The organism is Agaricicola taiwanensis, assembly GCF_014635245.1.
GTDB lineage: Bacteria > Pseudomonadota > Alphaproteobacteria > Rhizobiales > Methylopilaceae > Agaricicola > Agaricicola taiwanensis.
In genome coordinates this window covers 1-57,050 of sequence record NZ_BMCP01000008.1, presented here as the reverse complement: position 1 = coordinate 57,050, position 57,050 = coordinate 1, and the positions used below count along the sequence as shown (strand labels likewise).

The 57,050-nt window shown below is 64.0% G+C and carries 53 protein-coding genes and 1 tRNA gene (1 of these 54 running past the window's edge); 27 read left to right on the top strand and 27 right to left on the bottom strand.

Going from position 1 to position 57,050, the window contains the following annotated elements:
- From cysG to IEV58_RS17485, 4 genes are all read left to right on the top strand, one after another.
- Nucleotides 1-985: the 3' portion of a siroheme synthase CysG gene (cysG, locus tag IEV58_RS17500; protein ID WP_188411122.1), read on the top strand. It extends 398 nt beyond the left edge of the window; only the last 985 of its 1,383 coding nucleotides appear in the window; its start codon lies beyond the left edge, outside the window; it ends in the stop codon at nt 983-985.
- 275 nt (nt 986-1,260) lie between these two features.
- The gene (locus tag IEV58_RS17495; RefSeq protein WP_188411121.1) at nt 1,261-2,217 is read left to right on the top strand and encodes a LysR family transcriptional regulator; all 957 of its coding nucleotides are present in this window, start codon (nt 1,261-1,263) and stop codon (nt 2,215-2,217) included.
- A 194-nt stretch (nt 2,218-2,411) separates the two neighbouring features.
- Nucleotides 2,412-2,666 carry a hypothetical protein gene (locus IEV58_RS17490; RefSeq protein ID WP_188411120.1) on the top strand — a complete coding sequence of 85 codons (255 nt, stop codon included), beginning with the start codon at nt 2,412-2,414 and terminating at the stop codon, nt 2,664-2,666.
- A 253-nt stretch (nt 2,667-2,919) separates the two neighbouring features.
- The gene (locus IEV58_RS17485; protein ID WP_188411119.1) at nt 2,920-3,699 is read left to right on the top strand and encodes a potassium channel family protein; all 780 of its coding nucleotides are present in this window, start codon (nt 2,920-2,922) and stop codon (nt 3,697-3,699) included.
- Between the two features lie 404 nt (nt 3,700-4,103).
- On the opposite strand, the gene lldD is transcribed toward IEV58_RS17485, so the two are convergent.
- From lldD to IEV58_RS17465, 4 genes are all read right to left on the bottom strand, one after another.
- Entirely contained in the window at nt 4,104-5,240 is a 1,137-nt protein-coding gene (lldD, locus tag IEV58_RS17480) for an FMN-dependent L-lactate dehydrogenase LldD (protein WP_188411118.1), read from the bottom strand.
- Between the two features lie 202 nt (nt 5,241-5,442).
- A complete protein-coding gene (locus tag IEV58_RS17475) occupies nt 5,443-6,183 on the bottom strand; it encodes an anti-sigma factor (protein WP_188411117.1) in 741 nt (246 codons plus the stop codon).
- A 30-nt stretch (nt 6,184-6,213) separates the two neighbouring features.
- Nucleotides 6,214-6,708, bottom strand: a complete 495-nt coding sequence (locus IEV58_RS17470; RefSeq protein ID WP_188411116.1) for an RNA polymerase sigma factor — start codon at nt 6,706-6,708, stop codon at nt 6,214-6,216.
- A 116-nt stretch (nt 6,709-6,824) separates the two neighbouring features.
- Complete coding sequence (locus tag IEV58_RS17465) at nt 6,825-7,325, bottom strand: hypothetical protein (protein ID WP_188411115.1); 501 nt, start codon at nt 7,323-7,325, stop codon at nt 6,825-6,827.
- Nucleotides 7,326-7,331: 6 nt separating this feature from the next.
- Between IEV58_RS17465 and IEV58_RS17460 the strand changes: the two genes are divergently transcribed.
- From IEV58_RS17460 to IEV58_RS17445, 4 genes are all read left to right on the top strand, one after another.
- Complete coding sequence (locus tag IEV58_RS17460) at nt 7,332-8,750, top strand: S8 family serine peptidase (RefSeq protein WP_229729569.1); 1,419 nt, start codon at nt 7,332-7,334, stop codon at nt 8,748-8,750.
- A gap of 114 nt (nt 8,751-8,864) precedes the next feature.
- Nucleotides 8,865-9,257: a DUF1236 domain-containing protein gene (locus IEV58_RS17455; protein ID WP_188411113.1), complete on the top strand. Its 393-nt coding sequence runs from the start codon at nt 8,865-8,867 to the stop codon at nt 9,255-9,257.
- Nucleotides 9,258-9,331: 74 nt separating this feature from the next.
- Nucleotides 9,332-10,111: a DUF1236 domain-containing protein gene (locus IEV58_RS17450; protein WP_188411112.1), complete on the top strand. Its 780-nt coding sequence runs from the start codon at nt 9,332-9,334 to the stop codon at nt 10,109-10,111.
- A gap of 296 nt (nt 10,112-10,407) precedes the next feature.
- Entirely contained in the window at nt 10,408-10,695 is a 288-nt protein-coding gene (locus IEV58_RS17445) for a GIY-YIG nuclease family protein (protein WP_188411111.1), read from the top strand.
- A gap of 253 nt (nt 10,696-10,948) precedes the next feature.
- On the opposite strand, the gene IEV58_RS17440 is transcribed toward IEV58_RS17445, so the two are convergent.
- The 13 genes from IEV58_RS17440 to IEV58_RS17380 all read right to left on the bottom strand — a co-directional run bounded on the left by IEV58_RS17440 (nt 10,949) and on the right by IEV58_RS17380 (nt 25,420).
- Complete coding sequence (locus IEV58_RS17440; RefSeq protein ID WP_188411110.1) at nt 10,949-11,653, bottom strand: ribonuclease activity regulator RraA; 705 nt, start codon at nt 11,651-11,653, stop codon at nt 10,949-10,951.
- Between the two features lie 70 nt (nt 11,654-11,723).
- Nucleotides 11,724-12,509 carry an SDR family oxidoreductase gene (locus IEV58_RS17435; protein ID WP_188411109.1) on the bottom strand — a complete coding sequence of 262 codons (786 nt, stop codon included), beginning with the start codon at nt 12,507-12,509 and terminating at the stop codon, nt 11,724-11,726.
- Between the two features lie 333 nt (nt 12,510-12,842).
- Complete coding sequence (locus tag IEV58_RS17430; RefSeq protein ID WP_188411108.1) at nt 12,843-14,471, bottom strand: FAD-dependent oxidoreductase; 1,629 nt, start codon at nt 14,469-14,471, stop codon at nt 12,843-12,845.
- A 60-nt stretch (nt 14,472-14,531) separates the two neighbouring features.
- Nucleotides 14,532-14,924, bottom strand: a complete 393-nt coding sequence (locus tag IEV58_RS17425) for a Zn-ribbon domain-containing OB-fold protein (protein ID WP_188411107.1) — start codon at nt 14,922-14,924, stop codon at nt 14,532-14,534.
- A gap of 6 nt (nt 14,925-14,930) precedes the next feature.
- Nucleotides 14,931-16,097, bottom strand: a complete 1,167-nt coding sequence (locus IEV58_RS17420; RefSeq protein WP_188411106.1) for a thiolase family protein — start codon at nt 16,095-16,097, stop codon at nt 14,931-14,933.
- Nucleotides 16,098-16,101: 4 nt separating this feature from the next.
- Nucleotides 16,102-17,019 (bottom strand): SDR family NAD(P)-dependent oxidoreductase, encoded by a 918-nt coding sequence (locus IEV58_RS17415; RefSeq protein ID WP_188411105.1) that lies wholly within the window; start codon nt 17,017-17,019, stop codon nt 16,102-16,104.
- A 14-nt stretch (nt 17,020-17,033) separates the two neighbouring features.
- Nucleotides 17,034-17,480 carry a MaoC family dehydratase gene (locus IEV58_RS17410; RefSeq protein ID WP_308791265.1) on the bottom strand — a complete coding sequence of 149 codons (447 nt, stop codon included), beginning with the start codon at nt 17,478-17,480 and terminating at the stop codon, nt 17,034-17,036.
- Between the two features lie 62 nt (nt 17,481-17,542).
- Nucleotides 17,543-18,325: an enoyl-CoA hydratase gene (locus tag IEV58_RS17405; RefSeq protein ID WP_188411103.1), complete on the bottom strand. Its 783-nt coding sequence runs from the start codon at nt 18,323-18,325 to the stop codon at nt 17,543-17,545.
- Nucleotides 18,326-18,359: 34 nt separating this feature from the next.
- Nucleotides 18,360-20,510: an acetate--CoA ligase family protein gene (locus IEV58_RS17400; RefSeq protein ID WP_229729568.1), complete on the bottom strand. Its 2,151-nt coding sequence runs from the start codon at nt 20,508-20,510 to the stop codon at nt 18,360-18,362.
- Nucleotides 20,510-22,267 carry an ABC transporter permease gene (locus IEV58_RS17395; RefSeq protein WP_188411101.1) on the bottom strand — a complete coding sequence of 586 codons (1,758 nt, stop codon included), beginning with the start codon at nt 22,265-22,267 and terminating at the stop codon, nt 20,510-20,512. The genes IEV58_RS17400 and IEV58_RS17395 overlap by 1 nt, the downstream gene beginning before the upstream one ends.
- A 9-nt stretch (nt 22,268-22,276) precedes the next feature.
- A complete protein-coding gene (locus IEV58_RS17390; RefSeq protein WP_188411100.1) occupies nt 22,277-23,440 on the bottom strand; it encodes an ABC transporter ATP-binding protein in 1,164 nt (387 codons plus the stop codon).
- Nucleotides 23,441-23,517: 77 nt separating this feature from the next.
- Nucleotides 23,518-24,543 carry an ABC transporter substrate-binding protein gene (locus tag IEV58_RS17385; RefSeq protein WP_188411099.1) on the bottom strand — a complete coding sequence of 342 codons (1,026 nt, stop codon included), beginning with the start codon at nt 24,541-24,543 and terminating at the stop codon, nt 23,518-23,520.
- Between the two features lie 79 nt (nt 24,544-24,622).
- On the bottom strand, nt 24,623-25,420 hold the full coding sequence (locus IEV58_RS17380; RefSeq protein WP_188411098.1) for an enoyl-CoA hydratase/isomerase family protein: 798 nt from the start codon (nt 25,418-25,420) through the stop codon (nt 24,623-24,625).
- A gap of 448 nt (nt 25,421-25,868) precedes the next feature.
- Between IEV58_RS17380 and IEV58_RS17375 the strand changes: the two genes are divergently transcribed.
- A complete protein-coding gene (locus tag IEV58_RS17375; protein ID WP_188411097.1) occupies nt 25,869-26,612 on the top strand; it encodes a GntR family transcriptional regulator in 744 nt (247 codons plus the stop codon).
- Nucleotides 26,613-26,630: 18 nt separating this feature from the next.
- Here the strand turns inward: IEV58_RS17375 and IEV58_RS17370 are convergent, their stop codons facing one another.
- Entirely contained in the window at nt 26,631-27,272 is a 642-nt protein-coding gene (locus IEV58_RS17370; protein ID WP_188411096.1) for a hypothetical protein, read from the bottom strand.
- A 248-nt stretch (nt 27,273-27,520) separates the two neighbouring features.
- Here IEV58_RS17370 and IEV58_RS17365 point away from each other — a divergent pair, with 248 nt between their 5' ends.
- The 4 genes from IEV58_RS17365 to IEV58_RS17350 all read left to right on the top strand — a co-directional run bounded on the left by IEV58_RS17365 (nt 27,521) and on the right by IEV58_RS17350 (nt 30,077).
- Nucleotides 27,521-28,012, top strand: a complete 492-nt coding sequence (locus IEV58_RS17365) for a PaaI family thioesterase (protein WP_188411095.1) — start codon at nt 27,521-27,523, stop codon at nt 28,010-28,012.
- Nucleotides 28,013-28,076: 64 nt separating this feature from the next.
- Nucleotides 28,077-28,153: transfer RNA gene (locus IEV58_RS17360), tRNA-Arg, on the top strand.
- 755 nt (nt 28,154-28,908) lie between these two features.
- Entirely contained in the window at nt 28,909-29,604 is a 696-nt protein-coding gene (locus IEV58_RS17355) for a DUF3800 domain-containing protein (protein WP_188411094.1), read from the top strand.
- Nucleotides 29,604-30,077 (top strand): hypothetical protein, encoded by a 474-nt coding sequence (locus IEV58_RS17350; protein ID WP_188411093.1) that lies wholly within the window; start codon nt 29,604-29,606, stop codon nt 30,075-30,077. Before IEV58_RS17355 ends, IEV58_RS17350 begins: the two co-directional genes overlap by 1 nt.
- A 621-nt stretch (nt 30,078-30,698) precedes the next feature.
- On the opposite strand, the gene IEV58_RS17345 is transcribed toward IEV58_RS17350, so the two are convergent.
- From IEV58_RS17345 to IEV58_RS17325, 5 genes are all read right to left on the bottom strand, one after another.
- Complete coding sequence (locus IEV58_RS17345; RefSeq protein ID WP_188411092.1) at nt 30,699-31,310, bottom strand: LysE family translocator; 612 nt, start codon at nt 31,308-31,310, stop codon at nt 30,699-30,701.
- Nucleotides 31,311-31,426: 116 nt separating this feature from the next.
- Nucleotides 31,427-31,876, bottom strand: coding sequence for a hypothetical protein (locus tag IEV58_RS17340; RefSeq protein ID WP_188411091.1), 450 nt, complete (start codon nt 31,874-31,876; stop codon nt 31,427-31,429).
- A gap of 46 nt (nt 31,877-31,922) precedes the next feature.
- Nucleotides 31,923-33,248 (bottom strand): TadE/TadG family type IV pilus assembly protein, encoded by a 1,326-nt coding sequence (locus IEV58_RS17335; RefSeq protein WP_188411090.1) that lies wholly within the window; start codon nt 33,246-33,248, stop codon nt 31,923-31,925.
- A gap of 79 nt (nt 33,249-33,327) precedes the next feature.
- Complete coding sequence (locus tag IEV58_RS17330; protein WP_188411089.1) at nt 33,328-33,786, bottom strand: hypothetical protein; 459 nt, start codon at nt 33,784-33,786, stop codon at nt 33,328-33,330.
- Nucleotides 33,787-34,220: 434 nt separating this feature from the next.
- On the bottom strand, nt 34,221-34,829 hold the full coding sequence (locus tag IEV58_RS17325) for an XRE family transcriptional regulator (RefSeq protein ID WP_188411088.1): 609 nt from the start codon (nt 34,827-34,829) through the stop codon (nt 34,221-34,223).
- Between the two features lie 335 nt (nt 34,830-35,164).
- On the opposite strand from IEV58_RS17325, the gene IEV58_RS17320 reads away from it, so the two are divergent.
- From IEV58_RS17320 to IEV58_RS17300, 5 genes are all read left to right on the top strand, one after another.
- Entirely contained in the window at nt 35,165-35,371 is a 207-nt protein-coding gene (locus IEV58_RS17320) for a sigma-70 region 4 domain-containing protein (protein ID WP_188411087.1), read from the top strand.
- Nucleotides 35,368-35,943, top strand: coding sequence for a phage replication initiator YdaU family protein (locus IEV58_RS17315; protein ID WP_188411086.1), 576 nt, complete (start codon nt 35,368-35,370; stop codon nt 35,941-35,943). The genes IEV58_RS17320 and IEV58_RS17315 overlap by 4 nt, the downstream gene beginning before the upstream one ends.
- On the top strand, nt 35,940-36,536 hold the full coding sequence (locus IEV58_RS17310; RefSeq protein WP_188411085.1) for a hypothetical protein: 597 nt from the start codon (nt 35,940-35,942) through the stop codon (nt 36,534-36,536). The genes IEV58_RS17315 and IEV58_RS17310 overlap by 4 nt, the downstream gene beginning before the upstream one ends.
- Nucleotides 36,533-37,150, top strand: a complete 618-nt coding sequence (locus IEV58_RS17305; RefSeq protein WP_188411084.1) for a hypothetical protein — start codon at nt 36,533-36,535, stop codon at nt 37,148-37,150. The genes IEV58_RS17310 and IEV58_RS17305 overlap by 4 nt, the downstream gene beginning before the upstream one ends.
- Before the next feature lie 557 nt (nt 37,151-37,707).
- Nucleotides 37,708-39,072 carry an alginate lyase family protein gene (locus IEV58_RS17300; protein WP_188411083.1) on the top strand — a complete coding sequence of 455 codons (1,365 nt, stop codon included), beginning with the start codon at nt 37,708-37,710 and terminating at the stop codon, nt 39,070-39,072.
- A 70-nt stretch (nt 39,073-39,142) separates the two neighbouring features.
- Here the strand turns inward: IEV58_RS17300 and IEV58_RS17295 are convergent, their stop codons facing one another.
- Nucleotides 39,143-39,688 carry an MOSC domain-containing protein gene (locus IEV58_RS17295; RefSeq protein WP_188411082.1) on the bottom strand — a complete coding sequence of 182 codons (546 nt, stop codon included), beginning with the start codon at nt 39,686-39,688 and terminating at the stop codon, nt 39,143-39,145.
- Between the two features lie 306 nt (nt 39,689-39,994).
- Here IEV58_RS17295 and IEV58_RS17290 point away from each other — a divergent pair, with 306 nt between their 5' ends.
- Together IEV58_RS17290 and IEV58_RS17285 are read left to right on the top strand one after the other, a co-directional pair.
- Nucleotides 39,995-42,115 (top strand): hypothetical protein, encoded by a 2,121-nt coding sequence (locus IEV58_RS17290; RefSeq protein ID WP_188411081.1) that lies wholly within the window; start codon nt 39,995-39,997, stop codon nt 42,113-42,115.
- On the top strand, nt 42,100-44,127 hold the full coding sequence (locus tag IEV58_RS17285; RefSeq protein ID WP_229729567.1) for a hypothetical protein: 2,028 nt from the start codon (nt 42,100-42,102) through the stop codon (nt 44,125-44,127). The genes IEV58_RS17290 and IEV58_RS17285 overlap by 16 nt, the downstream gene beginning before the upstream one ends.
- Nucleotides 44,128-44,137: 10 nt before the next feature.
- Here IEV58_RS17285 and IEV58_RS17280 read toward each other — a convergent pair whose 3' ends face one another.
- Complete coding sequence (locus IEV58_RS17280) at nt 44,138-45,043, bottom strand: isocitrate lyase/PEP mutase family protein (protein ID WP_188411079.1); 906 nt, start codon at nt 45,041-45,043, stop codon at nt 44,138-44,140.
- A gap of 192 nt (nt 45,044-45,235) precedes the next feature.
- Between IEV58_RS17280 and IEV58_RS17275 the strand changes: the two genes are divergently transcribed.
- From IEV58_RS17275 to IEV58_RS17265, 3 genes are all read left to right on the top strand, one after another.
- Nucleotides 45,236-45,964, top strand: a complete 729-nt coding sequence (locus tag IEV58_RS17275; RefSeq protein ID WP_188411078.1) for a YoaK family protein — start codon at nt 45,236-45,238, stop codon at nt 45,962-45,964.
- An 86-nt stretch (nt 45,965-46,050) separates the two neighbouring features.
- A complete protein-coding gene (locus IEV58_RS17270; RefSeq protein WP_188411077.1) occupies nt 46,051-46,410 on the top strand; it encodes an RcnB family protein in 360 nt (119 codons plus the stop codon).
- Nucleotides 46,411-46,570: 160 nt separating this feature from the next.
- Nucleotides 46,571-48,178, top strand: a complete 1,608-nt coding sequence (locus IEV58_RS17265; RefSeq protein WP_188411076.1) for a catalase — start codon at nt 46,571-46,573, stop codon at nt 48,176-48,178.
- A 202-nt stretch (nt 48,179-48,380) separates the two neighbouring features.
- Here the strand turns inward: IEV58_RS17265 and IEV58_RS17260 are convergent, their stop codons facing one another.
- The gene (locus IEV58_RS17260; protein ID WP_229729566.1) at nt 48,381-48,785 is read right to left on the bottom strand and encodes a c-type cytochrome; all 405 of its coding nucleotides are present in this window, start codon (nt 48,783-48,785) and stop codon (nt 48,381-48,383) included.
- 125 nt (nt 48,786-48,910) lie between these two features.
- Between IEV58_RS17260 and IEV58_RS17255 the strand changes: the two genes are divergently transcribed.
- Nucleotides 48,911-49,228, top strand: coding sequence for a hypothetical protein (locus IEV58_RS17255; RefSeq protein ID WP_188411075.1), 318 nt, complete (start codon nt 48,911-48,913; stop codon nt 49,226-49,228).
- Nucleotides 49,229-49,285: 57 nt separating this feature from the next.
- On the opposite strand, the gene IEV58_RS17250 is transcribed toward IEV58_RS17255, so the two are convergent.
- Entirely contained in the window at nt 49,286-53,350 is a 4,065-nt protein-coding gene (locus tag IEV58_RS17250) for an ankyrin repeat domain-containing protein (protein WP_188411074.1), read from the bottom strand.
- A gap of 412 nt (nt 53,351-53,762) precedes the next feature.
- Here IEV58_RS17250 and IEV58_RS17245 point away from each other — a divergent pair, with 412 nt between their 5' ends.
- From IEV58_RS17245 to IEV58_RS17235, 3 genes are all read left to right on the top strand, one after another.
- Nucleotides 53,763-54,440, top strand: coding sequence for a hypothetical protein (locus tag IEV58_RS17245; protein ID WP_188411073.1), 678 nt, complete (start codon nt 53,763-53,765; stop codon nt 54,438-54,440).
- Between the two features lie 94 nt (nt 54,441-54,534).
- On the top strand, nt 54,535-54,780 hold the full coding sequence (locus IEV58_RS17240; protein WP_188411072.1) for a hypothetical protein: 246 nt from the start codon (nt 54,535-54,537) through the stop codon (nt 54,778-54,780).
- A 315-nt stretch (nt 54,781-55,095) separates the two neighbouring features.
- Nucleotides 55,096-56,778, top strand: coding sequence for a methyl-accepting chemotaxis protein (locus tag IEV58_RS17235; RefSeq protein ID WP_188411071.1), 1,683 nt, complete (start codon nt 55,096-55,098; stop codon nt 56,776-56,778).
- Nucleotides 56,779-57,050 lie beyond the last annotated feature (272 nt).

Here is a 57,050-nt window from a genome sequence, read left to right as displayed (position 1 = left end):
CTCGCCGCTCGTCATCGCCATCTCCACGGCGGGCGCGGCGCCGATCCTGGGGCAGAACCTGCGGCGGCGCATCGAGACGCTGGTGCCGCAGGCGCTGGCCGGCTGGGCCGGTCTCGCATCACGTGTTCGCGCCCGGGTGCTGGAGGCCCTCAGCCCCGGCGCCGAACGCCGCCGCTTCTGGGAGCGTTTCTCCGACCTCGCCTTTTCCGGCCGGCCGCAGGACGAGGCGGCGGTGGGGCCGCTGATCGCCGAGGCCAAGGGCGATGGATCGGGCATAGGCCGCGTCATCCTCGTCGGTGCCGGGCCGGGAGACGCCGAACACCTCACCATCAAGGCGCTGCGGGCGCTGCAGGCGGCCGATGTGATCCTCGCCGATGATCTTGTGTCGCCCGAGGTGCTGGAACTCGCCCGCCGCGAGGCGCAGCGCATCATGGTGGGAAAACGCGGCGGCCGCGCCTCCTGGGCGCAGGGCGATATCAACGCCCTGATGCTGCAGCATGCCCGCGAGGGCCGCACCGTGGTGCGGGTCAAGTCGGGCGACCCCTCCGTCTTCGGCCGCGCCGGCGAGGAGCTGGCGGCCCTGAGCGCCGCCGGGATCGCGGTGGAGATCGTGCCCGGCGTCACCGCCGCCCTGGCGCTGGCGGCGCGGCTTGGCGTCTCCCTCACCGACAAGACCCGCGCGCCCTCGCTGCGCTTCATCTCCGGCCATGGCCCCGATGGCAGGCTGCCGGAGGTGGACTGGAAGGCCTGTGCTGAGGAAAGAGCGACCCTCGTCATCTATATGGCCGGCTGCACCGCGCGGGAGGCGGCCACTCGCTTGATGGAGGCGGGCCTCAACCCCGAAACGCCCGCGGTGGCGGCGCGCGCGCTGACGACGGCCGAAGAGAGCATCACGCGGCTGACGCTGGCGCAGCTTGAGGCTGAAGGCATTCCCGGCGACGATGGTCCGGTGCTGCTGGGCATTGGCGCCTGTTTCGCGGCCTGAACTGCCCGTGGACGTGGCTTATCCTTCGAGACGGGCCTTTGGCCCTCCTCAGGATGAGGGAAACGAGCCTGGCTTGCTCAGAAAAAAGCAACATCCGACGACCTCATCCTGAGGAGCCGCAACGCGGCGTCTCGAAGGATAAGCCACACGCTCCCAGCGCAGCTCTCCCGCCATCCCTCGCTAAAAAGTTAGCCGGCTGCCGCTGTAAAGCCGCACCCCGCTCCCTATGTCTCCCCTTCACGAGAAGGTCGGCGCAGACGAAAAGGTCGCCACGAGTGAATGACCTCAACGACTACTATTACTTCCATGCCGTAGTGACGCACGGCGGTTTTTCAGCGGCGGCGCGGCGCATCACGGTCCCCAAGGCAACCCTGAGCAAACATGTCGCGCGATTGGAGGAACGGCTGCAGGTGCGCCTGCTGGAGCGCTCCACCCGCTCCATCCGCCTCACCGCCGTGGGCGAGCAGGTCTATGAGCAATCGCTGGCCTTGGTCGCCAGTGTCGAGGCGGCCGAGACCGCCGCCGCCCAGGCCCATGGCGAACCGCAGGGCGTGATCCGCGTCGGCTCTCCGCAGGGGCTGATCCAGGATCTGGTGGCCGACCTCCTGCCCACCTTCCTCAAGCGCTACCCGAAGCTGCGCGTGGAGATGAAGGTCATCAACCGCCGCCTCGACCTTGTCGCAGACGGCGTCGATGTTGCGCTGCGGGCCCGCACCACGCTCGACACCGACCAGTCGCTGATCGTCCGCACCCTCGGCACCGCCCGCTGCCTCCTCGCGGCCTCGCCCCAGCTTGTCGCCGCCTTGGGCGAGGAGCCCGACATCGACAGCCTTTCAGACATCCCGACGCTCTCCATGGCCGGCGACGGCCTCGATGAAAGCCACTGGGATCTCGTGCATGGGGACACCGGCAAGACGCGCCGCATCACGCACCGCCCGCGGCTTTTCTGCTCGAATTTCGATGTCCTCAAACGCGCGGCCGAGGAAGGCATCGGCATCGCGCTGCTGCCGGCGCGCATCTGCCGCCCGGCCTTCGCGGCGGGCGAACTGGTGCCCGTGCTGCCGGAATGGGCGACGCCGCCGGTGACGATCCATGCCGTCTTCACCAGCCGCAAGGGTCTGCACCCCGGCGTCCGCGCCTGGCTCGACTTTCTCGCCCGCGAGCTGCCGCCGATGCTGAGCCCGCTGGAAGCGGTGGCGGCCCATCGAGCCGCGCTGCGCGCCTCCGCCTGATTTTCTACGAGGTTACCCGCGACCGGCGCGGCCCACGGGCCGCGTGCGGGCGCATGTTGCGGCATCGGAGGAGCGATTGTTCGCGCTGGCGAAACACCGCGTTGCCGTTTCGCCTCTCAGTGCGCCGCCCGTCCATCCATAAATCAACACCATCAACGCGGCGATGCCGCGAAACAACAGATGGATATGTTGAAATGTCTACGTTCCTTTCCAAATCCGCCCTGCCGGTCGCCGCTTTCATTGCCGCTGTTGCCGCCTCCTCCGCCTATGCCGGCGAAGGCGGCCCCACCCAGCGCGACACGCTGCACACCGCGCCGCAGGCCGTGACCTACAGCGCACCGGTCTACGAGGGCCGCGCCTCCACCGGCGGCGCAGGCTGGATCGCGCAGAACGGCGATGCCGCCGTCCAGATCCTCGACGAGAAGCTTGCCGCCAGCGACGCCAGCTGAGGGCAGCCACGCCACCTCATGCGCGGGGGTCCCTCCAAACCCCGCGCATGAGCGAAGGGTGAGCTGTCCCCGAAGCGCCGTGCCCTTCCCGGGGCCGGCGCTTTTTCCTGTTTCAGGCCCGCACTCCTGTCCGGCTGCCTTCTCCACACCCTCCGAAGCAGGATAAGAAATCGGTGGATGGCAGGAGTGCATCCTGCCATGAGGAGCGATGCGCGCGAGATGTCCGGGCGCGAGGAGAAGGCGACAGGCACCGATGTCCGTTCAGCGATCCGAGGCCATCCGCTACCGGTTGAACCAGCTCTACTACGGCAAGAGCCGCGCCTCGGCCCGGTTCCGTATCGGCTACATCATCGTCGATCTTGCCATCATCGCCTTCTTCGTGGCCGTGCCGCTGCTGGAAAAGACGCCGCTCTTCTTCGTGCTCGACTATGCCATCGCGGCGCTGCTGGCGGCGGACCTCGGCGCACGGTCCTACGCCTCCGGCGATATCAGGCGGCTGCTGCGAAGTCCCATCTTCTGGGTTGATCTTGTGGTACTGCTGACGCTGCTGCTGCCGCAGTATCTCCTCAACTTCGGCTTCCTCCGCGTGCTCAGGCTGTGGACGCTGGTCCATTCCGACATCTTCTGGCGCGTCGTGGGCCACGGCCGCTACGACGACACCTATGTGGAGGATGTGACGCGCGCCATCGTCACGCTGATAACCTTCATCTTCGTGGTCACCGGCTTCGTCTACACCAGCTTCGTCAGCGGCGAGAGCCTCGACGGCTATGTGGACGCGCTCTACTTCACCATGTCGACCCTGACCACCACGGGCTATGGTGACATCACGCTGCCCGGCACCTGGGGCAAGCTCCTGTCCATCGCCACCATGCTGGCGGGCATCACGCTGTTCCTGCGCCTCGGCCAGACCGTGGTGCGCCCCCGCAAGATCCGCTTCCCCTGCCCCACCTGCGGCCTGCAGCGCCACGACGTCGACGCCGTGCACTGCAAGGCCTGTGGCGAGCAACTGAACATCCCCAACGATGAGGAGTGAGGCGGAGCCTCACCCGTCATGCTCGCCCTCGTGGCACTGCTGTCCGGTTTAGTGTCGATGGCTATGCCGCTGTGCGGTGGTTTTGTCGTGTTCAGGAACACTTCCGGCAAAACCGGACACGGGATCGTCGCGAGGCTCTAGGTTCGCCAACCACGCCCTTAGAACGTGCCGAAAACCCGGAGCGCAGCCCACCCCGTCATGCCCGCCCTTGTGGCGGGTATCCACGCCTCATCTGCGTTTCCACTCAAAGGAAGAAATTCGTGGATGCTCGCCACAAGGGCGAGCATGACGCTGAGAAAGCCGCAACCGCACATTCCTATCTGTCGCGCTCGACGCTAAGCCTGCCCAAACTCAGCCGGACAGCAGTGGCATGACGGCTGGCGCAACGGCCCGGCCCGTACCCCTTACACCCTCACCAGAAGCTCGCCCGTGATCTCCTTGACCGACCGCGCGCCGGTGAGCGTCATGGCCACCTTCATCTCGGCGGCGATGAGATCCAGCAGCTTTTCCACCCCTGCACCGCCCCCGGCGGCCAGCGCGAAGACGAAGGCGCGGCCGAGCAGCACCGTGTCGGCCCCGAGCGCCACCATGCGCACCACGTCGAGGCCGGAGCGCACGCCGCCATCCACCAGGATCTTCATCTCGCCCTTCACCGCGGCGGCGATATCGGGCAGTGCGCGGGCAGTGGAGAGCACGCCGTCGAGCTGGCGGCCGCCGTGGTTCGACACCACGATGCCGTCGGCCCCGAAGCGCACCGCGTCCCGTGCGTCCTCCGGATCAAGAATGCCCTTGATGACTATCGGGCCCTTCCAGGTGTCGCGGATCCATTCCAGGTCCTTCCACGAGATGGAGGGATCGAAATTGGCGCCCAGCCAGCCGATGTAATCGGCAAGTCCCGTGGGCGCCCCGCGATAGGCCGAGACATTGCCGAGATCATGCGGGCGGCCCCGCAGGCCCACATCAAGCGCCCAGGCGGGATGGAGCGCCACCTGCAGCATGCGGCGCAGGGCGGCGTTGGGCCCGCTCATGCCGGAATGGGCGTCGCGATAGCGCGCGCCCGGCACCGGCATGTCGACCGTGAAGACGAGCGTGGAGACGCCCGCCGATGCGGCGGCCTCGAGCGCGTGTTTCATGAAGCCGCGGTCTTTCAGCACATAAAGCTGGAACCACATGGGCCGCGCGATCGATGGCGCCACTTCCGCGATGGGGCAGACCGAAACGGTGGAGAGCGTGAAGGGCACGCCCTTGGCCTCGGCCGCGCGGGCGGCCTGCACCTCGCCGCGCCGGGCATACATACCGCTGAGCCCCACCGGCCCGAGAGCAACCGGCATGGAAAGCTTCTCGCCAAAAAGCTCGGTCGAGGTGTCGAGCGAACTCATGTCGCGCAAGACGCGCTGCCGCAGGCCGACCTCGGTCAGATCCTCCACATTGCGCCGGAGCGTCTGCTCCGCATAGGCGCCACCATCGACATAGTGGAACAGGAACGGCGGCAACCGGCGGCGCGCCGCCTCGCGGTAGTCGAGCGATGAGGAAATGATCATGGGGCACCGGCAGTGGTTCGGTGCCGATTAGGCCGCGCGGGGAGGCAAAAGGCAACGGTGTGAGGGTGGGACGGGTGTGGCCAAACCCGTCATGCTAGGCCTTTGTGCCTAGCATCCACGCCTTCAGCAGCGGCTACCGCCGAAAAGGAATTCGTGGATGCTCGCCACAGGGGCGAGCATGACGCGTGGGGAAAGCTGTGCCTCACCGCTTGAGTTCGGCAAAAAGCCGGGCCTCTTCCTCTTCCGACAGGGCCTCCCCCGCCTTGGCACCGGCCAGATAGCCGCCGATCACATCGGTGCCATCGGCCGGCACATAGGCCTGAGGTTCGACGGCACCGGCCACGGTGAAGGCCCAGCGCTCGCCCTCCCGGCAGGAGACGGCTTCGGCGCCCTCGGCATCCTGCGTCAGGCTGAAGGCGCGGCAGATGCGGCCCGACGGCAGCCGGTAGGTGGCGAGAGCCCGCAGGGTGACCCCGTCCTCGGTCTCCTCCGAGCCGGCCGGCAGCCTGTCGAGAAGATGCTGCACCCGCGGCGCCTCGATGTGCGCGACCAAGCTGACGCCGGAGCCTGCGTCCTCACGCATGCCCATGGTGGTGTAGAGGGACACGGCGGCAAGGAGCACGGCGGCGGCCGCCACCGGCAGCGCCACACGCGCCCAGAGACCGGAAAGTCCGCGCCGCTTCAGCGGCACCACATTGCCCCCTTGCCTCTCATGGGCGGCGACCTTGGCCTCCACGGCCGCGCGCAGGGAGTCGGGCACGGCGGTGCCATCAAGGGCGAGCGCCGCCCGGGCAAGCCGCCTGCTGCGCAGGAAGTCCACCACCTTGCGCACCGCCCTCGGGTCGGCGAGCATGGCGCGCTCCACCGCCCGCTGAAGCGGGGCCTCGGCCTCGCCGTCGGCATAGGCCATCAGGTTTTCGTCGCTCAGATGAATGTCCGTCATCTCATCACGCCTTCTTCCGCAGTTGCCGTCTCACGCCGCCAGTGACGTCAGCTCCATCACGCGCTGCCGCGCGCGCGCGAGCCGGCTCATGACCGTACCCACCGGCAGGCCCAGGATCTCGGCCGCCTCGCGATAGGACATGTCCTCCACACAGACGAGCACCAACACCTCGCGCTGCTCGGGCGGCAAGCGGTCGATGGCTTGCCGCACATCCTGAAGCGTCAGCCTGTCCATGGCGCGCGCCTCCCCAGTGTCCCCCACCAGATCGTGCCGCGCCTCCACATCCTCCACCGGCCCTGTGGTCCGCTTGCGGCGGAGCTCGTCGATCCAGATATTCCGGATGATCCGGAACATCCAGGCGTCGATCCTCGTGCCGGGCGCAAGCTCGTTGGCGGCGGCCAGCGCCCGCATGCAGGCGCTCTGCACCAGGTCGTCCGCCAGCGTCACCTCTCCGCTTAGCGCCACCGCAAAGCGGCGCAGCCGTGGCAGGAGCACGACGAGTTCTGATCCGATGGCTGACGGCATGGTCGATCCTGATCTGCTCTTGAAGACGTATCAGAACGCTCTTTATTCCCGTCACGGTTCGGGCTGAGGACAATTTTTTTGCCGCCCTGTGCGGATCGAACGGCCGCCGCGGCCCGTTATGCAGGCGGCGCAAAAAAGGCGCCAGCACCCGAACCCGATCGTGGAAACCCGAACCCATGACGCTGCCTGCCCGCAAGCTCCTGGCCTCGGCGACCGCCGTACTGGCTGCCGTGGCATTTGCGCCTCGTTTCGACGCATCCACCTTCTCGCCGGTTAAGGTCCTTGATGCTTCCGTCCATGCCGGGAACGGCAACGGAGGCGGGAATGGCAATGGGAACGGCGGAGGTAACGGAAACGGCGGCGGAAACGGAAATGGCAACGGCGGGGGTAACGGAAACGGCGGAGGTAATGGAAATGGCGGCGGCGGAGGCGGGAACGGGAACGGGAACGGCGGAGGCAACGGGAACGGCGGAGGCAACGGGAACGGCGGAGGCAACGGAAACGGAGGCGGAAACGGCAATGGCCATGGCGGCGGAAACAATGGTAATGGCCAGGGCAATGGTGGCGGGAACGGCGCGGGCAACAACGGCAAGGGCGGCGGGAACGCCGGGGCGCAAGCCGGCATGTCCCGAGGCGGACCCAACGACACCGGCGGAGCCGCGCCCTGGGGCTCGGGCTTTTCCGCGCTCATGCGTGGGGTCATTTCGGAAAAGAGCGTAAACCGGAGCGGACGAGCCGAACGCGGGGCCCCCGCGCGTGGCGCCCGCAGCCGAGCGGACACGAAAGCCGCCAAAAGCTCCAGAGCTTCCAAAGCCTCGGCGTCGGCTTCGGCTTCGACTGCGGCCACCGCAGCCGCGAGCGCATCCGCCTCGGTGTCTGCCGCGGCACCTGCGCCGCAAAGCGCCCCCGCGCCGCAGCGCGCCACCAACGAACTCGTGGCCGCCGGCCTGACGCCTGCGAACCTCGCCGAACTCAAGGCCAGCGGCTTCCGCGTCAAGGCGGGCGCCAGCGCCTCCGATGTGGTGACGCTGGAGGTGCCGCGCGGCGTCAGCCTTGCCGATGCGCGGCTGGCGGTCGGCCGCGTCAATGCCTCGGCGGCCAGTGACTTCAACCATTTCTATTACACCGACGGCGGGCCGAACCCCGGATGTACGGAGGGCCAATGCGCCCCTCAGCAGATGATCGGCTGGACGGCACCTGATGTTGCCGCCTGTGGGCCGCTTCCCACCATCGGCATGGTCGACACCGCCATCGATCTTGAAAATGAGGCCCTAAAGGGACAAGCCATCGAGACGCTGGTGCCGGAGGGTCTTGTCCGAGGCCGCGACGGCGCGCGGGACACCTCTCATGGCACCGCCGTTGCCGCCATCATCGCCGGCCGCGCCGACAGCAGCACGCCCGGCCTCCTGCCCGGCGCGCGCATTCTGGCGGTGGATGTCTTCCAGCCGGCTGACGCGCAGCGCAGCCGCACCGATGTGACCGGCCTCACCAAGGCCATCGAACTCCTGGTATCGCGCGGAGTGAAGATCATCAATCTCAGCCTCTCCGGCCCCGACAACGAGGTGCTGCGCCGCGTGATTGAGAAGGCGCAGGATGCAGGAGTCATCTTCATCGCCGCGGCCGGAAACGGCGGTCCCGGCGCCAAGCCCGCCTACCCCGCCGCCTATGACCGGGTGATCGCCGTCACCGCCGTTGACGCGGACATGAAGGCCTACGCCCGCGCCAGCCGCGGCAGCTATGTGGATGTCGCCGCGCCGGGGGTCGGCATCAAGGCGGCCGGCAGTGCCGAACCTCGGTCCGGCACCTCCTATGCCACGCCTTTCGTGGCGGCGGCCGTGACGCTGCTGCGCGCCTCCGCGCCCGAAGCCGAGGTGGAGGATTTCCACCCCGCCCTCTTCATCCGCGCCCGTGACCTGGGGCCGGTGGGCCGCGATCCCGTCTATGGCTGGGGCCTGCTGCAGACGCCCGACTGCGGCACGCCCGCCGCGCCACTGACCGTCTCGACATCGCAGGACGATCGCTCGATCGCGACAGTAGAGTGACTACGCCTCATAGTTGAAAAACATACAACCCAAACGATTTTTTGGGCATTTCGGAATAAACCTCCTCCCCACACGTCTTCCTTGATGAATTGAGAAAACACAAGGAGGATAACGATGTTTGGGAAAGCCACCATCACGGCTGCCGTTGCAGCCATCTTCGTTCCCACTATTGCCTTTGCCGATGGCGGCACCGTATCGGGCGCCGCCGGCGGGGCTGCAACGGGTGCCATCGTGGGCGGCCCGGTAGGCGCCGCCGTCGGCGGTGTCGCCGGTGCTGCCCTCGGCACCATCATGGATCCGCCCGCGCCTGAAGTGCGCGAGGTCGTGGTCCAGCAGGAGGTGCCTTCAGTCCAGGTGCAGAAAGAGATCGTGGTGGGTCAGCCCCTGCCCGAGACGGTCGTGCTGCGCCCGGTGCCCGGCTACACGCAGTACACCTATGCCGTGGTGAACAACCAGCGTGTCATCGTCGATCCCGGCACCCGCCAGGTGATCCAGATCGTCAACTGACGGCCCGCCTTGCCTCTCCGGCCGGCGCTGTCCGGCCGGAGCTGGCGGCCAATCAACAAAAAGGGAGATATGAGATGTCACCGAAGAAATATGCCCTCATGAGCGGCACCGCCGCGCTGACCCTGCTGATGAGCGCCTCCATGGCGCCAGGCCAGACCGTTCCGCCCAAGAGCGAGAGCACGCAGGCACCCGCCGCCGCTGCCGAGCCCCCCGCGCGCGTCGGCATCAAGACCGAAGCCGGGGCCGCCGCCGGAGCCGAGGCCAGCCGCCCGCAGAGCGCTGCGCCCACCACGAAGGATACAGCCGCGCCCGCGACCAAGGAAACAACGGGCAGCACGGCCAAACCCGCGCCGGCCGAGCGCACCGGCGCCACGACCGACGGCGCAAGCCGCACGCAGACCGATGCCAAATCGGATACGACGACAGAACCCGCAACCGGCACATCCGCGGAATCGTCGGAAACCAAGACCAAGAGCCGGACCATGACCCGAGAGGGAGACAAGTCCGGCACCGACACCCGCGCCGGCGCCGCTGCCGAAGCTAAGGTCGAGGCCGACACGACGAAGGAAGGCCGCGCCTCCGTTAATCGCACCGAGGTGAACATCAGCACCGAACAGCGCACCACCATCCGCAACGCCATCACCAAGGTTGAGGTGGAGCCGGTCCGCGAGGTGGATTTCACGGTCAGCGTCGGCACAGCGATCCCCAAGCGCATCGAGCTTCGCCCGCTTCCGCCTCAGGTGGTGGAGATCGTGCCGGAATACCGCAGCTATCGCTATTTCCTGCTGGCGGACGGCCGCATCGTGATCGTCGATCCCGTGGACTACGAGATCGTCTACATCATCAGCGCTTGAGCAAGGCTGGGGAGGGAAAGGGCGCCGCGCCGCAGCGGCGCCCTTTTTCATTGGGCGCTATGCGGAGCGTGCGGCTTATCCAGGAGATTTCGCGCATATCGCGAAACTCCGGAGACGCCGCTGCGCGGCTCCTCAGGATGAGGGTAGTGGGGTGCGGCCACGCTTCAGGCATCGTACCAGGACCATTACCCCAAACCTTGCAGTTCAAGCAGCGGCCATACATTCTGCCTCATCCTGAGGAGGGCCGAAGGCCCGTCTCGAAGGATAAGTCACGCTCGCCAGACCCAGGACCGCCCATGTCCGACGGCGCCTATGTTTATCTCCTGCGCTGCGCCGACGGCAGCTATTACACCGGCATCACGCGACGTTCCGTCGAGGAGCGGGTGAGTGAGCACAATGCTGGAACCTTCGGCGGCTACACGACAAGACGGCGCCCCGTGACACTGGTGTTCTCCGACCACTTTGGCAGGATCACAGATGCCATCGCCTTCGAACGGCAGGTCAAGGGCTGGTCGCGGGCGAAGAAGGAAGCCCTGATCCGCCGGGAATTCGACGCTCTGCCGGAGCTCGCGCGGCGGAGGTGATCGCCGGGCTGCTGCGGAGCGTGCGGCTTATCCTTCGAGACGCCGCTGCGCGGCTCCTCAGGATGAGGGCGGTGGGTGGGAACCCTCTAGAGAGCAGGGGCCACACCCGGCGACCTCATCCTGAGGAGGGCCGAAGGCCTGTCTCGAAGGATAAGCCACACCCATAGCCGCCAACAAAAAAGACGCCGCTCTTGCGAGCGACGTCTTTCTCACGAATCGGACAGGCGTGGGGGCGACGCCTGTCCGGTCCGTCTTACTTTGCCTCTTTGTAGGCTTTGTAACGGGCGGCGGTTTCCTCGTTCATGGGATAGAGGCCCGGCAGCTTCACCCCGCGGCCGACCTCTTCCATGATCCAGGCTTCCTTGGCCTCCTGCTCGGGGGCAAGCTTCACCACCTCTTCCACGAGGGCGGCGGGGATCACCACCGCGCCGTCATCGTCCACGACGATGAGGTCGTCGGGGAACACGGCGACGCCGCCGCAGCCGATGGGCTCCTGCCAGTTGACGAAGGTGAGGCCGGCGACCGACGGCGGGGCAGCGGCGCCCTGCGCCCAGACATTGAGCGAGGTCGTCAGAATGCCGGCGCGGTCGCGCATGGCGCCGTCGGTGACGAGCGCCGCCACATTCTTCTTGGCCATGCGGGCGCAGAGGATATCGCCGAAGATGCCGGCATCGGTGATGCCCATGGCGTCTGCCACCACCACGCAGCCCTCCGGCATGGCCTCGATGGCCGAGCGGGTGGAGATGGGCGAGGACCAGGAGGCCGGCGTCGCCAGATCCTCGCGCGCTGGGACGAAACGCAGCGTGAAGGCAGGGCCGACCACGCGGGGCTGGCCTTCCTTGAACGGCTTGGTGCCGCGCATCCACACGTTCCGGAGGCCCTTGTTGAGCAGGATGGTGGTGAGCGTGGCGGTGGTCACGCCCTTCAGCGTGTCGATGACGGATTGATCATAAGCCATGGGGTGCGTGCCCGTGCTGGAGAGAAGAAAAGAGCCTGCCCGGAGCGTGATATCCGGGCGGACCTGAGCGTCAGACGCTGGCGATCAGGCCGCCGTCCACCCGGATGACGGAGCCGGTGATGTAGGAGGCCTGTTTGGAGGCGAGGAAGGCGACGGTCGCGCCATATTCCTCCGGGTCGCCATAACGTCCGAGCGGGATGGAGGCCTCCGAGGCGGCGGAGACGTCTTCCACCTTCTTGCCCTCGCGCTCGGCCTTCTTCTCGTCGAGGAAGCGGATGCGCTTGGTGGCGATGCGGCCGGGCAGGATGATGTTGGATGTCACACCGTCGCGGCCGACTTCGGCGGCCAGCGTCTTGGACCAGCCCACCAGCGACAGGCGCAGCGCGTTGGAGATGCCGAGGTTGGGAATCGGCGCCACCACGCCCGAGGAGGTGGAGGTGATGATGCGGCCCCACTTGCGTGTCCGCATGCCGGGCAGGACGCGGTCGGTGATCGCGATGACGGACATGATCATGCCCTCGAAGCTGTCGCGCCACAGCTCCACCTTCTGGCCGGCGGCCGGTGTCGGGGGAGGACCACCGGTGACATTGACGAGGACGTCGACGCCGCCGAGTTCCTTCTCGATGCGCGAGATATTGCCATCGATAACGGAAAGATCCTTCAGATCCCAGCCGAGCGCGATGGCCTTGCCACCCTTGGCGCCGATGCCGTCGGCAACTTTCTGCGCAGCGTCTTGGGCGATATCGGCAAGCGCGACATTGGCGCCCTCGTCCGCGAGCGCGGTGGCGATCGCCGAGCCAAGCCCACCGCCGGCGCCGAGCACCAGAGCGGTTTTCCCTTTCAGGCCGAGATCCACGTGGACCCTCCTCATTTTCGTGATGGAATGTCGAGGAGAAATAGCAGAGCCTCCTTCCAGCAGGAAGGCTGCTTTGTCTGCGTTCATCTTTTAGTTTTTCTGCGGGATCGCGTCGACGCGGAGGAGATGCCGTGCTTCAGGAGGGTGTGGCCTATCCTTCGAGACGCCCCTTCGGGGCTCCTCAGGATGAGGTTTGTGGGGCCGGCCCTTCCCCAAAACATTGCCCTCATGCTGAGGGGCCCTCGTCAGAGGGCGTCTCGAAGCATCAGGCCAAGACCGCCGCGAGTAGCCAAATCGTCATGCACAGCATCCAACGCCTTCAGCCGCCGAATATCACGCGATCTCGGCGGGGGCGGATGGCATGGGCGACGACCGCACCGGCTCGGCGGCCGCGAGCCGGCCGGCCAGACGGCCGAAGGTGATGCTTTCGGCAAGGTTGCCGCCGCCCTGATAGACGAACTGGAACACCGAAGCGATCTCGCCGGCGGCGTAGAGCCGGGGGATCGGCTCGCCGTCCCAGTCCAGCACCTGGCGCGTGGCGTTGACCAGCAGACCGCCCTTGGTGTTGGGGCCGCCGGGATAAAGCGGCAGGGCGTAGAAGGGCGGCGTCTCGACCGGCCCCAGCGTCTGCGGCTCGCGGTTGAACTCCCGGTCGACGCCCTCGGCGCAACCGGCGTTGTAGCGCTCGACCGACTGCACCAGCGTCGCGGCATCCATCCTTTCCATATTGTCGGAATGCTGCCGGATCTTCCCGGCCAGTTCCTCGATCGACTGGGCTTTGAGGATCCAGCCGTTTTCGATCGCCTTCAGATTGTCATCGCCCCAGTCGACCCCGTTGTAGACGGCCGACGCCGTCCAGATCACCGCCCCCTTGCGCCTCAGCGTCTCGTCGAAGATCATCCAGGCCGGGATGCGCGGATAGTCGAGCGTCAGCGTGTCGAAGCGCAGCGCCTCCTTGTAGAAGATGTAGCGGCTCGGGTCCTTGGTGATCCGCCGCTCGGAGGCGAAACGCGAGCCGTAGCTGTCCACCACGATCTCGTTGGGCTTGCCGACACCATTGGTGTTGAGCCCGATCTTCAACCCGTGGCGACGCTCGGGTATGGCGCAGATCACCCGGCCGGCAACGCTGCCGACCTTGGCGAGCCCCGCGCCGATGCGCGTCGCCATCTCGATGCCGTCGCCGGTGTTCGCGGGCGAGCCGTAGAAGGCCCAGCCCTCGACGGCCGGGCCATCCAGGAAGGCCTTGCGCATGCGCTTGTTGTATTCATACCCGCCGGTGCAGACGATGACGGCGCGCCGCGCGCCATAGTTCACGATCTCGCCGTCCCGCAGGCAGCTCACGCCCGTGATCTCGCCATCCTCGCCCATGAGGAAGCGCCGCCCGCGCGTGTCGTAGTGGACGGCGATGCCGCGGCGGCCGACGCCCGTCATCATGCAGGCGTGGAAGGCCTCGCCGGCATTCTTCTGCGATTTGTCGAGGTCTATCGTCGAGCTGTAGATGACGTTCTCGTCTTCCGATCCGGTATAGCTGCTGCGCACGACCGAGTAGCCGGCGTCGGCGGCACCGGGAAAGTCGGGAAATGCCGCATTGGCCATGCTGATGGTCTGGAACATCGGATCGAGGCTGCGCATGAAGCCCTCGTTCTCGGGCGCCTCGCGCGCCCAGATCTCGGCCAGCTCATCCGCATATTCCGGCATTTCAGCCTCGAGCTTCAGCGGCAGGCCATCGCCGCTGAACATCGCCTTGGCATAGGCTTTCAGCGCGGCGGGATCGCCATCAGGGCTCGGGCTGTGGAAGCCGCCGCCGCTCATGCGCGTGTTGGAGTAATGGCTGCCGGCCGGCTGCTTCTCGATGACCAGGACTTCCGCGCCATGGTCGTGCGCCTCGATCGCGGCGCAGCCGCCTGCCGCGCCGAGCCCGAGGACGATGACATCCACCTCATGATCGAAATCAACGCGCATCGGACCGTCACTCCCGCTTTGGTGCTCTTGGTGTCCTGTGAAGCCTGCAGAAAGGCGCCATCATCCCCCCGTGGGCGTGAAGCAGGGGACGAGCCGGTTGGCCACCGTCGGTTTGAAGGCGAGCCGGACGGGCTGGCCGATCGCGAGCTTGTCGAAGTCGCAGTCCACCATGTTGGTCAGCATCACCGGCCCCTCGGCCAGCGTCACATAGGCGATGGCGTAGGGCGGCTGGGCGCGCCGGCTCACCGAATAGCTGTAGAGCGTGCCCTCGCCGGAAAGCTCGACCCAATCCGTCGCGCCGCCGCAGAAGGGACAATGGGGCCGCGGATACCAGTGCAGCTCACCGCACTCGCGGCATTTGCGGGTCAGGAAACGGCCTTCGGACGCCGCGTCGTAGAAGGGCTTGCTGTCGGTGTTCTCAGGCGGATCGGTATAGAGGGGCGTGTCTGTCATGGGTGTTCACTCGCGTGCCAGGATGACTGTCGCGGCTCCGTGGCGGCTGCCGAGCAGGCTGCCGATGCCACTCGCCAGGGCGAGGTCGCAGTTCTTCACCTGGACCTCGGGGGCTGCCTCGCCGCGCAGCTGACGCACCGCCTCGATGGCCTTGGTCATGCCACCCCGGTTCATCGGGTGGTTGTTGCACAACCCCCCGCCATCGGTGTTGAACGGCAGCCTGCCGGTGCCGGAGATGAGATTGCCGTCGGCGACGAAGCGGCCGCCTTCGCCCTTCTTGCAGAAGCCGAGATCCTCAAGCTGCATCAGCACGGTGATCGTGAAGCTGTCGTAGATCGAGGCATATCTGATGTCCGCCGGCGTGACGCCCGCTTCCTCGAAGGCCGGCGGCCCGGCAAATGCGGCGGCGGAATAGGTGAGATCGACCTTGCCGCCCGACTGGCCCTTGAAGGCCTCGCCGGTGCCGGCCACGCGCACGAGCGGCCGGTTCAGCGACCGCGCGATCTCCGGCCGCGCCAGCACCAGGGCGCCCCCGCCATCGGTGATCACGCAGCAGTCGAGCCGGTGCAGCGGATCGGCCACCAGCGGCGAGTTCACCACATCCTCCACGGTGACGACGTCACGCAGGAGCGCGTTGGGATTGTGCTGGGCGTGGTGGCTTGCCGCCACCTTGATCCAGGCGAGCTGTTCGCTGGTCGTGCCGAACTCGTACATGTGGCGCATGGCGCAGATGGCGTACATGTTCGCCGTGACCGGGCCGAACGGCGCCTCCCAGCCGCTGTCGGCCTGGTTGGGATTGCCCGGCCGGAACGCCGTGCCGGTGGCCTGGCCCTCGCTGCGCGGCCGCCCGGCCAGGGTGATCAGCGCCACATCGCAGCGGCCCTCGGCGATGGCCCGCTTGGCGTGGCCGATCTGGGCAAGATAGGTGGCCCCGCCGATGTCGGTTGAATCAAGATAGCGGGGCTTCAGGTTGAGGTAATCCGCCATGCTCAGCGGGCCGAGGCCGACGGCATCGCCGGAACAGAAATAGCCGTCGACGTCGCCGAGCGTCAGGCCGGCGTCGCTGAGGGCGCCGATCGCCACCTCCGCGTGGAGCTGAGGCACCGATTTGTCCGGCGCCTTGCGGGTCGGATGTTCGTAGGCGCCGACGATGTAGCAGTCACTGCTGCCCATCTCTCTACACCGGGTCCCAGCCGAACACGTCGGCGCTGCGCTCGAGCGGCTGCAGATTGGCGCGCATCGCCGGGAGCGCATGTTCCGCGATCAGTTCCGGCGACCATCCCTCCGATCTCTGGATGCCGCGCAGCGGCCTGTTGTGGCTCATGAGGAAGATCTCGTTGTTGCGCGAGACGAAGATCTGGCCCGTGACGTCCCTGGCGAGATCCGACGCCAGGAACACGGCGAGCGGGGCGTTCTTGTCGGGCGTCATCCTCTGCAGCCGCGCCACGCGCTCCTTCTCCGCTTCCGTGGTCGCCGGGATCGAGCTGATCATGCGGCTCCAGGCGTTGGGGGCGATGCAGTTGGAGCGGACGCCGAAACGCTGCATGTCGAGCGCGATGGACTTGGAGAGCCCGACGATGCCGAGCTTGGCCGCCGAATAATTCGCCTGGCCGAAATTGCCGATCAGGCCGGATGTCGAGGTCATATGGACATAGGCGCCACTGCCCTGCTGGCGAAAATGCGGCGCGGCGGCGCGGCTGACATAGAAGCTGCCGTTGAGGTGGACGCCGATGACGGCATCCCAGTCCGCCGGTTCCATCTTGTGGAAGATGATGTCGCGCAGGATGCCGGCATTGTTCACGACGGCATCGACGCGGCCGTAATGATCGAGCGCCGCCTGCACGATCTTCTGCGCCGAGCCCCACTCGGCCACGCTGTCGGTGCAGAGTTCCGCCTCGCCGCCCGCGTTGCGGATGAGCGATATGGTTTCATTGCCCGGAGTGTCCGAGCGGCCCTCGCCGTTCAGCCCGCCGCCGACATCGTTGACGATGACCCGGGCGCCCGCCGCGGCCATGGCCTGGGCGATCGCCCGGCCGATCCCGCCTCCGGCGCCGGTGACGACGGCCACCTTTTCTTCCATCACCCGCTCAGGCATGGATCTCTCCTCTCTCATACATAGACTGCGACAATGTTTTCGGTGACGGCGGCGGGGCGTTCCGACCCCTCCAGCTCGAAGGTGTTGGCGAACTGGAACCGGTAGCCGCCGTTCATCGGCTCGGCGCTGTTGAGGACCACGCGCAGTCGGATGCGGGAGCCTTCGGGCACGGGGGCGATGAAACGCACGCGGTTCAGCCCGTAATTGATGCCCCTCTTCTTCGACCTGACCTCATAGACCGAGTTGAGCAGGCGCGGCGTCAGCGACAGGATGAGATAGCCATGGGCGATGGTCTTGCCGCCGGGCATCTCGCGCCGGGCCCGTTCGACATCCATATGTATCCACTGATGGTCGCCGGTGGCGTGGCCGAAATCATCGATCATCTTCTGATCGACCGTCACCCAACCGCTGACACCGAGTTCCGATCCCGCCAGTGCCGCCAGTTCTTCGGGAGCTTCCACGCTGACCATATCGTCCACACCCTGCCGTCGGCCGCAGCCGCGGCCCTGATTGCAATGCCGCCTCAGCGGCCCATGAATTTCGCCGGCCGTTTCTCGATGAAGGCCTGCACGCCCTCTTGGTGATCGTCCGACATGGCGACCCGCGCCTGATGGATCGCCTCGGCCGCCAGCACATCCTCAAGCGATCCGGTCTCGGCGATGTTCAGGTTCTTCTTCATGTAGCCGAGTGCCAGGCTGGGCCCGCCGCTGAAGCGGCTGGCGAAGGCCCGCCCCTCGGACGCCAGGTCCGCATCCTCGACCATGCGGTTGACCAGTCCCTCCCGGGCGGCCCGTTCCGCATCGACCGCTTCGCCGCTGAAATAGAGTTCTCGGGTTTTCGCGGTGCCGATGAGCCGTGTCATGAACCAGCTGCCGCCATAGTCGCCGGAGAGGCCCACCCGGGCAAAGCTCGCGGCGAATTTGGCGGAGCGTCCGGCAATGCGGAAGTCGCATGCGAGCGCTAGGCTGAGGCCCGCCCCCACCGCCACGCCGTTGACCAGCGCGATGGTGGGTTTGGCCATGCGATGAAGCGCCAGCGGTATGCGATGGACATGGTTGAGCTGGTTCAGCCGCTGCTCATAGGTCCAGTCCTTGCGCGTCGTCATGATCTTGACGTCGCCGCCCGAGCTGAAGGCGCGACCGGCGCCGGTGAGGATGACCGCCGCGACATCAGGTGTTTCGCCAAGGCGGGTGAATGCCTCGATGAGCGCGTCCGCCAGTTCGGGCGAAATGGCGTTCATCCTGTCCGGACGGTTCAGGGTCAGCGAAACGATGCCGTTGTCGAATTCTTCAAGCAGAACGGACATTCGGTTTTTTCCTCAAGGACGGTCAGCCGCCCGGCTATCGCCCGGCCCAGTCGACCGCGAGCGGTGTCGTTCCCTCCGGACCGACGATGACGGGATTGAGCTCGAATTCAGGCCTGGTCGCGCGCAGTTCGTGCGCGACCCAGGCCACCCTCTGGACGAGATCAACGAACAGCCCGACCTCGCCGGCCGGCCGTCCGCGATATCCCTTCAGAAGCGGCGCGGTCTTCAACTCACCGATCATCTCCCGCACATCCGCTTCCGTCACCGGAACCGGACGTCGCGCGGCATCGGCGATGAGATCGGTCAGGATGCCGCCGAAGCCGATGGTGACGAGCGGACCGAACTGCTCGTCGGTATGGACCCCGACCAGCCATTCCGTTCCCCCCTCGATCATCTGCTGCACCAGGATGCCGTCCACATCAGCGGCGGCGACATTGCCCCGGATGGCGCGGACCGCCGCGCGGACCGCCGCCGCATCCTTCAGGAAGAGGTGGACGCCGCCGACATCGCTCTTGTGGGTGATGGTGGAGGAGACGAGCTTGACCGCCACGGGATAACCGATGCGCTCCGCGGCGGCCACGGCTTCGTCCTCGGTCTGGACGATGTCCGAACCCGGCCGTGGGATACCGGCGGCATCCAGCAAGGCGCGCAGCCACTCGTCGAGACTGTCGAAATCGTCGCGGGACGGCGCCGTGAAGCCGCTCTTCTGCAAGGGGCCGAAGTCACGGCGCGTCGTATTGGCCCTGCGGGCGGCCGATCGGGCATGATCGCGATGCCGGGCCAGTGCCGTGAAGGCGTCCATGGTGCTGGGAAAGAGCGGAACGCCGGCCTCGCGAAGCACCTTCCAGGCGCCCTCCTCGAGCCCCTCGCCCGCCTCCCACACGACGATCATGGGTTTTCCGATCACCTTCGAGGATTCCACGAGGGTGCTCGCGATCATCTTGCAGTATTCGGGCTCGGCCTGGGACTGGAAGAAGAAGAATATCTCGAAGGCCGGCTCCGATGCGAAGGTTTCGATGCAGGCCTTCAGCCGCGCCGTATCGCGTCCGAAGCCGGCCGTGGGGTCGAGCGGATTTGCGACCGCGGCGATCTTCGGCACGATCGGCCGCAGCTGCTGCTTGATGGGCTCCGACAGGAGCGGCAGCTCGAACCCCTGCTCGCGCCCGGCATCGGCGAGCAGGCTGGTGCCGCCGCCGGGCAGGCTGAGGACACCGATGTCATAGCCGGAGACCGCCTTCAGCCGCGTCGCGAGCAGCGCCTGGTCGGCCAGCGCGGTCAGTTCGCGGACGACGATGATGCCATGGGCGCGGCAGGCCGCTTCGAAGTCGACGGCCGCCCCGCCCAGCGCCGCCGTATGGGTCTGGATCGCACGCAGGCCCACATCACTGCGGCCCTGCTTCATGACGATCACCGTCTTGCCCTGCTCCATCGCCTTGTCCGCAGCCGCCAGGAAACCCTCGGCATCGCGCACCGATTCCAGGAGGCAGACGACGCAGTCCACCTGTGGGTCGTCGATCAGATAGGAGAGATAATCGGCGGCGGTGGTGACCGCCTCATTGCCGATGCCGATCAGATGGCTGACGCCGAGCCCGCGCTGCTGGCAGTGCCCCAATATGGTCGTCGCAAGCCCGCCGGAGGCGGAGATGACGCCGACATTGCCACGGCCGGCCTTCTTCAGGCCGAGGAAGCCGCTGGCGCCGAAGGCGATAAAGCCATTGTTGAAGTTCGCCAGCCCCGCCGTGTTCGGCCCGCAGGCCGGCATGCCCGCGCCCCGGCAGATCTCGACGAGCCGTTCCTGCATGCGGACGCCCTCGTCTCCCGTCTCGGCAAAGCCGGCGGTCAGCACGATGAGGGAGCGGACGCCGATCTCGGCGCAGTCTTCCGCGGCCTTGACCGCGGCTTCCGCATTGACGAACACCACGGCGACATCCGGCGGGTTGTCGCGCAGATCGAGGATGGAGCCGTAGCAGCGGAAACCCGCCAGCTCGTCATATTTGGGGTTGATCGGATAGACCTCGCCCTCGAACCCGAAGCGCCGGATCTGGCTGACGATCATGCCGCTCATGCGCGTCGGCTCGGCGGAGGCCCCGATCACCGCGATCGACTTCGGCGCCAGCATGTATCGAAGGTCCATGTGCTGCCGCGTTGCCATTTCAACTCTTTCCTGCACCGCTATCCTGCCCATCAGTTGGTTATCCTGCCGGAGAAGCTTCCCGCCTGGCTCAAGCGCCCCCGGCCGAGGTAGAGCACGAGCATCACCGCCGCCGTGGAGATCATGCTGATCAGGGCGGAGAGCGCGGCGAGCGCCGAGTAGAGCCCGTTCTCCCAGATATCGAGGATCACGAAGCCGACCACCGGGTTCCGGGTGCCGGCGAGCAGGGCCGAAGCCGTGAGATCACCCACCATGACGACGAAGATCATGGCCCATCCGGCCGCCAGACCCGGCAGGATCAGCGGCAGGGTGATGCGGCCGAAGACCCGGCTCTTGCCCGCGCCCGCCATGCGGCCGCTTTCGATCAGTTCACCACCCACCTGCTCGATGGCGGAGCCGGCGGCGGTCGCCGCCTGCGGCATGTAGATGACGATGTAGGCCAGGAGCAGGATGAGAGCCGTGCCCTGCAGGTTGAACGGCGGCGCGCCGAGCACGATGAGGAAGCCGACGCCCAGCACCACATTGATGACGGCGCCCGGCAGACGGACGATGCCGAGCACCGTGTTGGCGCGCCAGCCGCCGCGATCGCGCGCATATTCCATGAGAACGGCGGCCACGATCATGCCGATCGTCGCCCCGACGACACCCAGGGTCAGCGAGGTGGTGAGCGCCCGTTTGGTGATGCCGGCCTGAAACAGCTCCTCGAAATGCTGAAGCGAGAGCATGGAGACATCGATCGCCGGCGACCAGAAGGGCTGAAGCGCCACGAGCAGCAGGGCGACGAAGGGCAGCACGGTGGAGGCGGCCACGAAGGCCAGCACCAGAACGCGGGCGACCCACTTCCAGGCCCCAAGTTCAACGAGGGAGGTGCCTCCGGCCTTGCCCCCGATGGTGGCGTGACGCTGCCGCCCGGACATATATCTCTGCAGCCACCAGACGCCGAGGACCACGGCGGTCAGGATCAGGCTGATGACGACGCCTTCAGCGATGCGGGGCGGATAGACGCCGCGCACGAGGTTCACCGTCATGACCGAAAGCACGTCGATGCGCGCCACCGAGCCGATGATGACGGGCACGGAATACATCGCGATGCCGACGATGGTTACGAGCAGGGCCGAGTTCATGATCGCCGGCAGGACGCTGGCGCTGGAGATCTTGAGGAACACCCTGAGGCGCCCCGCTCCGCTCATGCGCGCGGCCTCCTCATAGGCCGGGTCCAGATTGCGGAACGCCACCGACACGATGAGATAGGAAAAGGGGACGAGATGGAGCGTGTAGACGAAGATCAGGCCGCTCCAGGTCGAGATGTTGAGCGGGCCCCGCCTCATCTCGATGCCGGCGAAATCCGCCAGCCAGCGGATGAAGACGTTGAGGAAGCCGCTCGTCTCCTGCGCCAGGAAGATCCAGCCGATCGACATCGCGACCGACGGCACGAGCAACGGCAGGACGGGAAGGAACTTGGAGACGAAGCCCATCTGGGCGTCGGTGCGCTCGTTCAGCCAGGCGAAGATTGTCCCGATCAGGATCGACAGGCTGCCGGAGACGGCGAGCACGATGGCGGTGTTGTAGGCGGCTTCCCAGAACGCCGACGAACTCAGCACGTTGCGGAACGCCTGGATGTTGACGCCGCCATCAGGCAGGAGCTCGCGCACGAACATCGCGCCGATGGGGTAGAGCACCAGCAGCAGCATCAGGAGGGCGAGGAGCCCGTTCGCGCCTTCGAACAGCAGGCTCGAAAGCTTTCGGGTCCCGGTATCGGCGGCTGGAATGTGCTGGGTCATGATCGCCATGTCGCGGGCCTATAGCGGGTAGAAGAGGACGCTCTTGGAATCGACCACGAGTGTCAGCCGGTCGCCGGGCGAGAAGGTCTTCCCGGCGAAGCGGCCCATCTCCGATACGAGCAGGCGATGCCCGTCATCCGTCGTGAGAAGGTGATCACGATGGGCGCCGGAGAACTGCGTGCGCAGCAGAGAACCGGTGAGGGCATTATGGGAGGCTCCCTTGTCGCTGATCTCGACGCATTCGGGGCGGAACAGCGCCATCACCTTCGTTCCAGGCGTCAGATCGGGCGCCATGGGATATCCCCGCAGACGCCCCAGCGGCGTGTCGGCGGCGGCGAGGTTGTCGTTGCCCGACCCCATGGTGATGGTGGCCTCCACCTCGTTCACGCGGCCCACGAAGTTGGCGACGTAGCGGGTGGCCGGCCGGCAGTAGACATCCTCCGGCGTGCCGAGCTGCTCGATCCGCCCCTCCCTGAGCACCGCGACCTGGTCGGCCAGCTGCAGCGCCTCCACCTGGTCATGGGTGACGTAGATGCCGGCGAAGCCCACTTCCCGCTGCTGCGCAACGAGTTCGACCCGTAGATCCTCACGCACCTTCGCGTCGACGTTGGACAACGGCTCGTCGAACAGCACCACCTGGGGATCGACCACCAGGCTGCGGGCAAGCGCCACACGCTGCTGCTGACCGCCCGACAGCCGGTTGGGATATTGATCGCCGAGGCTGGGAATGCCGACGCGCTTCAGCGCGGCCGCCACCTTGGCCGGGATCTCCCGCTTGGGATAGCCCCGCGACACCAGCGGGAAAGCGACATTCTCCGCCACGGTCATGTGCGGCCACACCGCATAGGATTGGAACATCATGGCCAGCCCCCGGCTTTCCGGCGGCGCGTTGACGGCGGGGCTTTTGGAGAACATGAGCCGGTCGTTGGCCCAGATCTCGCCCTCATCGGGCCGCTCGAGCCCGGCGATGCAGCGCAGGAGCGTGGTCTTGCCGCAACCGGAGGGCCCGAGCAGGATCAACATCTTTCCCGCCTCGACCGCGACCGAGACATCGTCGACCGCCCGGACCAGTTCGCCATTCGACCGCCTGAAGGTTTTCTTCAGGTTCCGGGCCCGGACCTTGACCTCAGGCGTCGCAGCCCCGGTGTCGGCTATGGCAACAGCATCGTCCATATCTGGCATGGGGCCGCTCATCATGATGGATATCTCCCCTCTTCTCGTTGCGCGGCCGGCAAGAGGTGCAGGCCGCGCCGATTGCATCAGCCCTGCGACAGACCCAGCGCTTCCATGAGCGGGCGCGCCTCCTCCGGCGTCCACACATCCTTCACGGTCGTCGGATTCTCCGGCACCTCGATGCATCCCGGGATGTCGGCAAGCGGCGCACCGACCTCGTTCAGCTTGCACGAGAGCTCCAGCGCCTCACGGCTCAGCCGGTAGTGCAGGAACAGGCGCGCCGCATTGGGGTGCTTGGCGTCCTTGACGATCCCGATGTGATCGCGCTTCAGGATCGAGGGATCGGTCGGCGTGATGAATTTCAGCGGCGCGCCCTGCTGGACGACCGGGGTCGCATGACCGGTGAAGGCGGGCGTGCTTCCGTCATAGGCGCCGGCCGCCACCTGTTGCGCGCCTGGTGCAGCCGAGGAGACGATGTCCCAGTCCTGCTTGCGCACCGCCTCGGCGAACTGCATGCCGTGCGCCTTGACCATGGCGTCTATCCAGGCGAGCCAGCTGATCGAGGTGCGCGGATCGGACAGCACGACGCGGCCCTTCCAGCGTTCGTTCAGGATGTCCGGCCACTTCTTCGGAAGCTCGGCCTCATCGACCAGGTTGGTGTTATAGGTGAAGACGTAGGTGCTGTACTGCGTCAGCACCGAGCGCTTGTTCTCCAGATAGGCGGACGCGGGATAATCGGCCAGCATGGGCACCAGGTCGGGCGAAAGCTCCAGGAACCACTCCGGATTTTCCACGAAGACACTGCCATCCGCCGTGCGGAGGATGTCGGCCGGGGTGCCGCCGGAATTCTTCTCCTCCGCGAAGCGCGAGGCGAGCGGGCCGCTGGCAAGCCGCAGCCATTCGACGTCGATCTTGTACTTTGCCTCGAAGGCCTTGACGACCGCCTCATTGATGGCGTCGACCTCCGACGAATAATAGACGAGACGTCCTTCCTTTTCCGCCGCGGCGACCAGTTCGGCCGGCGGCTCATCGGACTGGGCCAGGACCGGCCCGGAAAGCATGCCGCTCACCAGAACGGCTGAAAGCGTCAAGGCGCATGTCAGAGATTTCATGCCGGTTTCCTCCCATCGGTATGAATTCTTGGGCGGACGCCGGACAGGTCTCCCGGCCGTCCGGAAGGCACACGCTCAGTCAGCGGCCGACATAGGGCTTCGGCGGCCGCTTCTCCGCGAAAGCCAGCGCGCTTTCCCGGAAATCCTCTGTCATGTGAAGTCTCGCCCGCTCGTAGAACAGGCCGTGGTTTCGCTCGTGCTGCTGGAGATGCCAGCGCCGCGCGCGCACCACCGCGCGCACCGAGAGCGGCGGGTTCTTGAGGATCTTCTCGGCCAGACCTTCGGCCGCCGGGATGTGCCCGCCCTCCCCCGCGACCTCATTGATGACGCCGTGCGCCAGCGCCTCCTCGGCGCTGAACCGGCGCCCCGTCAGGAACACCTCATCGGCGAATGTGCCGGCGCCACGGAACTGCATGATCGACCAGTACTGGCCGGCATAGAGGCCGCGCCGCGTCTCGGTGATCTCGAAAATGGTATCGGCCGCCGCGATCACATAGTCGCAGCGCAGGGAAATCCCCACCGCCATTCCGAACACATAGCCATGCACTGCGGCGATGATCGGCTTCCAGTTGACATGGCCCTCGAACATGATCGGGTGATGCGTCGCGTTGCGGCCGGACGGACCGCCCTGCTTGATCAGATCATCGCGATTGCGAAGTTGCCGCTGGCGCACATCGGCGCCGCTTGAAAAAGCGCGTCCCCGCCCGTTGAGGATGCCGACCCAGGCCTCCTCGTCCTGATCGAACTCCCACAGCCGGTCCTTGAGCGCCAGCACGCAGTCGTCGTTGAAGGCATTGAGCTTATCGGGCCGGTTGAGGGTGATGTAGCCGATACGGCCCTTGCGTTCGTAGGTGACGAGGTCTTCTTCGGCTGTCATGGCGAATGCGGTCCCGATGTTTTTTCCAGGTCTTCGTTCGTCGCGGGGATGCCATGGAGCCTTCTTCGGCGGTCGCGCCTGAAACCACGGCATGTCAGCCCAAGCCCACTTACGGGGCCTTCCTCCCTCGGCTGTTATGATAGGCATACTGTAATACAGTAAGCTCGACAAGGGCTGTTTTGCGATGGTCAGGAAATTTGCTACAACACCGCTGTCCCAAGCGGCGGTGATCCGCCGCCGGATTGTGACGGCCTCACCGCTCGATGCTGAAACGCTCAAAAATGAAGCCTTGACGGCTCAGAAGCCAAGATAGTCGCAGGGGCAAAATCGCCGTCCTCCGACTCACTTGAGGGCCTTCATCGACGAAAGTTCAGGCACCATATGCTTGTCGGTCAGGCATACAGTATGCCATAAAATCGCATAATGTTGCTTCTCGGGGAATGATGAAATGGGCGACCCAACGCTTCTGAAGGCCAAGTTCAATGTTGAGGTCGTCGCCGCGCCGGTGCGCCAGCAGGTTATCAAGGCGCTTTACGACGCGATCACGACAGGCATGCTGAAGCCCGGCCAGCGCCTGGTCGAAAAGGACCTCTGCGAACTCATGGGCGTGAGCAGGCCGCCGGTGCGCGAGGCGCTGCGGCAGCTTGAGAGCGAGGGGCTGGTCGTCTCCCTGCCCAAGCGCGGCCCCATCGTGGCAAAGCTCTCCAGCGAGGACGTCGCCAACATCTATCAGGTGCGGGGCGCGCTGGAGGCGCTGGCGGCGAAGCTCTTTGCCGAGAAGGCGACGGATGAACAGATTCGCGACCTGGAGACGTCGCTCCAGGACCTGTCCGCCGCGCTGGAGAGCGACGACATCGACCGGACCATCGAGGCCAAGGACCGGTTCTATTCAAACCTGACGGAAGGCTCCGGCAATCCGCTGCTCGGCTCGATCCTGCACGGCATGAAGGCGCGCATCCAGATGCTGCGGCGCGTCTCGCTGTCCTCGCCCGCGCGCACGGCCGAGACCATGCGCGAGATGAACGCCATGCTGGCCGCCATCAAGGTTCGCGACGGCGAGGCGGCATTCCAGCTGTCCTGGAACCACATCCGCAACGCCGCCGACAACGCGCTGAAGATCCTGTCGATCTCCATGGCGGCAGCGGAAGAAGCGGAGCCGGAAGCGGAAAAGACCGGCCCCGGCAGACGCTGACATCGTCCGCCTCTCTCGTCATCTACTTATGAAGCTAGAACCCATTATTATCTCCGACGACAACAATGTTCCGCCGTCCGATATTCTACCAATCCTCCCGGGACGATCTTTCAACCAGGGCAGATATTCTTCCAAATCAAATGCGATTCTATCCTCCGTCATTTCTATATATATTTTTAATATAATGTTGTTTTCGGCGTATTGCGCCCAGCTCTCTTCGTTCAATATGGAAACCGAGGAAGACCTGTGGGGGTCGGAGAATGTGACGAGAACAGGGTATAGGCTCTTAGGTAATGCCTTGCGACCCTGCGCTGCCATTGGATCGTAGACCCAATTCTCGTCGGACTGCCGAAAAGCCCGAACTGGTAGATAAGCCAGATCCGCCGAATTTGGGGTAGGCCCCGGCATCAGCGTCGTGACAATATTCCTGCCAGAGCCGAGGTCGATGAAGATTCCTTCGCCTTTGAAATAGGCAGACATGCCGGGACGTTGCGGCAACCAAGATGCCAGCTTTGTGCCCGAGACGGAATATACTTGGCTTGACGACTGAAATTCGCCATCGACATCCACTTCAACCGTAAGCTTGAAGCGGTATTCGTAGCGGTGCCACTGCTCATAGAGAAAAGCGCTTCCGATCCAAGAGGCAGGAACTAGAAGCAATATCGCTCCTAGGGTCCGACCGGATAGGCCGATCCACTCTTTTGACCTCACGATAGTCACCCCCGCAACTCGAATCGGCCTATCTTATACACGTCCGCCGTGACTGCCCTTCAGCGACGCACACTGACCAGTACGTTTTCACCCATGGCTGCCGGCGACGATGCGAGTTGGTGCGGAAAAGCACGGCGCTGGCACCAGTTGACATCGTCCGCCATAATTCATTGCGCACATCCCATGAGGAGACCCGAATGAACGAGGATGCCGTGGCGGTTACGCCGGACGCGGTCTGGCTGGAGGCCAACGGCTGGAAGACGCTCGAGGACGACGGCGGCCTCATCGGTCATGTCGGCCCGTTTTGGCTTCGCGCCGACCACGGCACCGCACGCCTTGGCTTCATCGCCGACACGCGCCACCGCAACCGGGGCGGCCATGTACAGGGCGGCATGATCGCCGCTCTCGCCGACCGCGCCATGGGCCAGACCGTGCGCATGGCCAATGGCAACCAGCCTCAGGTGACCATCCAGCTCGACATGCACTACATCGACGTGATGCGCATGGGCGAATTCATCGAGGCCCGCTGCCGCGTGGTGCGGCAGGCACGCCAGATCGCCTTCGTGGAGGCGGAGATCTTCGCCAACGGCCGCCTGGCCGCCACCGCACGCGGTGTGTGGAAGATGATCCGCCGCCGCACGGATGATAGTGCCGCGGCCGCACCGGCCCTTCCCGAAAGCCGCGCTTGAACAAGTGCCTTGATCTCGGGCATAAGGGGCAACGGTGCTTCCCGCACCGGCATCTGTGGCAAAAGTCCCGGTAGCTCAGCAGGATAGAGCAACGGTTTCCTAAACCGTAGGTCAGGGGTTCGAATCCCTTCCGGGACGCCAGCCTTTTTAAATGCGCTTTACTTTCAATGGCTTACGCGGAAGTTCGACCCGAACCTTCGGAAGTGCGGCCCGAGGGGACCAGGGACAGATGCGCCCCCCGGCTCGGGACCGCCGCCTTTATTCGCGACGCGCCGCATGGCCGATGCCGCGAGAACCTTCTGCCGTGCCCCTCGCGTATACCGATCAACTTCCTTCGCCGAAGTTCGCTAGGCCACCCCGAAAGCCAAGAACGCCCCAAAAACATCTGCCAAGGGGTGGCTGCCAAGCCGAAAAGCCCACCACGGGCAAACGTCAGGCGGCGCTCGACGCAGCCATGGCCGGAACGCTCCCGACACCGCCTGATTTCAGCGCACCCACCACGCTCGTTTCCGCAAGAAGCTCGATCAGGTGGTGGAGATGGCAAAGGCCGGCGACATCGCCGGACTGCGGCGTTCGAGATCAATCCCGTGTCGACATCCCCCAGGGCCATCGCCCGATATCGTGATCTTGCTGTCATGGCGCTGGAAGCGAAGGCAACGACATAACCCCCGCCCTGATGACGGGGGGTTGATTGACGCCGCCGACAAGGTGGCGCGGACGATCCACGGGATGATGACGGGAGCCGAAGGCAAGGTGGTGCAACTGCCGAACCGCAAGCGCAAAACTTGAAACCGTCGCGCGGACACGATTTTTCGTGCTGCTACAGGTGCTCCTAGCCCACCGTTGGCGTTGAAGCGAGGAATCGATGACAATAAGGTCGGGCACAAGGGTGTTTTATGAGCGTAACGATCTATTGCGATGAATCATGCCACCTGGAACACGATGACAGCAATGTCATGGGTTTCGGGGCCGTGTGGACAAACCGCGCGAGCGTGAAACTATTGTCGTTGCAGCTGCGAGACATCAAGCGACGCCATAAGGCGGCTGGCGAATTGAAGTGGACCAAGGTTTCCACCTCAAAGCTCGACTTTTACCAAGAAGTCATCGACTGGTTCTTTGAGAGCGAGTCTCTTCATTTTAGATCGCTGATCGTACCCAATAAGGGCGCGCTCAATCATGAGAAATTCAATCAGGGTAGCCACGATGATTTTTATTACAAAATGTATTTCTCGCTGCTCAATAAGATATTGTCTCCTACCGACCAAAATGAAATCTACCTCGATATAAAGGACACAAGAAGCAGGCTTAAAGTTCAGAAGCTTCGTGATGTTCTATGTAATGACAAGTATGACTTCACCGGAGAGATGATTTCCCGCATCCAGCACGCGCGATCGCACGAACTGGAACTGATGCAACTCGCTGACCTTCTTCTCGGGGCATTGGTCTATAAGCATCGCGGGTTGACGGGCAGCTACGCGAAACAGCAAATCGTTCAGCGGATCGAAGCGCGAACGGGCCGACCGCTGCTGCATTCAAGCACCCTGTCCTATCAGAAATTCAATGTCTTCGTTTGGCGGGCACAGGTGGGCTGATGGCAGATGAGCTCCCCCTACCTGCCCACATCGATGTGAATGGCGATTGGGATGAGGTGAAAGCAAGGCTCTACGCCTATTTTGAGGGGGTATTCAAAGCCAGTCCTCGCATAAAGATTAGGGGAAAGGTTTTGGTTCATGATTCGCGCGTTGTGGACAGCGATTGCGAGGAAGGCTTCTGGCACGTTGTCACTAAGGGCAAGGGCGAGGACCGCCTTTTCGATCCGGACAGAGCGCGGCGTCTGTGCTGGATTGGACGTATGCTTGATGGTAGCGCGCCAGGGCTTACTCGATGGAGCTTCCAAGAGGGTGACGGCACGACAAAGCTCTACTTCTGGCTAGAGGCCGAAGAGTATGTCCTCATTCTAACCGAGAAGCCCAAAGTCGTTTCTTTGGTCACGGCCTTCTATGCCAGCGCGCATTGGGTAAAGACCGACCTGACGAAAAAGCGCACAAAAGGGCAGGCGTTCTGACGGCAAAAGCCGCCCACCACGAGGGTTGGACGGCTTTCGAGCTCCTTCTGCCCTAGGCAGATGAACACCGCTTACATAGGCTATTTTGCCGGAATCGTCAAGGCAGGAATTGGACGCACCCGTTACCAGCACTGGCGATCCGAACAAGATCGTTGGTATTCCTCGACGCAAAAGACATAGCGCCTCCCGGTTCGTCCGGCACTGGCTGTCGCGCAGGAGACGGTCGAGCGGTTCCTGGCCCAGTGGGAGAGTGAGAAAAAGCATCTGCCTCTGCCGGCGGCTGCCGTGGGGACGATCGACGCTCACCTGGCGCGGCTGCCGATCGTCCGCGGTCCAGGCTGAAAGTGCAGGCCGAAAAACCGGCCCTATCGGTCAGGCGGCCTGAGAGCCGACGCTAGTCCCGCGCCGCGTTGGAATACATGAACAGGATGTTCAGCCCGCCCATGAGGATGGCGACGGCGACATAGATCATCACGGGGTTCTGCATGACACTGTGCATCTCGGACCTTCTCCCTGCGATATCGTGCTTTGCCTTCAGCAACTTAGAACAAAGCCATAACGCTTCAGGGCCTCCTCTTGGTTCCCTGCTGCCGTTTTGATACGGAAAAGGAATTCCCTGTCCTACTCCAGCACGATGGGCGCGATGGAGGCGACGAGGAGGGCCGCCATGGCCCAGTTGAAGACGCGGATGGCACGCGGCGTCTGCAGCAGGCGGCCGGCGCCCACGCCCACCATGGTCCAGGCCATGCAGCTCGGCACGGAGACGAGGCCGAAGATGATGGCGAGCGTCACGGCCGAGGCCGCCGAGCCGGCGGCGCTGCCCACATAGGTGACGATGGCGCCGGCGGCCATGGCCCAGAACTTCGGATTGACCAGCTGGAAGGCCGCCGCCTGGAAGAAGGTGAGCGGCCGGCCCCGGGCTGCGCCACCTTGCCCCGCTGCGTTCCCCTTCGGCTGCGCCGTGGCGATCTTCCAGGCGAGATACAGGAGATAGGCTGCCCCCACCCATTTCAGCACCGCGTGGATGCTCTCATTGGCCATGATCTGCGCGCCGAAGGCGCCGGCGATGAGGAGGATGAAGGTGACACCGAAGGTGATGCCGAAGATGTGCGGCAGCGAGCGGCGGAAGCCGTAATTGGCGCCGGAGGCCGTCAGCATGGTGTTGTTGGGGCCCGGCGTCGTCGTCATGGCCACCGCGAAGACAAAAACGGAAAAGATCCAGGTCCAGCTCATTCCCACCCTCGTGTGCGAGGCGTCACCTTAAGCGAGGTGAAGACCCATGCCGCCAAGGGAAGATACACATGCCGATGAAAGTTTGGCATGGCCGGTATCACCCGGAATGATCGATATCAGCGCGTCAGCCTGAGGTTGCTGAGCTTGGTCGCCACCCGGTGGAAGGGGATGTCGAGGTTTTCCGAACGATTGACGGCGATGTAGTAGTCGCCGTTGGTCGCACAATCCTCCAGCAGCTGGCGGCTGCGCTGGTTCTCGACGCCAAAGGCGATCACGAAGATCTCGATGCCGGTCGCCTTTATGTTGGTGCAGACCTGCGTCATGCGCTCATCAAGATAAACGTTCACCTTGTCGACATCATTGGCGCTGCCCACCGCCGCTTCCAATCGCCCGTAGGTCAGCGAACCGTAGGAAGAATAATTGGTGAAACTCGCTTCATAAGGTTTTTGGCCCGGTTCCGGAGCCTCCTTCTGCAGGGCATTTTCGCCATCGCTCATGAGAACGATGACCTTGCGGATGTCGCCATAGGGCGCGCCCTCGGTGAAGGGAGCGGTGGGTGACAGCACCCGCCAGGCCCAGGCAAGCCCCTCCGAGGTGATGGTGCCCGAGCCTTCATAGTGCCGGAGGCTGGCGATCTTGGAACTGATGGCACTGTAATCGGGTGGTCAGCGGCAGCAGGGGCTCCGGGCACGCCCGGTTGGGGCCTTTGACGCTCGGTCCGGTCTCGACGATATGGACGGACTTGTTGTCGGGCCGGTATTTCGTGATGGAGTAGAAGCGGCCCCAGCCGTGATCGGCCATGTTGGTGTCGGGGTGAAAGGGCTCGTCGCTGAGATAGTTGTTGGACGATTCATTGTACCACAGCACCCCGGCGTCGATGCCGTCAGGCCAGAAATAGGGCACCCACAGCGTGTTCGGCCGGCCGGCGATGGGCGGGGTGTCGTCCACGTCATAGGGGTCCGGCCGTGCCTCCACACAGCCCTTCCAGCTCGTGCCCGGCAGGAGTTCGAAGAGCCTCGTGTTGTTGATCTTCTCCGGGTTCATCCAATAGCAGTGGCTGTCCTCGCTCCAGCTGGCCGGAACCTGGCGCAGTTCGTAAGGATTGGCCGCTGCCGCATCCGGGATTCCGAAGAGCTCTCCGATCACGCTGGCGACCATGCCGTTGATGTGGGAGAGGTCGATCCAGCCGCGCGAGTCACCGTCAGAGCCGCCGCCGATGGCACCATCGCCTTCCTGCTCGTAGCAGCCGGGAATCTTCTTCATGGCCACCCACGCGCCTTCCAGGTTCATGGCGTGGTGGGCGGAATTCGCGTTGAGATCGATCCAGCTGCTGCGGCCCGTGGGGTTGCCTATGTTGACGGCCGCCACGAAGGGCACCACCCCCACCTTCACGTTGGGATTGGTCCGCCCGCCCGTGACCTTGTCGAGAAAGCCCTGGGCACCGCTGCGCAGGGTGCCCATGTCGGCCACCATGGAACCGGTGACATCGAGCGCCAGCGCCACTTCCACCGGCGCATCATTGGCGGCCACCACCTCGGCCCGCACGCCGACATTCATGGTATCAAGACCGACGATGCGCATCAGATAGGTCGGCACGGTGGCGGAAGCGGTTGCGAACACGTTCTCGGTGCTGATGGTGCTTTCCACCTCGATGGTGTCGAGCACCTCCCGCGGCAGGCCGGACGCCTGGAGGAAGCTCATCAGCCGCCGATCGATCTCGAACCGGCGCATTTCCCCTTCGGAGCTGAACTCCTGAAAGTTGGTGGCGACGGAAAGAAGGCCCGCGTCCAGCGTCGCCTGCAGGCTGGTCTCGACACGCGAGGCGTTGGTGAAATCGATGCAAAAACCGATGAAGAGAACAAGCGGCACGAAGGCCAGCCCGCAGATGACGGCGACCACTCCTGACGTATCTTCCGCGGCCCGGCGCACCATTCGCATGTGACAGCTCCCCCTTCGCGATACTGCCTGTGAAAGCCGAACAAAGGCTGAAAGTGATTAAATACCGACGAAAGTTGAACTATTCCGCAGCCATGGCCGCCGTGCGCACCGCCTGGCGCGACAGGAAGCGCGCCCAGCGTACGGCGAGATAGGCGTTGCGCAGGGCAAGCTCGCGGTTGCGATCGTAGATCCAGTGATGGAGCCGCCCCGCCTCCCGCACATTGGCAAGGCGGCGGCGGATCTCGGCCAGAACCTCGTCCGAGAGCATCTCCTGATCGCTCATGGGATAGCGCGACAGGAGATAGGCGATGCGGTGGGGGTGCATCATGGCCCGCACCTCCTCGCGGCGTGGGAAGGCGCTGCCGGCGAGCCAGCGGGCGCGGGTTTTGACGCAGGCCTCGGCATGGCGGGCGGAGGCCGCATGGATGGCGGCGAGAGCCTCATCAAGCGCATGGGAGCCCCGGGCGATCGCCCGCGCCTGCGCCCGCTCCTTCGCTGTGCGGTGGGTGATGAAAGCAAGGGCTGGCGTGGCGGACATGCGGGCTCTCCTGTGGCGGAGGAAATGAAAGCATATCTTTCAAATAGTCGCAAGCAGGTTTGCAAGATTTGCTTTCTCACCGTCATGCTCGGCCCTGTGCCGGGTGAGAGCGAGCATGACGTGGGGAGAGGTCGTGCCTACGGGTGGGCTTGGCTTATCCCGGGAGATTTCGCTTTGCGAAACTCCGGAGACCGCCGCTTCGCGGCTTCCTCAGGATGAGGGGAGTGGGGGTGGCTTCTTCTGAACCGGCAACACCTGCGGCCTCATCCTGAGGAGGGCCGGCAGGCCCGTCTCGAAGGATAAGCCCAGACCCCATCGCCAGCCCCACCGTCATGATCGGGCTCGTCCCGAGCATCCACGCCTAGAACAGCGGCTGCGGCAGAAAAGAAATCCGTGGATATCAGCCACAGGGGCGAGCACGACGGAAACAGCCCTCACCGGGGCTCGATGAACTTCACCCGTGCCGCATAGCGCACCGGCACGTCGCGCTCGATGGCGCCGTTGGAGGACATCAAGCTCCAGGAGCCGGGGTCTGATCCCGGCAGGAGCTTCTTGACAAGCACGCGCTCATCCTCGCACCAGACGATGACGATCTTGCCGATCATGCCGGGATCCGGCGGCTCCTGCCGGTCGTCGTAATAGAGGATCGAGCCATCGTCGGCATTCCAGGCCGCCATGGAATCTCCCTCAACCTCGACCGCCACCATGTTGGGCGTGCGCCGGGGCGGCGCGTCCACCTCGTCGAGCCCCGCGCCGACCGCGTGATCGTCGATGGGATAGACCACCGCGCCGCCGCCGACCTTGCCCACCAGCGGCACCTTGTCGGCACCATTGACCGGCGCGCCGCGCCCGGTGGCAAGCCAGTTGAAGTCCACGTCGAACTGCTGGGCGATGGCGCGCAGGTTCTCGGTCTTGATGCCGAGATCGCGCTCCCAGTTGCCCACGGCTCCGCGTGTCACGCCCTCGAGGCGCGTGGCGAATTCCGTCTGCGTCAGGCCGGCCTTCTGCCTGATGGAGCGGATGCGGGAACCGATGGACTCCATGTTCCAGACACCATGCCGCAAGACATGCTTTCAATCACTGAAAGATTTGCTTGCACGATTTGGAAAGTTCTGCTTTCATATGGTCATGCTTGATGAGCGCCACCATACCTCCCGCGACAAGGCCCCAGGCCGGCGGGAGGGGCGCACGCCAAGCGGCCCGCTGGTCGTCCCTCCCCGGCCAGCGCCGGCCACGCGCGGGGGGCGGCAGCGCTCCCAGGCCGCCCCCCCGCGCACCCTCCGGCTGATGCCGCGCCTGACTGACCACAACCGCCGCACATCCGGGTTGCCCCTGATGACGGCGAAGCCTTGCCCGCTTGTCACGAGGACACCTCACCATGGCCTTCTGGAACCTTGCGAACTGGCGCCGCCCGTCGCCACCGCCATCGCTCAACCGCCCGCCCATGGGACCGGAGGAGGAGCGCCGCGCGCTGTGGCTGCTGCGCACCGGGCTCGACAGCGCCGACATCGCCGCTCTGACCGGGCGCAGCGAGGCCGAGATCTACAACGCATTGGCGGCCGGCCGGCAGGACGGAAGGCCATGAGCGGGATCGCTGATCTGGTGCGCCGCCTGGCCGCCGCCGGCGCCAGCGCCGAGGTGATCGCCATGGCGGTCGACGCAGTGGAGGCTGAAGGCGCGGGCCTTGCCGAGCGCCGCCGCGCCGAACGGGAACGCAAACGCCGGCAGCGTGCGTCGCGGGACACAGGCGGGGACAGTGCGGGACAGGAGGTGGACAGATCCCCCTCCCCTAAAAAAGAAAGCTCCCCCACACCCCCTAAAGAAAAAACAACCCCTCGCCCTGACAGGCGGGACGAGGCCGCACGCGCCGAACTGACCCGCGTGCTGGATGCCTCCCGCGCCGGGGCCGTGGTGGCGCACCGCCGCGCCATGCGCAAAGCCCTGAGCCCTCACGCCGCCCGGCTGCTGGCGGCCCGCTTTGCCCGCTGCGCCGATCCCAATGCCGCCGCCGACACCATGATCGCCAACGGCTGGCAGGGCTTCGAGCCGGAATGGCTGGAGGCGCGCAAAGCGCGCGGCAGTCCCCATCCCGGACGCTCCTGGACCGAGGCCCTGGCCCTCAACACCGACCCGTCAACCACGAGGCTGATCCCATGACGACGCCTGTTCACACGACACCCGCCCGCCGCCCGGAGCCCCTGACACCGGCGCTTGCCGCGCTTCTCACCCGCACAGCGCTCATCGAGCGTGGTGGCCGCAGCTTCATTGCCGAGGCTCAAGCCCTTGCCCCCGCGGAGCGGATCGCGCTGACCACCCGGGCCGAGGCGCTTGCCGCCGCGCTTGCCCCCTACACCGACGAGGCCCGCATCCAGAGCCGCGTGGTGGCGCTGCGGCTCGTCATGCCCTCCGCCACCGGCGGCGAAAGCCTGGAGGACCGCGCCATGACACTGCGGCTCTATGCCCGGGCGCTCGCGCGCTTTCCGGAATGGGCGGTGGGCGAGGCCTGCGCCCGTTTCATCGACGGCCGCGCGGGATCGGGTCGCTTTGCCCCGACGCCGGCGGAACTTGCCGCCGTCTGCGAGGCGCTGGCCCTGCCGCTCCATGAGGAACGTGCCCGCATCCTGGCGCTGACGGACGCGGAGGTGGAGCGCGAGGTGCCGGAGGCCGAGCGGATGCGCGTGGCGGCAGGCTTCGCCCGCCTCCTCGGCGAGATCCGCACCACCAGCATCATGCCGGGAGCCGCCCGATGATGCGCACGCGCAAGACCCGCACCGTGATTTTTCAGCGACGTGAGGACGACATGGCAGGACGCAAGAGAAAGGCAGGCCCGCGTGAGGCCAATGGACGCCCGAAGCGCGCGAGCGTCCGGGAGAAGACCGAGGACGTGATGGGCGTCGCCCTCGCCCAGCGCCTGCGCCTCGTCGGCGTCGACGGGGCACGCTCGCAGCTGGCCGAGCACCCGCTGGGGCGCCTCAGGCTCTGGAACCACATCAACAGCGAGCAGTATGACGCCGGCATGGAATTCGGCAAACGACTGCGGCTCTATGGCCTCGTGCTCGGCGTCGACGTGACGGGGCCCCGCACGCCCTGGAGCGCGGTGCCGGGCGCCGGCACCGGCGAGGGCCCCGACATGGACGAGGCCCGCGCGAACGCCGTGAAGCGCGCCTATGCCGACGTCCTCCGCGCCGTGCAGGAGCTGCGCTTTGCCGGCCACAACACGGGGCCTGTTCTCACGGTGATGCGCAAGGTGTGCGCCCGCGAGGAAGGCGGCGGGCTGATGAGCAACACCGAGCTGGGGGATTTGCGGCTGGGCCTGAACGCGGTGGCCCGAGCCCTGCGGCTGACCTCGCGGATGGCGGGGTGATGGATGCGTGTGGCCGCATGCTTCGAGACGATCGCTGCGCGATCCCTCAGCATGAGGGGAGTGGGCGCGGCACCTGCTGGCCAAGCCAGCCAAACCACAACCTTCATCCTGAGGAGGGCCAAAGGCCCCGTCTCGAAGGATCGGCCACACCCATAGGCACGAGCATCACGGGAAATTCGTGGATATCAGCCACAAGGCGAGCATGACGGGTGGGCGGTTTCGGAATTTGGGACGGCAACAGCGGGATTGAGGCCGCGAATGCTTGCAGGACGGGCAGGCACGGCAGATGAAGCCTGGCGCCTCAGGCCATGCCGGACGCAGAAAACACGAAGAAGCACTCCTTGGAAGCTCCCGTCGTAGTTGGCTGATATCCTTTGCGTATATCTTGCGCCGGTCTGCACAACAAGAACGTGCAAAATTACTCTATATGCAACTATTAACCGGCCCGCTGAGATAAATTGAAACAAATCAGAAATATATTGCGAACAATTTAACTATTGTTAAACCTGCCCCCGAAACGAACGTGGCGTCTGCCCACGTAGCGGGGGAATTTCAACATGCAAACTCGGCGATGGCGCGTCCATATGGTGCCTGCGCTTTCCATCCTGTTGTTCGCCGGTGTCGGGCTGGTTGCTGTGCAGATCATCAGCAATTCGCCTGAGCCAGTGCCGTCTTACGTCGCCCAACCCGGGCGCGATACGTGCCAGGGGGCAGAAGGATATGCTGCCTCTTTTGGGGGGCGCCGCACCTTCCTGTGGCGATCCGACTGGTTGAAAGAGGCCCGGCATGACCTGATGGCCGACGAAGCGGCCTATCAGAGCCTTCTGCAGCGGGCCGATCTGGCGCTGACACGCGGGCCTTACAGTGTCGTTCACAAGACTGGGGTTCCGGCGGGCGGATCTCGTGCTGACTACATGAGCCTCGGCAGCTACTGGTGGCCTGATGAAAGCGGTCCCGAAGGAGCGCCATACATTCGCAAGGACGGGCACGCCAACCCGGAACGCACCACAGACAGATACGATCTGCAGCGACTCGAAGCCTTTTCTCTCGACACGCAGAACCTCGCCCTCGCCTACTATTTCAGCGATGACCCACGCTATGCGAAACACGCGGCTAAGCTGATCAAGGCCTGGTTCATCACGCCGGACACGCGGATGAACCCGAACCTGCGGTTCGCCCAGGGCATTCCTGGCCGCGCCGAAGGCCGCAGCTATGGCATCATCGACACGCTGCGCCTGCTTGGCGTTGTTGAATCCATCGGTTTGCTTGCGCCCTCGCCTGAGATCAGTCCGGCGGAACTGGCCGCACTGAAGCAGTGGTTTCGTGATTATACCGGCTGGCTGAAAACCCACGTCAACGGTCAGGATGCAGGAAAAGCCAAGAACAACCACGGCTCCTGGTATGATACGCAGCTCATGAGCTTCGCGCTGTTTGCCGGCGATCTCGAAACGGCGCGTGAAGTCGCGGAAGAAGCAGGAGAGAGGCGGATCGCCACCCAGATCGCTCCAAATGGCACCATGCCGCATGAGATCGAGCGAACTCGGTCGCTGCTCTATTCCATTTACGCCACTCAAGCGCTGACGGCGGTTGCGACCCTGGGAGAATGCGTCGGGCTCGACCTTTGGCATTATGCCGGACCTGACAACCAGACCATACGCACCTCTGTCGACTTCCTGGCAGCTTTTGCCGGACGCGAGGCGGAATGGCCCTATGCCGAAATGCAGGTGGAACACGAACGCTTCTACGAGCTTCTGGCGACCAGCGCCTGGGCCTATGACGACAGCCACCTGAAAGATGCCGCCAAACTGATGTGGGAGCGCGCGTCCAGCCAGCCCATCGCTATGCGACTTTATCCGCATCGATCAAAGCAGCTTGCCGGCGAGGTGCAGACCGTGACGGGAAGCGCCGGCGGCCTTGAATAGCGCGAAGCCGTTTTTGGCGTTGCTCAACGTAAATGCCCCACGGGCATGACGGGTGGCGGTCTCGATTTCTCTACACTTTCTCAAGCGGAAGGTGGGGCGGCGGGGGCAGTTCGACCGTGATCGCGTCGCCGGCCCGCACCAGGCCCCCTGCCCGGGCGATGGTCATGACGCCAGTCTTGCGGATGAGCTCGCCCTCAAGTCCCTTGTCCAGGACGGCCTTGAACAGACCCGGCTGGAACTCGTCGATCTGGCCGCAGGGATTCCTGAGGCCGGTGACCTCCAACTGCACATCCCGGCCGAGCCTCAGGAGGGTTCCCCTGGGCAGCGCCAGCAGGTCTATGCCTTGCGTCGTGACGTTCTCGCCGAGATCGGCGGGACCCACGGCAAAGCCCTTGTCCCGAAGCTCATCGAAGAGCTCGGCTTGGATGAGATGCACCTGCCGCAGATTGGGCCGGGTGGGATCGGCCGCGACGCGCGATCGATGCTTCACCGTCACGCCCTGATGCGCGTCGCCCTCCACACCGAGACCGGCCACGATGCGGATCTCCGGCACCTCAATCTTTGAGAAGCGGTGCTCCGCATCCATGGCAACCGCAATGACGCGTCCTTGAGCCAAATCGTCGTCTCCTTCCCGGAAAGGATGTCGGACACCTACACTGAGTCATGCGTCGTTCATATGAAGGGGATGCCTCATAAAGAATTTCCATCCACCGACACTCAGGCTAAATTGGGTATTTTGTCCGTTATGGGAAAATAAACTTGACAGGCGCGCTGTGTTGGCGCACCGTCGGATATTCATGCTGCCGCCCTTCTGCCGCCGCATTACCCGTGCCGTCGCAGGCTGACTCCCTTCCTCTTTTCTGATCCGGCCCATCGGCGCAGCGCTGACAGCTTCCCCTTTCCGCAAGCGCAAGGTTCAACCATGACTGAGATGTCACAACGGCCGTCGCTTGGCCGCAATCCTGAAGATGGATCCGGCGCATTCCGGCCTGACGAATACATAACGCGGTTCGGCCTCACCCGCGATTTCATCGATGCCAATCAAGACATTCTCGAGCAGTTCGATGCCGATCAGCGCATCGGTGCCATAGAAAGCGTCAACCCGGCCCTGGCCCGCACCGTTCGCAGGGAATTCAATGGCGCTTTCGACCTGACGCCGGAGGATTGGGAATACTTGGCAGGGGTTGATGAAGCAGCAAAGGCGATGCGGAAGCCGCTTGCTCCAGTTACGCCATCCACGCCGGATACCGCTCCCGCTCCTGCGGCGGGAACGGCGACGGAACCCGCCAAGGCTTCTCCCGCGCCCGGGATTTCCCCCTATGCGATCCCCCGTCGCGTCGAATCCTCATCGAGCCGCGCAGAAGATGAGCAAAGCCGCCGATACAAGGCCGAATGGGGCAATCCTCCCGATGGTCAGGAGCAAGCTGAGATCACCAATGATCCCACAACCTTCACCATCGACGGTGCCGATCATTTGATATCGGTTTATGGTGGCGTACGGGCTGCCGAACGAGAAGACGACGCAAATCAAATTGGCGTGGTGCCAGGCCGACTGATGATAACGAACCAGATTGATTTTCTTTACAACGATTTTAGAGAGTACCTCGGCTCAATTCCTGAGGCAGCACATCTTACGGCAGAACAACGCGCAGAGTTGCTCCATAAAGCTAACAGTTTCGCCCCACTGATCGAACCAAAAGACGTACAGAGCAGTGTCGAAGATATTCTACAAGACCCTGAAAATGCCGAAGAAATCATCAATTATTTGTTAGTCCGAGCCTATAACAGGGTATATCGCCCGAAAGCAGCATTGGAAGTACCTAAGGGAATAAAGGTAGGTTTTCTCACGGCAATGGGCGACGCATGGTCGGCTTGGGGATATCTCAACCTGGATCAACCGGAAATTCCGGTGACCGCGAAACAAATTATCGCCGAACTGGAAGATGTTGCTCAGATGTCTGACGAGCAACTAGCCAATTATCGCGATCGTGTGCGCAGAGAAGGATTCCTTCCCAATAAGACCATAGCAATGATCGGGCCAGTTAGGGCAAAACTTATAACGGCGGAGGAAGCGATCAAACGCCTGCTAGGCGTGCCGGCCCAGTTGGAAATCAACGCCCGCCAACAAGTCGAACAAGGAAAGGCGCTCGGACAATACGGACGCGAGCATAATGCGCCCGCTCCGGGAATGCGATATGCGCCAGAACGGTTGGAGGCGGAAGAAACCGGCCGGCAAATTCCAAGCGTGTTGCTGGGTCAAGTGCCGTTGATTGGGAGAAAGCTGGGCGGCGTGTTCGATACGTTGGCCAGAACTGGGAAGCAAGGGCGCTACGGTGATCTCTATAGTAATGACATCAGTAAAATTGAGCGAGGATCACAGCTCGCCTTCCTTTTGGAGGCAACAAAAAACATTTCATTTAATCCATTCGATTTTATCAATCTACCTAAGAAATGGGGCCCATATTTAGAGATCGGAGAGACGCACTTTAAGGAAAAAATACGTGAAAAGCTCGAGAAAGATTTGGAAGAGCTAAATGACGACAAAACCTATATAAACATCAGTGAGCTCCCCTACTCAATCCGAAGCTCGGAGAAACCACCTCACGAAATTCCCCGACCCGCGAGCCGCGTCAACCAGCCTTGGACGACCGCTCACCTTGCCCGCCAGGTTCTCACGTCGCCTGCTGCCATCCGCCTTCGGGAGAAAGACCCGGACCAGTTTGCCCGTGTGACTGCGCAGATTTCGGGAGGACTGCGGGTCTATGTCGATGGATCGACCCTCGCAGGCGCACTGCAAGCGCAAGGGATCGCCACAGCGGATCTCGCGCGGGTGCTCCCCGAGGATCGCGCGCGGCGCATCCAGAGCGATATCGATCTGGGGCAGGACGTCGCCCTGGATCCGGCCGATCTGGCACGGCTGGCGGGATCCCGCTTCGGCGATATTCTGCTGGTTCACCTGCGGACGCAGCTGGAGGAGGCTCAGCCGAAAGCAGGTTTTCGGCCCTTTATCACCAGCCGGGACGTTCAATGGAAGGCACCGTAGAATCGGATTGCAGCCGACTGCATGTTCATGCATTGTTCTTGCGGGACATGGGATCAATGGGGGATCGTCGCATGACGCGCTGGGGATGGATGTTGGCCGGGGCCGCGCTGCTGGTGCTTGCCGCAGTGGACAGCGAGGCTCAGGGTTTGTGGCCTCAATATGGTGCCAGCTCCATGAACGCGGAGGTCAAAGACGACAGTTGCGGTCGGGCCATCCTGTTTCCTCAGCCGTTGATGACCGGGCCACTGCCCCAAAAGGAGGGGAGTACGACCACAGCATTTCTGGATATGGATCTCGATGATGGGTCGGTCGCCATGACCTGCAAGCGCGGCGGAGATCTTCCCAGTGATCCTCAAGCCGCCAAAGCTGCGGCTGAGGCCTATCTCACCGAGTTGAACCTGACGTCATCGGCAAAGACAAAAATCCTGTCTGCAGAAGGTCTTGTGACCGCGGTGGTCGACGAGAGCGACCAGCGCTACTATCGCGCCCGCACGAAGCAGTTCGGCAGTGGCATCACCGTGGAACTGAATGCACTCGCGCGCTGGCGAAACGGCCAAACCGTGGAACAGGCACGTCGCTTCGTGGAGCAACTCATCACGCCCGAGGCCAAATTCGGGGCCCTCGACACGCCAAGGACAGATGCTGCCCATCCATGGCCCACCCACTGCCCGCATCCACTGGATTTACCCCAGCAGCACGAAATTATTACTGAACTAAGCAATTCTTCGCAGACTACTATATATGCAACACCGAATTTCATCGACTTCCTAGAAATTACATGCAGGAAGGACAGTTCAATCGAGCCCAGTCTTCCTTTTGTGCGGCAATGGCTCGAACATTATCATCCGTCCAAAGATGATCTCTATTCAGTCGAGACAAGCGGCGGGGCATTGATCGTCTCGCTGGTCGATATGAGCGATGAGGAAAGCTCCGCGAGCGCCGCGAAGATCCTGGACGGCACCATGATCGACATTCGCTCCGTTGTGGAGGGGACGGGGCAGGCGGCGCGTGAACGTCAACGGGACCAAGTGCAACGGCTGTTCCGCGACCCTGCAGCGGAATGGCCCGACACGCTGGGCGCTGGTGGGCACCCCCAAACGCTTTCACATCCCTCCTGCCTGATTCCCGTCAGGTTCCCCAGCCGGCCTGATCTTAGCGATCAGTCGTCGGAGAACGGACGCCTATTCGTTGCGGCCTGGAAGATGAAGGACGTCGTCCTGTCCACCACCTGTCTGGACCGCTTCCGGGTGAAGGTCGAGGAAGAGAGCGCACGCGCTATCCTCGACAAGCACGCAGGCGACAAGGTGACCGGCAAGTCCTACCAGATTGAGCAGCGCGGCGACAGCATCGTGGCACGGCTCACAGGCCTCGACAGTTCACACAAAAAAATCGAGATTATCCTTCTGTTGTCGGACGGACAGGTGCAGTCCCTGCATGCGGAAGCTCCCGCGGATCAAGATCAGAAGCGAGTGCTTGATTTTCTGGCGCAGGAGAAAAACTATAAAGACGAAGGGATAGCCGCGCTCTTCACGCAGGAAGAAGCAGAACTCGCCGAGCTGCCGCTGCCTCTTCCTCAAGAAGATGGATGCGGCAAGACGATCAGATTTCCAGATACGCCGAAGCAGGAGAAGTTGGGCAAAACCGACACCAAGCACTTCTGGATAAATACCGACGGCATTTCCCTTCATATGGTGTGTTGGCCATCTCGCGAAGGCGCCGACCTCACACCAGAAGAGCGCCGCATCTCCCTCGAAGAGCTAATTACGACGCCATTTCATATTGATCCAAACGAAATGCGCGTTCATCACGATACGAAAGACGGAATTGATTTTGTAATGATCATGGCCATTCAGAAGGATAGCCTCACGAGCGCACGTCGGACACGCTACAAGTCCTGGATATCCGACGACAGCTATGGCGTTATCTGGTCGATGGAGCCTGTTCATACGTCTTCCAGGATCGCCGATCTCTTCATCGGACAATCTATCGGGACGCGGTCCGGCGCTCCATAAGCGCCTCGCCTCACACCGTCTCGCCCTTCTCCACGGTGGCGCGCTCAACCTCGTAATATTCCTCCAGCCGGATCAGGTCTTCGACATCCTTGCGGGCGCGGACGAAATCCTCTCCGCTGATGCCGGTGTAGTCGCCGGTCTCACGCAGTTCCGTCAGGCACTCCTTCAGGAAGTGGAAGGCGCTGCACAGCATGACCTGCGCCTCGATGCAGGCGACATAGCCCATGGATTTGAGGTCGTCCCGCGAGATGATGGGGCGGCCGTCGCGGTTGCCGCGGCTTTGCACATAAACGAGCGGCACGTCGGAGAGCTTCACGGCCTGCTCGGCCTCATCCTCGTTGCGGGGGAAGATGAGACCGTAATCGGCGCCGACCCTGGCCGCCTTGTTGACGCGGCCGATGGCCTCCTCCACGCCGAAGAAGCGGCAGGTGTCGGAGCGCGCGATGATGACGAAGTCAGGATCGCGCGCGTCACGCTCGCGGGCTGCGAATTCGATCTTCTGGACGAATTCCTCGGTCGGCACCGCATGGGCCACATAGGTGTGGTAATGCGCGCGCTTGGGGTAGAGCTGGTCCTCGATGTGGACGCCGGCAATGCCCTTGTCGATGAACTCGCGCACCGTGCGCATGGTGTGCAGGGGCTCGCCGAAGCCGGCGCCGGCATCCACCACCACGGGGATATCGATGGCCGTGGCGACGTCATGGGCAAGCCCCACCTGCTCGGTCATGGTGAGCAGCGGCTCGGTGACCGCCTTGGAGCCACCGGTGACGTAGCCGCCGACATAGGCCGCCTCGAAGCCGAGGCTTTCCACCAGCCGGCCGCCGAGCGCGTCATAGACGGCAGGCATATGCAGGAAGGTGCCATCCGCCAGAAGTTTGCGCAGGGCTGTGGTGGGGCGAAGGCGGGATTGGGTCATGGGGGGCGTGTCCTCGAGGTGGGGCCCGCAGTCTGGCGCGCGGGTTTGTGGGCGCCATGCTATCGGCGGGCGGCGGCGGGTCAAGGCGGGGGCAGGACGCCGCGCCGCCTTTTCTTTCTCCGCACTCTCGCCGTAACCTCGTTTTTGGCGGGACGAGCGCATCGAAAACCGCTGGGACGAGCGGGAGACAGCATGCTGATCCAACAGGGCGACGAACGCAGCGGCGGTGCCGACCAGAAGCTTGCCTGCACGCTGGCCGCGATCGCCGGTGCGCTGAACGCCGCCGCCTTCCAGGCGGTGGGCTTCTTCTCGGCCAATATGACAGGCAATGTCTCGGCGCTTTCGGACAATCTGGCGCTGGGCAACCTGGGCATCGGCGGCTTCCTCCTTGCCATCGTCATGATCTTCATCGCCGGCGCGCTCGTTTCCACGCTTCTCATCAACGCCGGGCGGCGGCGGCGCATCCATGGCATCTACGCCTTCAGCGTCCTCACCGAAGCGATCCTTTTGGCGGTTCTCGCGCTGGCCGCGATGTGGCTGCCGGCGGGGGTCCGCACAGCAGCGCTGATCCTCGGGCTCAGCTTTCTTATGGGCCTGCAGAACGCAGTGGTGACGCGCATCTCCAACGCCCGGGTGCGCACGACCCACATCTCGGGCATGTCCACCGATATCGGCATCGAGCTCGGCATGCTCATCGACATGGCCCGGGGCCGCGAGCCGCGCCACGACGCAGGCGCCGTCTGGGCGAAGCTGCGGCTGCACGGAGCAACGGTGCTCTCTTTCCTGCTCGGCGGCATCGCCGGCGTGATGATCTACCAGTGGGTCGGCGAGCTGCTGCTGCTCGCCACAGCGGCGATCCTCCTTCTGGTGTCGGCCAACGGACTTGTCCGCGCCGGTCGCACGGCCTCCGAAAGCACCTGAATCGTTACAAAACATTAACCTTCACGTTCACCTTGGGTTCAGCTGCGAGGCCGTAAGGTCCGGGCATCTGTTCAGGAGTACCTCCCATGTTGAAGCCCGCCATCATCGCTGCCGTCATCCTCTCCTTCCTCGCCCCCACGCTGGCCCAGGCCGCCCCGCGCCACGACGAGCGGAGGCCGGGCTACAGCCACTCGCACCGGGTGGAGCCGCAGCGCCACGCCCGTCCGCAGCACCGCGACGTGCGCCGGCACCACAATGTTCGCCGGCACGACTGGAAGCGCGGCCAGCATGTCTCCAACTGGCGCCGCCAGCCGGTGGTGAAGGACTACCACCGCCATGGCCTGCGTCGCCCCGGACCCGGCCAGCAGTGGGTCAAGGTCGACAACAACTACATGCTGCTGAGCATGGCCAGCGGCCTGATCCTCGGCCTTGCCGCCGCACGCTGATCGCCTTCGGCATCGATCGTTTTGACAATGGAGCGCCCCGGCCTGGCCGGGGCGTTTTCTTTTGGAACAACACCGGTGGTGGCCCGTTGTCCCGCCAGAGGCGCGCCCGGCACGGCGTCCGAGCGCGCGGCCAAAACCATGCCCACTCAGGAGCCGCCCCATGTCCGACAAACGCACCACCCTGACCACGCGGCAAGGCCGCCCGGTGGCCGACAATCAGAGCCTGCGCAGCGTTGGCGAGCGCGGGCCCGCCACGCTGGAAAACTACCAGTTCATCGAGAAGATCACGCATTTTGACCGCGAGCGCATCCCCGAGCGGGTGGTGCATGCGCGCGGCACGGCCGCCCACGGATACTTCGAGGCCTATGGCAAGATCGGCGACGAGCCGGCCTCCAGATACACCCGCGCCAAGGTGTTGACGCAGACAGGCGTGAAGACGCCGGTGTTCCTGCGTTTCTCCACCGTGATCGGCTCCAAGGATTCGCCCGAGACGGCGCGCGATCCGCGCGGTTTTGCCATCAAGTTCAAAACCGTTGACGGCAACTGGGACCTCGTCGGCAACAACCTGAAGGTCTTCTTCATCCGCGATGCCATCAAGTTCCCCGATATGATCCACGCCTTCAAGCCGGATCCGGTCTCCAACCGGCAGGAGGCCTGGCGCTTCTACGACTTCGTCATGCACCATCCGGAATCGCTGCACATGGTGACCTGGGTGAAGAGCCCCTGGGGCATCCCGGCCAATTACCGGCACATGCAGGGCTCCAGCGTGAACACCTACAAGCTCATCAACGATGCCGGCGAGGCCGTGCTGGTGAAGTTCTCCTTCGAGCCCAGGCTCGGCGTGAAGAACCTGACGAGCGAACAGGCCGCCGAGATCCAGGCGCAGGACACCGGCCATGCCACGCGCGACCTTTATGACGCCATCGAGCGCGGCGACTATCCAGAATGGGAAATGTGCGTCCAGATCATGTCGGACGATGACCATCCGGAACTGAGCTTCGACCCGCTCGATGACACCAAGCGCTGGCCGGAGGACCAGTTCCCGCTGCTGCCCGTTGGCCGCCTGGTGCTGGACCGCAACCCCGACAACTTCTTTGCCGAGACCGAGCAGTCGGCCTTCGGCACCGGCGTGCTGGTTGATGGCATCGACTTCTCCGACGACAAGATGCTGCAGGGCCGCACGCTGTCCTATTCCGACACCCAGCGCTATCGCGTGGGCGCCAATTACCTGCAGCTCCCCGTGAACAGCCCGCAGGACGAGGCCCGCGCCAACACCAACCAGCGCGACGGCCAGATGGCCTATCACGTCGACCGCGGGCCAGAGCAGAGCAAGCATGTGAACTATGAGCCGAGCTCCATGGGCGGGCTCAACGAGGCGCCCCGCCGCGAGCGGGACTATCACCAGTGGGTGGAGGGCCACCTCGGCCGCTATGAGCTGACGCGCACGGCGGATGACTACACGCAAGCTGGCGAGCGCTATCGCACCTTCGAGGACTGGGAGCGCGACGACCTGATCAACAACCTCGTCGCCGACATGAAGGACTGCCCGGAGCACATCGCGTTGCGCATGGTCTGGCACTTCTGGCACTGCGACGAGGACTACGGCCGCCGCGTGGCCGAGGGTGCCGGCATCGACCTGGAGAAGGCCAAGGCCCTCGCCCCGCTGCCGGGCAAACCCGCGCCGGGCCAGAACCGCGAAGGCAGCACCTATCGCTCCGGCGAGCTGGAAGAAGGAACGCCGCGGGTGACCACCAACGCGGCGGAATAAGAAGTTCCGGCTCCGCTAGGCCGATCAAAGGGACGTACGCTGGTCGCTCCCGGACTGCGCCGGCCCTCAGCCCGAGATCGACGCCCAGCAGGACCCCTCGCCTTCAAGGCGCAGGATCCCTAAGGCGCAACCACCGTCAGATAGGGACCGGGCGGGGTCTGGCCGGGGCCGACGGGATCCGGGACGCGATTGGCGATCGGCTTCAGGCTTTCAAGTATCTCGCCAGCGCCTGAGCGTCGGCGTCATTGAGCGCTGCATAGGCGCGCCACGGCATCGCCGGCGCCAGCTCCCGCCCATCGGGACGAACGCCCGTTCGCACCGCCGTGATGATCTCGGCCTCGCTCCAGCTGCCCAGACCCGTTTCCTGGTCGGACGTGAGGTTTGGGGGATAGAATATTCCCAGCCCTGGAATCTGGAAGCCCACTTCCGAACCGGCGAGATAGCGCTCCTGGTCCGGCTTTCCGAGAAAGACGCCGGGGGTGTGACATCCCCCACAGTCCATGATGTTGGCAAGGTATTCGCCGCGTTTCAGCCTGTCCTGCGCATCGGCTGGATCGGTCGCCACGATGGCGGCAAGTGCGGCCAAGGCTGTTGTGACTGTTTTCATGTCCCGCGCCCCGTCAGTGACGCGGATGATTACTAGCACGTTATTTCAAGACCCAAAATAGTTCTTTACAAAGGAAAGTAGTCCCAGTGTTCGCACGGGGGGCCGGCTCGCCGCGAGCCGCCACCATGTTCTGTCGCCTCTCCGCCAAAGCGAAGCCCGATGGCACTCACTCCATCCTGATCCCCGACCGTTGCGGGCCCGAACAGAGCAAGCATGTGAACTATGAGCCGGGCTCCATGGGCGGGCTCACCGAAGCACCGCGCGCATGGTCTGCACTTCTGGCATGCGACGAGGACTATGGCCGCCGCGTCGCCGAGGGCGCCGGCATCGACCTGAAGAAGGCAAAGGCCCTCGCCCGCTGCCGGGCAAGCCCGCGCCGGGTCAGAACCGGCCGCCCTGCTCCACCCGGTCCGCTGCCGTGTGAGGTCCATCCGGAGGACTGAGCGCGATGCATCCGCAATGGAGCAGAACGTGCTCGCTCACCCTCCAACCTGTGGGGGCTATGCACCGGATCCGAGCATCTTCTTCAATTCCGCAAGCAGGTCCGGATAAGGTTCGAAGAACCCGCTGTCGACCATCTGCCTGATCTGTTTTTTGGTGAACTGGCGATGCTTCAGTTCGGCAATGAAGCCCTCCTGGTCGAAGTCGGGCTTCCTGAACTGCTGGGCCAGCCAGTCCAGGTGGGCGCGCCGCAGCGCCGGCGAGAGGTTCAGGATCGGGATTATCGGCGCCGTCGCTGGGTCGTCATAACCGTGGAAGACATCCCTAAGGACCAAGTAGAGACCCCGCTCTTCCTGCGCAGCGATCGAGCGGCGGTCCCACAGGGCCTGGGCGCCAGCGCTGGAACCCTGCCATGCCGCCGAGGCGTCGTCGAAAGTCAGGCCCTCGATGTCGACCACGAATTTACCGACGATCTTGCCGTTGGAGGTGTCCACCTGTGTGATCCGGATGGCCTTGCCCTCATAGGCGCCCTCATTGCTGAACATCGTCATGACGCCCGGGTCATCGACCAGATCGCGGATATATTGGAACCGGGTGCTGATCAGCCTGTAGCCCTCGCCGATGGCAGCCGCGACCTCGGAGTTGACATCATCCGGCGCCTCCATGGGAATGCCCTTGTCTTCCAGCCAGTCATAGAAGGCCTTGTCGACCACCTCATCGGCATCGTCCGCGCCGCCGTTACGCCAGTCGTTGCGCCAGATGTCCGTGGCCTCGGCAGCCTTTTGAGGGTCATGCCGGAGCACGTGCGGCAGGCGCGCCTCGATGGCCTTCAGCACCTTGCCGAAGACTTTCCACTTCAGGCCCACCTGATCCTGCGCCTTGGGATCGGACCGGTTGAGCTCATAGACGATGAGGCTGCGGAACAGACCCTCCAGCCGGCTGTCATTCAGGCGGGCCATGGTCTTCGCGCTGAAGTCCATGCCGTCCACCATGCGCACCACCAGCGTGTTCAGCACATCCTCGTAATCCTGGGGCGTGGCGTCAGGGGAGGAGGCGTCCGGCAGGCTCTCAACCTTGTTGCTCTCCAGCCATCTCTCCCAGGCCTGCCGGACCAGCCCGTCGATCTGATCGGAGCCACGCCCCTGGCCCGGCATATCCGCGTCCCAGTAGGCGCTGAAGATCGCGGCTGCGTCGTTGGCCTTGTCGCCATACTTGTTGGCCTCGTTCCAGACGCGGGATCGGAGCGCGGTAATGACCTTGTCGAAGGCCTCATACATGACCTTCTCATCGACGTTCTGCCCTGGCGTGAGCTTCAATCCATTGTGGTTGAGCGCATAGATGACGAGGTTGATGAACAGCGGCGCCAGGGTCTGGTCTGTCAGCGGGAGCATGGTGCTGTTGTGGAAGTCCATGCTCTTGAAGATGCGCAGCGCCAGCGTGTTGAGCCCGTCCTCGTAAACCTCCTCCGTGGCGGCGGGATCGGTGAGCGGCGGCGGCGCCGATGTGTCGGCATCCGACTGGCGGGGATGCAGGTTCGAAGACGGCGGGACAAACTCGTGACCGAGAAGGGTCGCGAAAGCCGCACTTCTCACTCGTTCGTTCGCGAAGCGTGAGACGCGTTGCTGCAGGAGACCTCTCTCTTCACGAGAGAGTTCACCTAAAGATGCGCCGCCCCCGTCGAGCACCACCATGAGGTCTTCATCGTTCAAGGCCGTGAGCTCATCCATCAAACGCCGGCGCTGAGCGTCGTCCAGATGCCTAGCACCAATGATGAAGCTGGCGAGAGCAAGAAGATACCCTGAATTGAGGGCCTCAAGGTCTTCAAATTCAAGCGCTGGATACTCCTGATCGACTGCGCCAAGGATGGCATCGAAAACGCGCGCACGATCGTTCGCAGACGCGAGGCCCATATCGCGGGCAATCACGCTCAGAGCGGAAAGACGGTCAGCGGGACGGTCAGGGAGATCATCTGCAAGCGCAACTTCAACAAGTCTATGAGCCCAGCCGGCGCGGGCATCTTCAGGTAAAGATGCAAGAAGTGGCCAAGCCGCCTCCATTGCGGATCTTCGAGATAGTGGATCATCAATATCCACTATAGATTCGAGTATCTCCTCTTGCTCCTCGAAACCAACAAGAGGAAGCGCTCCAGCCAAACCGAGAGTTCCCGCAGTCCTGCTAGCATTATCATCCGCCCTCAGGTAGTTGAGCAATGCGCCGATCATGCTCTGCTGCCGCTCGTCGCTCAGGTAACGCAGGTTCTGTCCCAACTGTCGAAAGTTCCCATCGTCCCGGAGGAATGCGGTCGCAACCGACTGCTGATCCTCATCGAGATGCTCGAAACTAATTGTGTCGATGCTCCAGTGGTCTTCGACCAAGTCAAATATCCGACTGAGCCGGCTGTCGGGATCGTGGTGGTCGGATGGCGAGCGCTGTCCTTCCGGCCTTTCGTCAAGATCTCCAATTACCGACACAACTCTCGGAAGGAGAATATCCATTGCATTTGGGTCATCCGCCAGATTGAGCACTGCGTCGATGAGCCGGTTCTGCTGATCTCCGCTTAAGACGGGCCATAATTCGAAAAGTGTGGTCAGGTGCTGTTGTGCGTATGGGCTTCCGGCGTCTAGCATTGCGTTCACGAACTCAATGCGACGCGCAGGATTCACGAACCGATAGGTTGTGATGAGGTAATTTACGAGGGTCTCGTACGGCAGTGCGGTACTGCCCATCGGGAATGCCTCGTTCCAGACCCTTGTCGCGCTGTTCACGGCCTGGGAAAGTTCGTTGTATCTCCGGTTAACCGATGGTTGAGCTGTGATATAGGCCGCGAATTCCGGATCGGCGATCATGAAGTTCCTGAGGGTATGGAAGGTCTCATAGGGATCGTCACCCCATAGGCCCTCCACAACCATCCCCCAGAGTTCAGGAGGCAGAAAATAGGTGCGCCCGACGGTCGGGCTGGGCTGAGCTGTACTGACGGTCGGGGTCCATGGGATCGTTCCCGGAGGGGGAGCACTGGGACGCGGCGGATGACCTGTTGTCGGGGCCGGGGTCGTGTAAGGGCCGAGGCTTCCGCCCGTCTCCGAGGGAGAGGAGACCGCGAGCGGTGCATCTTCCGGCGGCTGGTTCAGGTGCTTGTACAAGAGATAGGCGAGGACAGCGAAGCCAATGCCGATGGCAAGGCCGGTCGCGACTCCTCCTGCGATCAGGCCGAGGTCGGCAAGCGCGCCGATCCCGACCTCCAAGCCGCGCTTTTTGTGATGTGCGACCAGATCGGCGGGCGTCAGCCCGGCTTCGTTCTTCATGGCGGGATCATCGAGCGGGCGCAGGCTGCCGTCGGTGCGGCGGCGAAGGATCTCAAGAATATCCGTCTGTCCAGTGACCGCGGCCACGTGCAGCGCGTTGTTCTGACCCGCCAGGGCCGTTTCGATGAGGGCGTCGCGGTCCTTCTCCGGCGTTGCCTCCAGGATGGCCTCGACCACGTCCTTGCGTTCAAACGCGATGGCATAGTGGAGGATGCTGACGCCCGCTCCCTGGTCCCTCAGGCCAGTGATGTCCCAGCTTCCCTCCGCGCCGGCCTTGATCAGCGCGATGGCGGCCTTGTCATCGCCCTTGGCTATGGCCTTCTGCAGGGCCCTGTTCATGGCCTGTTCGATCAGCTTGACCGTCTCTGCCGACGTGGGCGTCCTGCGCTGCGCATCCACCGACCGCGCGTAGTCGAGCGCGCTGGGAAGGCGCATGCCGCGCGCGGTCACGCTGTCGGGCGGCAGCGTGGTGAGATCGATCCTGGGATCCTCGAGCAGCAGCTTGAGGATGTTGTTGTTTTTCAGCGTGCTGAACTCGATGGCAAGATGCAGCAGGGGAATTGGACTATTCCCTGCACTGCGACGGGTATTGAAATCGAAGCCCTCAGGGAGGTTCGCCAGAAAGGCCTTCACCGCCTCCACATCGCCCTCCTCGAAGGCATCCACGAGTATTGCGGTGGGGGACTTCGCAGAACTGCTGGCGTTCGATGCCGCGCCGCCACCCGCCTGGACCTTTCGCAGAACCTCGTCGAAGGACGCGTCTGAGACCTGTGACCGGCGCTCGGCGAGAGCAGTCGGCTGTTGGTGTGCAGCTATATCCATGAGTGCCTCTGTATCGGATGGGGACGTCGACCGGCGCTGATCGTCCAACTGCCTAACCGCGTCGGCCCGGCATAGCACGACTCTATTCGGCAAGCATATATCTGGTATTGTGGAAAACATTCAAATCTAAAGATCTATATCATCCCTGAATGAAAATTGTCGACAAGAATTTCCGGAGAGTTTATGGCCTTAATATGAATGTTAATTTAAACTAATACAAGGATCGGAGACATGAACCTTCCCAGAGGCCCGTCTCTGGGACCGATCTGCAGGGGAGGGCAACCGACGCGGCCGAGTGAAGACGATCCATCCCGCCTGAACTAAAAAACGAGCATATCCACCGGGCAGTTTCTTATGAATACACCGGTTTACTGATGGCCGCGGTCGCCGCAGTGGCGGCGCTGATCAATGCATGGCCGCACAGCACGCTTCGCTTCGAAAGCGCCTTCCTCGGATCGTTCGTGACCATTCTGGGCATTCCCGTGCTTATAACCGAGTCCTGCGCTGGCTGCTGCGCAAGCGCGGCGGTGATCTCTCCTCGCCGGCCCCCTTCTCGATCGGCGCTCTTATTTTCGCAGGCTTCGTCGTGTCCGGTCCTTACTTCAAATATAAAGAGCATCGCGCCCGGACCAATCCGAGTGCCACGAAGCAAACCGAGACACGGTTTTCCCAGCCCAGTTGCATCTATCAGGTGGATTTTCCTGAGCCATATCAGGCAACGGAACACAGGCCGGAGGATTCCGCGCTGATCCAGGTTGCCGCTGTCGAAGATGCGCGAACAAGGCTCCAGGTCAGTTGCTTCACGACGGACCGGGAGATGACTTCAAGCGACCAGGAGGACACTCTTAGGGAACTTGTCACAGAGATCGGCGGGCGTCCGGAGGACCTGGAAGTACGGAAGTACGGCGAAGATTTGGTGGGACGGTTCGAACTCACTCAGAAGATTGAAGGTGTTACATCGGTGACCCAACACCGATTTTTGCTATCCAGATGGGAGATGCAGGTGCTTTCTGCCAGCGTCACCGGCACCGAACGGCCGGCGAGAGTGGATGATTTCCTGAAGCAAGCACGTGAGTTCAATGCTTTCTGAAGATTGCATGGTGGTGGAAGCGGAATGATGAGCGCCCCGCACTATGGTCGCTTTTTGGCTCGACACTCGTAGGCGTTCGTTCAAGGGGGCTGGCTTGCTGAAGATGAGGGTGATGGCGGGGCTTGTTCTTGCTCTTTCAAGTGCAGCCGTGCAGGCGGCGGAGCCTTCGAAGCGTGAGGACGGGCCCGGCAAGGTTGAGGCACCGGTTGTTCAGCCGGAGCGCAAGAAGGCCGAGGCGAAGGTGCTGAGGTCCGACCAGCCGAAGCTGCGGGTCAACGATAATTACCTGCGGCTTGGCATTGCCAATGATGCCTTTGTTGGGTCTGCGGGGCAGCGGTAGGCTGCAAGCTCCGCCCGTCATGCTCGCCCTTGTGGCTGACATCCACGCCTTATCGGCGTTTCCGTTCAAAAAGGAAGAAATTCGTGGATGCTCGCCACAAGGGCGAGCATGACGCTGAGAGCGCCGCGACCGCACCATTCCTGTCTGTCGCGCTCCGCGCTAAACGGGACAGCAGTGCCGCAAGGCCAAGCATGACGAATGGAGAGTGAAGCGGGGCACCGGAGACTTTCGTGAATAAAGCAACCGAAGATTAGGGGTTCTCCTGCATTCTCCCGCGCGCTGCCACAGAGCAGGCCCAGGCTGAGGAACCGCCACATGTTCAATCGTCTCTCCATCAAGTCGAAGCTCATCGGAGCTTTCACCTTCCTGATCATCGCGATCGTCGCGGTCGGCGCCGTCGGCTTCAAGGGCGCGCGTGATCTCGGCGCGGCCCTCACCACCATCAATGAAGGCGCCATGCCGACCCTGAGCGCGGCCACCCGATTGAACGATGAGATGCTGGCGCTGCAGGTGACCTCGCTGCGCTATCTGACGACGGAATCGACCCAGCAGCGCGAGGAGCTGGAGCAGGCAATGTCGGCGCAGTTGGAAGCTGTGGCGGCGGCCCAGGCGGCCTATGAGGCGACACCGCGTTCCGCCGAGGAAGTCGAAGCCTATGACACCTTCAAGGGCGCCCTCGAGCAGTGGCTCAATGGCCGCAACGAGATGATCGCCATGGTGAAGGGATACAGGTCCGACGCCGCCCGGCAGCTGAGCACCACGACGCTGATGCCGCAGAGCCGGATCTGGCGGGCGCAATTGCAGCAGCTGGCCGAACTGGCCCGCCAGGGCGCCGATGAGGCCTTCACCGCGGGTCAGGAAGCGGAAGCCATGACCATGACCACCATCGGCGCCGTCGCGCTGGGCGCCATCGCGCTCGCCATCGCGGCCGCCGTCGTGATCATCCGCGGCATCAGCAGCGGCATCGCCTCGGTGACCCGCCCCATGGGCGCCCTGGCTGAGGGCAACCTTGAGGTGGAGATCCCCTCGCGCGGCGAGAAAACCGAGATCGGCACGATCGCCGACGCGGTGCAGGTCTTCAAGGAAGCTCTCATTGCGAAAAGGCAGGCCGACGAAGAAGCCGCCCGGGACACCGAGGCCAAGGCACGGCGCGCCCAAAGGCTCGACGAACTGACCCGGAGCTTCGAGGCTTCCTCCTCGGAACTGGTGCGCTCGCTGGCCGCCGCCGCGACCGAACTTGAAGGCACGGCCCAGGCCATGTCCTCCACCGCGGAACAGACATCGCAGCAGGCAACGACCGTTGCCGGCGCGGCCGAGCAGACGCTGTCCAACGTCCAGACGGTGGCCTCCGCTACCGAACAGCTCGCCGCCTCGGTCTCCGACATCACCCGGCAGGTGGACCATTCCGCGCGCATCGCGGGCGGAGCGGTGGAAGAGGCGCAGCGCACCGACGCCATCGTGCAGTCGCTGGCGACGGGTGCCGAGAAGATCGGCGCGGTGGTGCAGCTCATCAGCGATATCGCCGAGCAGACCAACCTTCTCGCCCTCAACGCCACCATCGAGGCTGCCCGCGCCGGCGAGGCCGGACGCGGCTTCGCGGTGGTCGCCTCGGAGGTGAAGGAGCTGGCGGCGCAGACCGGCAAGGCAACGAGCGAAATCTCCACCCAGATCAACGAGATCCAGGCGGCGACCGATCAGGCCGTGGCCGCCCTGAAGGCCATCGGCGGCACCATCGAGAACATCAACGGCATAGCGGCCAGCGTGGCCGCCGCCGTTGAGGAACAGGGCTCGGCCACCCAGGAGATCGCCCGCAACGTGCAGCAGGCAGCGCAGGGCACCCAGCTCGTCACGAGCAGCATCGGCGATGTCACCCAGGCCGCCGGCAGCACGGGAGCGGCCTCCGCCCAGGTTCTGTCGGCCGCGCAGGAACTGGCGCGCCACTCGGCCGATCTCGGCCGCGAGGTGCAGTCGTTCCTGGGTCACGTCAAGGCAGCCTGAGGGGGCTTGGCTTATCCTTCGAGACGCCCTCTACGAGGGCTCCTCAGGATGAGGTTTTGTGGGTCTGGTTGGCTCTGCAGAACGGCGCCACACCCCGCCGCCCTCATGGTGAGGAGGCCCGTCAGGGCCGTCTCGAAGCATGCAGTCGCACATGCCATACGCCATTGGTTCCTCGTCATGCCAAGGCTTGGTGTAAAGACCGGAGACATCCCTGACACTCGTTCGGAGACATCCCTGACACTCATGGGGGCGGGTTTTGGTTCTGTGTGAGG

Bases quoted from the DNA above. Each gene is read 5' to 3' on its own strand.
- IEV58_RS17470 (WP_188411116.1), bottom strand. From the start codon at position 6,708: ATGCCGTCAGCCATCGGATCAGAACTCGTCGTGCTCCTGCCACGGCTG.
- IEV58_RS17265 (WP_188411076.1), top strand. From the start codon at position 46,571: ATGTCCGACAAACGCACCACCCTGACCACGCGGCAAGGCCGCCCGGTG.
- IEV58_RS17280 (WP_188411079.1), bottom strand. From the start codon at position 45,043: ATGACCCAATCCCGCCTTCGCCCCACCACAGCCCTGCGCAAACTTCTG.
- IEV58_RS17275 (WP_188411078.1), top strand. From the start codon at position 45,236: ATGCTGATCCAACAGGGCGACGAACGCAGCGGCGGTGCCGACCAGAAG.
- IEV58_RS17300 (WP_188411083.1), top strand. From the start codon at position 37,708: ATGCAAACTCGGCGATGGCGCGTCCATATGGTGCCTGCGCTTTCCATC.
- IEV58_RS17245 (WP_188411073.1), top strand. From the start codon at position 53,763: ATGGCCGCACAGCACGCTTCGCTTCGAAAGCGCCTTCCTCGGATCGTT.
- IEV58_RS17285 (WP_229729567.1), top strand. From the start codon at position 42,100: ATGGAAGGCACCGTAGAATCGGATTGCAGCCGACTGCATGTTCATGCA.
- IEV58_RS17440 (WP_188411110.1), bottom strand. From the start codon at position 11,653: ATGGCTTATGATCAATCCGTCATCGACACGCTGAAGGGCGTGACCACC.
- IEV58_RS17460 (WP_229729569.1), top strand. From the start codon at position 7,332: ATGTCCCGAGGCGGACCCAACGACACCGGCGGAGCCGCGCCCTGGGGC.
- IEV58_RS17290 (WP_188411081.1), top strand. From the start codon at position 39,995: ATGACTGAGATGTCACAACGGCCGTCGCTTGGCCGCAATCCTGAAGAT.
- IEV58_RS17455 (WP_188411113.1), top strand. From the start codon at position 8,865: ATGTTTGGGAAAGCCACCATCACGGCTGCCGTTGCAGCCATCTTCGTT.
- IEV58_RS17320 (WP_188411087.1), top strand. From the start codon at position 35,165: ATGGCCTTCTGGAACCTTGCGAACTGGCGCCGCCCGTCGCCACCGCCA.
- IEV58_RS17430 (WP_188411108.1), bottom strand. From the start codon at position 14,471: ATGCGCGTTGATTTCGATCATGAGGTGGATGTCATCGTCCTCGGGCTC.
- IEV58_RS17335 (WP_188411090.1), bottom strand. From the start codon at position 33,248: ATGCGAATGGTGCGCCGGGCCGCGGAAGATACGTCAGGAGTGGTCGCC.
- IEV58_RS17415 (WP_188411105.1), bottom strand. From the start codon at position 17,019: ATGCCTGAGCGGGTGATGGAAGAAAAGGTGGCCGTCGTCACCGGCGCC.
- IEV58_RS17315 (WP_188411086.1), top strand. From the start codon at position 35,368: ATGAGCGGGATCGCTGATCTGGTGCGCCGCCTGGCCGCCGCCGGCGCC.
- IEV58_RS17365 (WP_188411095.1), top strand. From the start codon at position 27,521: ATGAACGAGGATGCCGTGGCGGTTACGCCGGACGCGGTCTGGCTGGAG.
- IEV58_RS17450 (WP_188411112.1), top strand. From the start codon at position 9,332: ATGTCACCGAAGAAATATGCCCTCATGAGCGGCACCGCCGCGCTGACC.
- IEV58_RS17485 (WP_188411119.1), top strand. From the start codon at position 2,920: ATGTCCGTTCAGCGATCCGAGGCCATCCGCTACCGGTTGAACCAGCTC.
- IEV58_RS17420 (WP_188411106.1), bottom strand. From the start codon at position 16,097: ATGGGCAGCAGTGACTGCTACATCGTCGGCGCCTACGAACATCCGACC.
- lldD (WP_188411118.1), bottom strand. From the start codon at position 5,240: ATGATCATTTCCTCATCGCTCGACTACCGCGAGGCGGCGCGCCGCCGG.
- IEV58_RS17325 (WP_188411088.1), bottom strand. From the start codon at position 34,829: ATGGAGTCCATCGGTTCCCGCATCCGCTCCATCAGGCAGAAGGCCGGC.
- IEV58_RS17385 (WP_188411099.1), bottom strand. From the start codon at position 24,543: ATGAAATCTCTGACATGCGCCTTGACGCTTTCAGCCGTTCTGGTGAGC.
- IEV58_RS17270 (WP_188411077.1), top strand. From the start codon at position 46,051: ATGTTGAAGCCCGCCATCATCGCTGCCGTCATCCTCTCCTTCCTCGCC.
- IEV58_RS17310 (WP_188411085.1), top strand. From the start codon at position 35,940: ATGACGACGCCTGTTCACACGACACCCGCCCGCCGCCCGGAGCCCCTG.
- IEV58_RS17305 (WP_188411084.1), top strand. From the start codon at position 36,533: ATGATGCGCACGCGCAAGACCCGCACCGTGATTTTTCAGCGACGTGAG.
- IEV58_RS17345 (WP_188411092.1), bottom strand. From the start codon at position 31,310: ATGAGCTGGACCTGGATCTTTTCCGTTTTTGTCTTCGCGGTGGCCATG.
- IEV58_RS17445 (WP_188411111.1), top strand. From the start codon at position 10,408: ATGTCCGACGGCGCCTATGTTTATCTCCTGCGCTGCGCCGACGGCAGC.
- IEV58_RS17250 (WP_188411074.1), bottom strand. From the start codon at position 53,350: ATGGATATAGCTGCACACCAACAGCCGACTGCTCTCGCCGAGCGCCGG.
- IEV58_RS17380 (WP_188411098.1), bottom strand. From the start codon at position 25,420: ATGACAGCCGAAGAAGACCTCGTCACCTACGAACGCAAGGGCCGTATC.
- IEV58_RS17260 (WP_229729566.1), bottom strand. From the start codon at position 48,785: ATGAAAACAGTCACAACAGCCTTGGCCGCACTTGCCGCCATCGTGGCG.
- IEV58_RS17255 (WP_188411075.1), top strand. From the start codon at position 48,911: ATGTTCTGTCGCCTCTCCGCCAAAGCGAAGCCCGATGGCACTCACTCC.
- IEV58_RS17375 (WP_188411097.1), top strand. From the start codon at position 25,869: ATGGGCGACCCAACGCTTCTGAAGGCCAAGTTCAATGTTGAGGTCGTC.
- IEV58_RS17490 (WP_188411120.1), top strand. From the start codon at position 2,412: ATGTCTACGTTCCTTTCCAAATCCGCCCTGCCGGTCGCCGCTTTCATT.
- IEV58_RS17350 (WP_188411093.1), top strand. From the start codon at position 29,604: ATGGCAGATGAGCTCCCCCTACCTGCCCACATCGATGTGAATGGCGAT.
- IEV58_RS17235 (WP_188411071.1), top strand. From the start codon at position 55,096: ATGTTCAATCGTCTCTCCATCAAGTCGAAGCTCATCGGAGCTTTCACC.
- IEV58_RS17425 (WP_188411107.1), bottom strand. From the start codon at position 14,924: ATGACAGACACGCCCCTCTATACCGATCCGCCTGAGAACACCGACAGC.
- IEV58_RS17390 (WP_188411100.1), bottom strand. From the start codon at position 23,440: ATGCCAGATATGGACGATGCTGTTGCCATAGCCGACACCGGGGCTGCG.
- IEV58_RS17475 (WP_188411117.1), bottom strand. From the start codon at position 6,183: ATGACGGACATTCATCTGAGCGACGAAAACCTGATGGCCTATGCCGAC.
- IEV58_RS17395 (WP_188411101.1), bottom strand. From the start codon at position 22,267: ATGGCGATCATGACCCAGCACATTCCAGCCGCCGATACCGGGACCCGA.
- IEV58_RS17355 (WP_188411094.1), top strand. From the start codon at position 28,909: ATGAGCGTAACGATCTATTGCGATGAATCATGCCACCTGGAACACGAT.
- IEV58_RS17400 (WP_229729568.1), bottom strand. From the start codon at position 20,510: ATGGGCAGGATAGCGGTGCAGGAAAGAGTTGAAATGGCAACGCGGCAG.
- IEV58_RS17405 (WP_188411103.1), bottom strand. From the start codon at position 18,325: ATGTCCGTTCTGCTTGAAGAATTCGACAACGGCATCGTTTCGCTGACC.
- IEV58_RS17330 (WP_188411089.1), bottom strand. From the start codon at position 33,786: ATGTCCGCCACGCCAGCCCTTGCTTTCATCACCCACCGCACAGCGAAG.